The organism is Anoxybacillus flavithermus (genome assembly GCF_002742685.1).
Classification (GTDB): domain Bacteria; phylum Bacillota; class Bacilli; order Bacillales; family Anoxybacillaceae; genus Anoxybacillus; species Anoxybacillus flavithermus_E.
Genome location: NZ_PEDM01000004.1, coordinates 57,672 through 103,776 on the forward strand (window position 1 = coordinate 57,672; position 46,105 = coordinate 103,776).

The following is a 46,105-nucleotide window of genomic DNA, read 5'->3' on the forward strand; positions in this document are numbered from 1 at the left end:
AGGAGTAAATGGTATTCTCGTTCCAGGTGGATTTGGCGACCGTGGTATTGAAGGAAAAATTGAGGCGATTCGCTATGCGCGTGAGCAACGCATTCCGTTCCTTGGCATTTGTTTAGGTATGCAGTTAGCATCTGTGGAGTTTGCTCGTCATGTCGTCGGATTAAAAGATGCCCATTCAGCAGAAATTAATCCAAACACACCACATCCGATTATCGACTTATTGCCAGAGCAAAAAGATATCGAAGATTTAGGGGGAACGCTTCGTCTCGGCTTGTATCCGTGCAAGCTCGTTGAGGGAACGAAAGCGTACGAAGCATATCAAGATGAAGTCATTTATGAGCGCCATCGCCATCGTTATGAATTTAACAATGAATATCGTACGATGATGGAGGAAAATGGTTTTGTCTTTTCCGGAACAAGCCCAGATGGACGTCTTGTAGAAATTATCGAATTGAAAGATCATCCATGGTTTGTTGCCGCGCAGTTCCATCCAGAGTTTACATCTCGTCCGACGCGCCCGCAACCACTTTTCCGCGAATTTATTCGCGCATCGCTAGAAAAATAATAGAGGATGTCCGATATGGGCATCCTCTTATTCATATTCGGCAACGATTTCTTGCGTCATGAGCGCTAAGCTATGATAAGCAAATAAAGCGGCAATCGCAGCAGGAAAGCCAACGCGTGTACCATCTTCTGTTGGAACGAGCGGTTGTTTTAAACATAAATCAATATGTACATCGACATAATCAACGAGCGACGGTTTCGTGTCCTCTGCGATAGATGACATACCGATCGTCCATATGTTTTGTTCGTGAAGCTGTTTTGCGATGCGAATCGCTTCTTCATCTGTGCAAAAGCGTGAAACGATAAGCACGCGATCGGCGGTTGTCACTTCTTTCATGTTGAACTGTTTTACGTTTGGTAACTTTTCAGCTCCATGTAGCGCTTCCGCGACAACTGCTTCCATTTCATTAATGCCGTAAATAAAAATCGTTCCGTTACTAATGACTGCTTGTGCAAGTAAACGCGCAGCATCTTCAAACTGCTGTTCTTCTTGGGCGCTTATTCGTTGAAATACCCCTGTAAGTTGCGTCGATAATATTTTTAACATGGTAAATCCCCTTTTCATGCGACGTTTTGTTTAGTGTTCATTATATTAAAAAATAAAAAAATGATCAAAATTCGAACATGAAGCAGGATAAATGGTAAAAATTTCGAAATAATGATACGATAATAAAAAATAAGAGCTTTACATATGAAAAAGAGAAAATAGAGGTGTTTATCATGGCGGGGAAGATTTTGATTGTGGACGACCAATTCGGCATTCGCATTTTATTAAACGAAGTATTTCAAAAAGAAGGATACGAAACGTATCAAGCTGCAAACGGTGTTCAAGCGCTCGATTTGTTTGCGAAGCACTCCCCAGATTTAGTATTGTTAGATATGAAAATTCCGGGCATGGACGGAGTCGAAATTTTAAAGAAAATGAAAGAGATGAATGAACATGTAAAAGTTATCGTCATGACAGCTTACGGAGAACTCGATATGATTCATGAGACGAAAAAACTCGGTGCGCTGACACATTTTGCGAAACCTTTTGATATAGACGATATGCGCGACGCAGTGAAAAAATATATTGGTTAACCATTGACAGCTTTTTGAACTTTTTTCACAAAGTTTTGTTCGTTTCGGTGAATAAGGTTGATGTGTGGAAACAAAGTTTGTTATTCTTATAATGTACATACTATTCGAGGTCGTCTTGTATAAAATTGTCGTATTTTGGTCATTGTACATGTGAAAGGCGCTTTCGGATAGTGAACAATGGCTAATTTAAGGAGGATTTAACGATGCCTTTAGTTTCAATGACGGAAATGCTTAAACAAGCATTGGCAGGCAAGTATGCGGTCGGTCAGTTTAATATCAACAATTTAGAATGGACGCAAGCTATTTTAGCAGCAGCGGAAGAAGAAAAATCTCCTGTGATCCTTGGCGTGTCTGAAGGAGCAGCTCGCTACATGGGCGGCTTCAAAACGATTGTGAACATGGTGAAAGGATTAATGGAAGACATGAACATTACTGTTCCTGTCGCGATTCACCTTGACCACGGTTCGAGCTTTGAAAAATGTAAAGCAGCGATTGACGCTGGATTTACATCAGTCATGATCGACGCATCACATCATCCGTTTGAAGAAAACGTTGAAATTACAACAAAAGTTGTTGAGTATGCTCATGCGCGTGGCGTATCCGTTGAAGCGGAGCTAGGAACAGTCGGCGGACAAGAAGATGATGTTGTTGCAGAAGGAATTATTTATGCAAATCCAGATGAGTGCGAAGAGCTTGTGAAGCGTACAGGCATCGACTGTTTAGCGCCGGCGCTCGGTTCTGTGCACGGTCCATACAAAGGCGAACCAAAATTAGGTTTTAAAGAGATGGAAGAAATCCGCGATCGTACAGGTGTACCGCTCGTTTTACACGGCGGAACAGGTATCCCGACAGAACAAATTCAACGTGCCATTTCGCTCGGTACATCTAAAATTAACGTCAATACAGAAAACCAAATGGCATTTACAAAAGTTGTGCGCGAAGTGCTAGCGAAAGATGAAAAAGTGTACGATCCACGCAAATTCCTCGGCCCTGGTCGCGATGCGATTAAAGAAACAGTCATTGGGAAAATGCGCGAATTCGGTTCTTCTGGTAAAGCGTTGTAATACAAGCCGCACCGTTTCAGCCTTGCTGAAGCGGGCGGTTTTGTTTCATTTCATTTTTGAAAGCGTTTAGGAGGTTGAAAATTATGAAATTTTTTATTGACACGGCAAATATTGATGAAATTCGCCACGCCCATGAACTAGGCATTTTAGCGGGGGTAACAACAAACCCAAGCCTCGTCGCAAAAGAAAACGTATCGTTCCACGATCGTCTTCGTGAAATTACTTCTCTCGTTTCCGGTTCCGTTAGTGCCGAAGTAATCGCAACGGATGCAGAAGGAATGATTGCAGAAGGGGAAGAATTAGCGAAAATCGCACCGAACATTACGATTAAAGTGCCGATGACGCCAGAAGGGTTAAAGGCAGTAAAAGTATTTAGCGAAAAAGGAATTAAAACGAATGTCACGCTCATTTTTAGTGCGAATCAAGCGTTGCTAGCGGCGCGTGCTGGTGCGACATACGTATCGCCGTTTTTAGGCCGCTTAGACGATATCGGCCATAACGGCTTAGAGTTAATTGAAACGATCGCAAACATTTTCGCCATTCACGACATTGATACAGAAATTATCGCGGCATCGATCCGTCATCCACAACATGTGACAGAGGCAGCATTAAAAGGGGCACACATTGCGACAGTTCCTTACAACGTGCTTATGCAACTATTTAAACATCCGCTTACAGATCAAGGTATCGAAAAGTTTTTAGCAGACTGGAATAAAGCAAACCAAAAATAATGATTGAGCAGTTTTCCGTCGCGTTCTAGGACGCTTTGCGAGAAGGGAGACACATATGGAAAAGTTAAAAATTGTCGGCGGTGACCTCCTTCAAGGCTCCGTGCGCATTAGTGGAGCGAAAAATAGCGCCGTCGCGCTCATTCCAGCCGCTATTTTAGCAAACTCACCTGTAGTCATTGAAGGGTTGCCGAACATTTCAGACGTTCATGTGTTAGGACAGTTAATTGAAGAAATTGGCGGTACATTTCACTTTGACGAAAACGAAGTCGTCATTGACCCGTCGCATATCGTTTCCATGCCTTTACCGAACGGAAAAGTAAAAAAATTGCGCGCGTCATATTACTTGATGGGCGCGATGCTTGGACGTTTTAAAAAAGCGGTCATCGGACTTCCGGGCGGTTGCCATCTAGGACCGCGCCCCATTGATCAGCACATTAAAGGATTTGAGGCGCTTGGGGCGAAAGTGACTAACGAGCAAGGAGCGATTTATTTACGGGCGGAAGAGCTTCGTGGAGCGCGCATTTATTTGGACGTTGTCAGCGTTGGAGCGACGATTAACATTATGTTAGCTGCCGTCTTAGCAAAAGGACGAACGATTATTGAAAACGCGGCAAAAGAGCCAGAAATTATTGATGTTGCAACGCTATTGACGAACATGGGTGCGCGCATTAAAGGGGCAGGAACAGACGTCATTCGCATTGACGGTGTAGAACAGTTGCACGGTTGCCGCCATTCCATTATTCCAGATCGCATTGAAGCGGGAACGTATATGATTATCGGTGCGGCTATGGGGAAAGAAATGATCATTGACAACGTCATTCCGCAACATTTAGAAGCGGTCATTGCAAAAATGCGAGAAATGGGCGTTGTTGTGGAAACGAGCGATGACCAAATTTTTATTGCGACGAAAGATCATCTTCGTGCTGTCGACATTAAAACGCTCGTGTACCCTGGCTTTCCGACTGATTTACAACAGCCATTCACTTCACTATTAACGAAAGCGTCTGGGACGAGCATTGTGACGGATACAATTTATAGTGCCCGATTTAAACATATTGATGAATTGCGGCGCATGAATGCGAACGTGAAAGTCGAGGGGCGTTCAGCGATCATTACAGGTCCATCCCGACTACAAGGGGCAAAAGTGCGTGCCACTGATTTGCGCGCAGGAGCTGCACTTGTTGTCGCTGGATTAATGGCTGAAGGGGTTACAGAAATTACAGGGTTAGAACATATTGATCGTGGCTACAGCAACTTAGTTGACAAACTTGTCAACCTTGGCGCGACGATTTGGCGTGAAAAAATGACAGAGCAAGAAATCGAGCAGCTGAAGAGCACATAATGCAACAAAGGGGAGAGGGAGAAACGATGGAAAGAAGTTTATCGATGGAGCTTGTCCGTGTAACAGAAGCAGCTGCCTTAGCTGCGGCCCGCTGGATGGGGCGTGGCAAAAAAGATGAAGCAGATGAAGCAGCCACATCTGCGATGCGCGATGTATTTGATACAGTCCCAATGAAAGGAACGGTTGTCATCGGTGAAGGGGAAATGGACGAAGCACCGATGTTATACATTGGGGAAAAGCTTGGCAACGGTTACGGTCCACGCGTTGATGTGGCAGTTGATCCGCTTGAAGGAACGAACATCGTCGCTTCTGGTGGATGGAACGCGTTAGCGGTCGTCGCTGTGGCGGATCACGGCAATTTGCTTCATGCGCCAGATATGTACATGGACAAAATTGCGGTTGGGCCAGAAGCGGTCGGCATGATCGACATTAACGCGCCAATTATCGATAATTTAAAAGCTGTTGCTAAAGCGAAAAATAAAGATATTGAAGACGTTGTGGCGATTATTTTAAATCGTCCACGCCACGAGCGTATTATTGCGGAATTGCGCGAAGCAGGTGCACGCATTAAGCTCATTAATGACGGTGACGTCGCCGCTGCGATTAATACAGCGTTTGATCATACAGGTGTAGACATTTTATTTGGTTCGGGAGGCGCACCAGAAGGGGTATTAGCGGCTGTTGCGCTTAAGTGCCTCGGTGGAGAAATCCAAGGAAAACTACTGCCACAAAACGATGCTGAATTGGAAAGATGTAAAAAAATGGGTATTGACGTGAACCGTGTATTGCGCATGGAAGATCTCGTCAAAGGGGACGACGCCATTTTTGCGGCAACAGGCGTAACGGACGGAGAATTGCTAAGGGGTGTACAATTTAAAGGTGCATATGGTGAAACCCACTCCGTTGTTATGCGTGCAAAATCAGGTACCGTTCGTTTTATCGAAGGACGCCACAGCTTAAGGAAAAAGCCGAACCTTGTGATCAAATAATCGCGGGATGCGCGAACTTTTCGCGCTCTCGCTCTTTTTCTATTGATTGACAATATAAAAAAAGGGTAAAATAGTCGTGTTACGTTTCTTCTTGTAATCATCTTTTCATCTTCGCTGTTTCCAACCCAAAGAGCAATTCATGAAAATAAATAAAAGAGTGGTGTAAGTATGGAGTTAGGAGATTTAACGATTGCAACGCTAGAAAATATGACGATTAAAGAGCTATATGAATTAGCTCGTCAATACAAAATATCATATTACAGTAAACTGACAAAAAAAGAATTAATTTTTGCCATTTTAAAAGCGCGCGCGGAACAAGACGGTCTTTTTTTCATGGAAGGCGTGCTTGAAATTATTCAATCAGAAGGGTTTGGTTTTTTACGTCCAATTAACTATTCCCCTAGTTCAGAAGATATTTATATTTCCGCATCGCAAATTCGCCGCTTTGATCTGCGTAACGGTGATAAAGTATCAGGGAAAGTGCGCCCGCCAAAAGAAAACGAACGGTATTTCGGTTTGTTGCACGTCGAAGCAGTAAACGGTGAAGACCCAGAAATCGCAAAAGAGCGCGTTCACTTCCCAGCGCTTACGCCGCTTTATCCAAACCGACAAATGAAGCTAGAAACGACACCGGACAAACTATCTACTCGTCTTATCGATTTGATTGCTCCGATCGGATTCGGTCAGCGCGGTTTAATTGTCGCGCCTCCAAAAGCGGGAAAAACGATGTTGTTGAAAGAAATTGCCAACAGCATTACAACAAATCACCCAGATGTTGAGCTCATCGTCTTACTCATTGATGAGCGTCCAGAAGAGGTGACGGATATTGAACGTTCTGTATCGGCGGATGTCGTGAGCTCGACGTTTGATGAAGTACCAGAAAATCATATTAAAGTGGCGGAGCTTGTGCTTGAACGTGCGATGCGTCTTGTTGAGCATAAACGTGACGTTGTCATTTTAATGGATAGTATTACGCGTTTAGCGCGCGCCTACAACTTAGTCATTCCGCCAAGCGGACGAACGCTTTCAGGGGGAATTGATCCGGCTGCATTCCACCGTCCGAAACGGTTTTTCGGAGCGGCGCGAAACATTGAAGAAGGCGGCAGCTTAACGATTTTAGCGACTGCCCTTGTCGATACCGGCTCGCGCATGGACGATGTCATTTACGAAGAATTTAAAGGGACAGGAAATATGGAGCTGCACCTCGACCGTTCATTAGCCGAAAAACGTATTTTCCCTGCTATCGACATTCGTCGTTCGGGTACACGGAAAGAAGAATTGTTAATCCCGAGAGAACATTTAGAAAAATTGTGGGCGATTCGTAAGACGATGTCAGATACGCCAGACTTTATTGAGCGGTTTATTCACCGATTAAAGCAAACAAAGACGAACGAAGAGTTTTTTGCGATGTTAGATGAAGAGTGGAAAACAGCCGGAAATTTAAAACGGTTATAAATGGATAGTTGCAAAACAACGGGACGATTGTTATAATTTTATCATGTGTGTTTTTCATTGCATATAAACTCTGTTTCGAAAAGATTCAGGGCGGAAGGAGATGAAATGAGATGAAAGCAGGAATCCATCCAAACTATAAAAAAGTGATGGTTAAATGCGCGTGTGGAAACGAGTTTGAGAGCGGTTCTGTAAAAGATGAAGTGCGCGTAGAAATTTGCTCGGCGTGCCATCCATTCTACACAGGACGTCAAAAATTCGCTTCTGCTGCAGGACGTGTTGATAAATTTAACAAAAAATACGGCCTTAAGTAATCCGTATGTCATGAAAACAGGCAAGCGAACATTTTTCACTTGCCTGTTTTTTTCGTGAAAGCTTGAAAGAAAGGAGACGCCCTGATGTATGTCATGAAGCAATCCGGCTGGCTCGAAGTCATTTGCGGAAGCATGTTTTCTGGGAAATCGGAAGAACTTATTCGCCGCGTGCGCCGTGCCCAATTTGCAAAGCAAGAAGTGAAAGTGTTTAAGCCAGCGATCGATAATCGATATAGCGAAGAAGCTGTTGTTTCTCATAATGGAACGTCTGTGATTGCTATTCCGGTGTCGTGTGCGTCGGACATTCGAAAACACATCTCCGCAAGTACGGACGTTGTGGCAATTGATGAAGTGCAATTTTTTGATGAACATATCGTTGATGTTGTTCAACAGCTCGCCGATGAAGGATATCGCGTCATTGTCGCTGGTTTAGATCAAGATTTTCGCGGTGAACCTTTTGGACCTGTTCCAACGTTAATGTCTATCGCTGAATCGGTGACAAAACTACAAGCTGTTTGTACCGTCTGTGGCTCTCCCGCATCGCGCACGCAGCGACTCATTAACGGCCGTCCAGCGTCATATAACGATCCCGTCATTTTAATTGGCGCAAGCGAATCGTACGAACCACGTTGCCGCCATCATCACGAAGTGCCTGATCATCCTGCTAAAAATAAAACAATTACAGAAACAGCGACTCGTCCATAAGGGCGAGTTTTTTCGTATGGTCGTTTATGATATAATGAAAAGTCGAGGTGAGAAAAATGTTCGATCGTTTACAGGCAGTAGAAGCCCGTTATGAAAAACTAAATGAACTATTAATGGATCCAGAAGTATTAAATGACCCGAAAAAATTACGTGATTATTCAAAAGAACAGTCCGATTTAGCGGAAACGGTACAAACGTATCGCGAATATAAATCGGTGCGCGAACAGTTGGCGGATGCGAAAGCGATGCTTGAAGAAAAGCTTGACCCAGATATGCGCGACATGGTGAAAGAAGAAATTAGCGAACTAGAAGAGCGTGAGGAACAGCTTGTTGAAAAGTTAAAAGTATTGTTGCTTCCGAAAGATCCGAATGACGATAAAAACGTCATTATGGAAATTCGGGGAGCAGCAGGTGGAGAGGAAGCTGCGCTTTTTGCAGGCGATTTATATCGCATGTATACGCGTTATGCGGAATCGCAAGGATGGAAAACAGAAGTGATTGAAGCACATCCGACAGGACTTGGCGGCTATAAAGAAATCATCTTTATGATTCAAGGAAAAGGGGCATATTCAAAATTAAAATTTGAAAACGGTGCCCATCGCGTTCAACGCGTACCAGAGACAGAATCAGGCGGACGCATTCATACGTCAACCGCGACAGTTGCGTGCTTGCCAGAGATGGAAGAAATCGAAATTGAAATTAACGAAAAAGATATTCGCGTTGACACGTTTGCTTCAAGTGGCCCGGGCGGACAAAGCGTCAATACGACGATGTCGGCTGTTCGTTTGACCCACATTCCAACGGGTATCGTCGTATCGTGCCAAGACGAAAAATCGCAAATTAAAAATAAAGAAAAAGCGATGAAAGTATTGCGTGCGCGCATTTACGATAAATACCAACAAGAAGCGCGTGCCGAATACGACCAAACGCGCAAACAAGCGGTCGGAACAGGCGATCGTTCTGAACGCATTCGCACGTACAACTTTCCTCAAAATCGCGTCACCGATCATCGTATTGGTTTAACGATTCAAAAACTTGATCAAGTGTTAGAAGGAAAGTTAGACGAAATTATTGATGCGCTCATTTTAGACGATCAATCGAAAAAATTGGAGCAAGCGAACAATGAGCAGTAAAATATATGAAGTCCTTCGGTGGGCTTCTTCTTTTTTCCGAGAGCACGGGAAGGAAGAAACGGCCGCGGAATGGCTGCTGCGCCACCACTTACAAATGACGCGTGCGCAACTATTTGCTAATTTGCGCGCGCCAATCGATGAAACGTGTAAACAAACATTTATGGCGGATGTAAAAAAACATGCGCTTGAACATATCCCGATTCAATATTTAATCGGATATGAACAATTTTATGGGCGGACGTTTATCGTCAATGAACACGTATTAATTCCGCGCCCAGAAACAGAAGAGCTTGTTTCTCATGTGCTTGCCCGAACAATCGAAAAGACGCTTTCCGTCGTTGATGTCGGAACGGGAAGCGGAGCGATTGCCGTGACGTTGTCGTTAGAGCGACCAACGTGGCATGTGTACGGCGTGGACATTTCTGCTTCATCGCTTGAAGTGGCGAAGCGAAATGCCGATCAGCTTGGCGCTCGCGTTCATTGGTTAGAGGGGGATTTACTGCAACCGATCATCGACCGTGGCATACAAGTGGATGTTGTCGTTTCTAATCCGCCATATATTCCATCGTCTGACATCCCGACATTATCGCCCGTCGTACAAAAAGAACCGCTTCGTGCGCTTGTTGGTGGCGAAGATGGCTTGTTATTTTATCGTCGCTTGATGGAACAATTGCCACACGTAGTTACCTCGCAAGCACTAATTGCATTTGAAATCGGTCACGGACAAGGGCAGGCGGTACAAACGATGTTACAGCAAACGTTTCCTTCCGCGCATGTTGACGTTCTTTTTGACATAAACAGCAAGGAGCGCATCGTCATCGCGGATCTCGCTTCCGAGTAGCATCGGAAGCTTTTTTATATTTTTTCATTTTCATAGTTTATCAACCTCTCTTTCTGGTTACAATGCATAACAAGAAAGGGGAGGGAAACAATGAACAAATACGTTATCATTTTATATATGACGATCGTGATGATTGGTGGCATTGTCACAATATATGGGCAACAAACAGAGGCGCAAAGCGACGTTGTGATTCCAAACGAAGCGGTACGGTTGCGCATTTTAGCAAATAGCGATTCGCCAGGGGATCAAGCGTTAAAACGCGCGGTTCGTGACGCAGTAAATGAACAAATTACGACATGGGTAAGCGACTTAACGTCATTTGAAGAAGCAAAGCAAGTCATTGCCCAACATGTGCCAGACATTGAACAAACGGTCGCTCGCGTTCTTCATGAGAAGAAGAGCGATCAGTCTTACAACGTGACGTTTGGGCGTGTATCATTTCCAACGAAAATATACGGTTCATACGTATATCCAGCTGGGGAGTACGATGCCGTATTAATTACGCTCGGCAAAGGTGAGGGGGCAAACTGGTGGTGCGTTTTATTCCCACCGCTCTGTTTTCTCGATTTTTCCACAGGTGAAGCCGTTCGTCCTGTGGAAAAGCAAATAGAGCAACAAGAACGAATTGACGAACAACCGCTTGTCGTGGAAGACGAACAGCAAATAAAAGTGAAATTTTTCGTCGTGGAAGTATGGAAAACGCTCATGCAATAACATATCCACAAAATTATCAACAAAAAAGAACAACATATCCACAATTTGTGGACAGTTGTTGAGTATTTTGTATGAATCTTTTATACTCATGAAAGAAGTGGCTTTGGAATGCTTGTAAAATATCAATAAATAAACAAGCAACTTGAATATGTATGAGGTGAAAATGTTGAAAACACATGTGTTTTTTGTGGATAAAAATGTGGATGACTTAAACAGTTGTCCACAAATTACACAAGCAGCGTCGTATTTACAACGAGGTGACCTTGTCGCTTTTCCGACAGAAACAGTGTACGGACTTGGTGCGAACGCCATGTCCACAGCGGCTGTGGAAAACATTTTTGTAGCGAAAGGGAGACCGAGCGATAATCCACTCATTGTCCACATTGCAACGACAGAACAATTGCACGATATTGCTTGCGACATTCCTCCTGTTGCATACACATTGATAGAGCATTTTTGGCCTGGTCCGTTGACACTAGTCCTTCCAAAAAAAGATGCAGTCTCTCCCCGCGTAACAGCAGGGTTAAATACGGTAGCCGTGCGCATGCCGAATCATCCGATTGCCCTTGCGCTTATCGAAGCAAGCAGGCTTCCAATCGCTGCACCGAGCGCCAATCGTTCAGGCAGACCGAGTCCGACGACGGCAAAGCATGTGCTTGATGACTTAGATGGTCGTATTGCAGCCATTGTTGATGGAGGACCGACGGGTGTTGGGGTTGAATCGACGGTTATTGACTGCACGACAGCAATCCCGACCATTTTACGACCGGGTGGTGTGACGAAAGAGGACATTGAACGAGTCATCGGAGTTGTGGATATCGACCGCGCGCTTGTGGAAAAAGAAGCGGTGCCGAAATCTCCGGGGATGAAATATACACATTACGCCCCGAAAGCTCCGCTAGTTGTTGTCCACGGTTCTTCGACATTTTTGCAACAACTTGTCAACGAAAAACGTGCCAATGGTTTTAAAGTAGGAGTATTGACAACGGAAGAAAAACGTCATGCGTATGAAGCGGATATCGTCATTCCGTGTGGGCAACGCAACGATTTACGAACGGTTGCTCGACAGCTATATGATGTACTGCGAGCGTTTGATGAAACGAATGTGGATATCATTTATAGTGAGTCTTTCCCGCATGAAGGAATGGGTGTAGCCATTATGAACCGATTATTAAAGGCAGCAGGATATGAACAAATGATGGAAAAATAACGTCTAAACTCCTTAGAGCGTGCATATGTTAGCGTGAGGGCACGTCCTAAGGAGGCATTTGTATGATTGGTGAAATGATCACATTAGCGATGATGGCATTTGCGTTGGGGATGGATGCATTTTCAGTCAGCCTTGGTATGGGATTGCTTCAGCTCCGTTTGAAGCAAATTGCCTACATTGGATTAACGGTAGGCTTTTTTCATATTGTCATGCCTTTAGCTGGGATGGCGATCGGTCGATTGTTGTCTATTCAGCTAGGGCATACAGCGACATATATCGGAGGAGCATTGTTGTTTATTCTCGGTTTGCAGATGGTCATCGCTTCCTTTCATCATGAACAAGAACGTTGGTTGAGGCCTGTTGGCATCGGTTTGTTTTTATTTGCGTTTAGCGTGAGCCTCGACAGTTTTTCTGTTGGATTAAGTTTAGGTATTTACGGGGTAGAAGTCGTATTTGCGGTGATTGCATTCGGATTGACGAGCATGGTGTTGACGTGGATGGGGTTGCTTCTTGGGCGCCGTTTTCAACGTTGGTTAGGTACATATAGCGAAGCGTTAGGCGGCGCTATTTTACTTTTATTTGCATGTAAACTATTATTCCCTTTATGAGCTGGGCGTTTCCAGTTCTTTTTTTCTTTTGTTTAGTCTATATTTTGTCCTACGGTTTGTTTTATAATAATAGTAAACATGTGGGAAATGATGAGAGGTGTGAATGGTGAGTGAAACGAACGTTTTGTTTGTATGCACAGGAAATACGTGTCGAAGTCCGATGGCGGAGGCGCTACTCAAACATAAACAACTGCCGCACGTACAAGTGAAGTCAGCTGGCGTTTTTGCGTTTGATGGGAGCGACGCGTCACAACATGCGAAAGCGGTGCTCGCTGAAAAAGGGATCCATATTGATCATCGCGCTGCGTTGTTAACGAAAGAACATATTGACTGGGCGACATACGTATTAACGATGACCGAAAGTCACAAGCAACATGTGTTAGCGCGTTTTCCAGAAGCAGAAGGAAAGACGTTTACGTTAAACGAATTTCTTGGTGACAATAAAGACGTTATCGATCCATTTGGTGGCGCAATTGATGTGTATCGCCAAACGCGCGATGAGCTCGAACAAGCAATCGAAAAGCTACATGAAAAGCTATAAAGCAGGGGGGATATATGATGGGGGGAAAATATACATTTAGCTTACAAAAAAAGCTAGCCATTTTTACAACCGTATTAGCAATTATTACGTATTCGACGAGCGCCTTTTATATTTATGTGCTTTATGACTATGTTAAAACATGGCTTCCGTTTAGTAAAAATATGTTTACTATTTTGACGCTATTACTCGGTATTTTTTGGTCTGGTGTATTGGCATATTATGCGGCGCGTTTTATTACGAAACCGCTTTCTCAACTTGAACAGGCCGCATTAAAAGCAGCAGAAGGTGAAATTGGACAAGATGTACCTGTGCCAAAGTCAGATGATGAAATTCGTTCGCTTGCGATTGCGTTTAATACGATGTTAAGTAATTTACGTGATATGGTGTACAACATTCAACAAAATTTTGCGCATACGAATGAAAAAGTAGCAGAGATGACAAACGTGTCTCGCGTCGCTGCGGAACAAGCGGAAAACATTGCGCGCACGATTGATGAAATTTCAAAAGGAGCGGACAATTCAGCGGTTGCGATGCAGACAACGGCAGAAGCGGTGGAAGATGTGTTGGCGATCGCAGGAAATGTACAACAAAAAGCGATGCAGTCTGAAAAGTTATCGACGGATATGGTCGAAACGCTTGAACAAAGCCGTCGCGTCATCGGTTCACTCATTGCAGGCATTCAACAATTAGCGAAAAACAACGAAGCGTCATTACATGTTGTGCGGCGTTTAGAAGATCATGCGAAAGAAGTCGGGCAAATTATTTCGCTCGTTGGAGATATTGCAGGGCAGACGAATTTATTAGCGTTAAATGCTTCAATTGAGGCAGCGCGTGCTGGTGAACACGGGAAAGGTTTTGCTGTCGTTGCAGAAGAAGTAAGAAAGCTAGCAGATGAAAGTGCTAAAGCAGTACAAGGCATTTCAGAGCTCGTTCAAAACATTCAACATGAAGTAGCCAACGTCGTTAACCAAATTACGGAACAAGTGAACAAAGCAAATGACGAAGCGAAAAAAGGAAATGAAACAAACGAAGCAATTTCGCATATGAGCGCATCGATTCATGAAGTGGCAGATGCGGTGAAACAAATCGCCCAACTTGTCGATGAACAAATGAAATACATTCAACAAACATCTGTTCAATCGCAAGAAGTTGCGGCGATTGCCGAACAAACGTCGGCCGGTGCTGAAGAAGTGACAGCGGCGACACAAGAGCAAACAGCGGTCATTGAAAGCATGCGCGAGCTAGCGACAGAACTTGGTGAGCAAGCAGAAAAATTAAAACAAACGATTGCCCGTTTTCGTTTGTAAGCATAATAAATGATGAAAAGACCGTCTCGACCCGTTAAAATGAAAAGAGACGGCTTTTTCTTTATAACGATAAGGAGGGGTTTAAACGTGAAAGTAGCCATTGCATCAGACCATGGTGGCATTCGAATTCGTGAGGAAATGAAAAAACTCATGGATGAAATGGGGATTGAATATACAGACTTTGGGTGTGAGTGTGAAACATCGGTCGATTATCCAGATTATGCTCTGCCAGTTGCACAAAAAGTGGCGAGCGGTGAATTTGACCGCGGGATTTTAATTTGCGGAACAGGAATCGGCATGAGCATCGCAGCAAACAAAGTGAAAGGCATTCGTTGTGCCCTCGTTCATGACGTATTTAGTGCAAAAGCGACGCGCGAGCATAACGACAGCAATATATTAGCGATGGGAGAGCGCGTCATCGGACCAGGATTGGCGCGAGAAATTGCAAAAGTATGGTTGACGACTCCATTTGAAGGAGGCCGTCACGAAAAACGCATTCAAAAAATTTCTGCTTATGAAAACGAGCAATAAAGGTGGGAGTATCGTGACGGACATGGAACGATGGCGCAATGAATGGCAAACGGCGCTAGCTGAGTTTCGTGCACAAGTGCCGCTAACGGATAAAGATGTTGTCGTCATTGGATGTAGCACAAGTGAAGTCATTGGGGAAAAAATCGGAACAGCAGGTACGATGGACGTTGCCGCGATGTTGTTTCAAGAATTAAAACGATGGCGTGATGAAACACGGGTGCAGCTTGCGTTTCAATGTTGTGAACATTTAAACCGCGCATTAGTTGTAGAACGTCAAACTGCCGTAACAAAGCAGCTTGAAATGGTGACCGTCATCCCTGTTCGCAACGCAGGTGGCGCAATGGCGGCATATGCATATACACAGCTAGATGACCCTGTCGTCGTTGAACATATTCGTGCAGATGCTGGTATTGATATCGGCGCTACATTAATTGGCATGCATTTAAAGCATGTTGCGGTTCCTGTGCGAACATCGATCAAACAAATTGGACATGCGACGCTCACATTTGCGAAAACACGACCGAAACTGATCGGGGGTGAGCGCGCCGTTTATTCACAAGAAAAGGCGAACAAATCATGTTCAATCGGTTAAATTTGTTCACTTTTTCATTTGAAAATGTGTTAAGATAAAAAAGAATATTCACACTTTAGGGGAGGATTGTCAATGAGTCGCTTGTCACAGCAAGATCCGCAAGTATTTCAAGCTATTCAAGATGAATTAAAACGACAACAAACGAAAATTGAATTAATTGCATCAGAAAACTTCGTTAGCGAAGCGGTCATGGAAGCGCAAGGGTCGGTATTAACGAACAAATATGCAGAAGGATACCCGGGACGTCGCTATTACGGTGGTTGTGAACATGTTGACGTCGTTGAAGAGCTTGCGCGTGAGCGTGCAAAACAATTGTTCGGAGCGGAGCATGCAAATGTTCAGCCGCACTCTGGGGCACAAGCGAACATGGCGGTATATTTCACCATTTTACAGCATGGGGATACTGTACTTGGCATGAATTTATCACACGGAGGGCATTTGACGCACGGAAGCCCGGTTAACTTTAGCGGTATACAATACAATTTTATTGAGTATGGCGTCGATCCAGAAACGCATCGCATTAACTACGATGACGTTCGTGAAAAAGCATTAAAACATAAACCGAAATTGATCGTTGCTGGGGCAAGCGCATATCCTCGCACGATTGACTTTGCGAAGTTTCGTGAAATTGCCGATGAAGTAGGCGCTTATTTCATGGTCGATATGGCACATATCGCTGGGCTTGTTGCGGCAGGGTTGCATCCAAATCCTGTTCCATATGCTCATTTTGTGACGACAACAACGCATAAAACGTTGCGCGGTCCACGCGGAGGCATGATTTTATGCCAAGAGCAATTTGCCAAACAAATTGATAAAGCGATTTTCCCAGGCATTCAAGGCGGTCCGCTCATGCATGTCATCGCTGCCAAAGCTGTTGCGCTCGGAGAGGCGTTGCAAGATGATTTCAAAACATATGCGCAAAACATTGTGAACAACGCGAAACGTTTAGCGGAAGCGCTAGTTTCAGAAGGGTTTAAACTTGTTTCTGGTGGAACAGACAACCATTTATTGTTAATTGACCTTCGCTCCATCGGATTAACAGGAAAAGTGGCTGAAAAAGTGCTTGATGAGATCGGTATTACGGTCAATAAAAATACGATTCCGTATGATCCGGAAAGCCCGTTTGTCACAAGCGGCATTCGCATTGGGACAGCGGCCGTAACAAGCCGCGGCTTTGGGCTTGAGGAAATGGACGAAATTGCGCGCATCATTTCCATTGCGCTTAAACATAAAGACGATGAACAAAAATTAGACGAAGCGCGCCGTCGCGTTGCAGCATTAACAGAAAAATTCCCATTGTACGTATAACGACAGGTGTCCCGACTGGGGCACCTTTTCTTCGGTTGAATCATCGTCTGTTTTTATGTAAAATTTACAAGAATGCATATGAAAAAGGAGCGATTGACATGAGTAAAGTGTACGTATTTGATCATCCGTTAATTCAACATAAGCTTACATACATTCGCGACAAACATACAGGAACAAAAGAGTTCCGTGAGCTTGTCGAAGAAGTAGCGACGCTCATGGCATTTGAAATTACACGTGATTTGCCGCTTCAAGAAGTTGAAATCGAAACGCCTGTCAGCAAAGCGAAAGCGAAAGTGATCGCAGGTAAAAAACTAGGCATTATCCCGATTTTACGGGCAGGAATCGGAATGGTCGATGGCATTTTAAAGCTTATTCCAGCGGCGAAAGTTGGACATATCGGTTTATATCGCGACCCAGAGACGTTAAAACCTGTTGAATATTATGTAAAGCTTCCGACAGATGTCGAAGAGCGCGACTTCATTGTCGTCGATCCGATGCTTGCGACAGGTGGATCCGCTGTGGAAGCCATTCATGCGTTGAAAAAACGTGGCGCAAAAAATATTAAGTTTATGTGTTTAATCGCTGCACCAGAAGGAGTAGAAGCAGTGCAACAAGCGCATCCAGATGTCGACATTTACATTGCCGCATTAGATGAAAAATTGAACGATCACGGCTATATCGTCCCAGGTCTTGGCGATGCTGGCGACCGTCTATTCGGAACGAAGTAAGGTGGGCGTGATGAACAAACGAAAAGTCATGACCATTTTCGGGACGAGACCGGAAGCGATCAAAATGGCTCCGCTCGTTTTAGAGTTGCAAAAGTACGAAGACATTGAATCGATTGTGACTGTGACAGCACAACATCGCCAAATGCTTGATCAAGTGCTTGATATTTTTGGCATTCAGCCGCACTATGATTTAAATATTATGAAAGAGCGTCAAACGCTTGTCGATATTACGACAAGGGCGCTCGCTGGCTTAGACGATGTCATGAAAAAAGTAAAACCAGACATCGTGCTCGTTCATGGCGACACAACAACGACGTTTGTCGCTAGTCTGGCGGCATTTTACAACCAAATTGCCGTCGGGCACGTGGAAGCAGGACTTCGAACGTGGAATAAGTACTCGCCATTTCCGGAAGAAATGAACCGACAATTGACGGGGGTATTAGCTGACTTGCATTTTGCCCCGACCGCAAAAGCAGCCGAAAATTTACGTGCAGAAAACAAGCCAGAGCACGCCATTTTCATTACAGGCAACACAGCGATCGATGCGTTAAAAACAACGGTGCGCGAGACGTATACGCATCCGATTTTAGAAAAGGTAGCAGGAAGCCGCATGATTTTATTGACCGCGCATCGTCGTGAAAACCTTGGCGAGCCGATGCGAAATATGTTCCGTGCGGTCAAAAGGCTTGTAGAAGATTATGATGATGTGCAAGTCGTGTATCCTGTTCATTTAAACCCTGTCGTGCGCGAGTTGGCGAACGACATATTAGGAAATGATGCGCGCATTCATTTAATTGAGCCGTTAGATGTGATTGACTTCCATAACTTTGCAGCAAGAGCGCACATCATTTTAACGGATTCAGGCGGTGTGCAAGAAGAAGCCCCTTCACTCGGTGTGCCTGTCCTCGTGTTGCGTGATACGACTGAGCGTCCGGAAGGGATTGAAGCAGGAACGCTCAAGTTAGCTGGAACGGATGAACAAACGATTTACACGCTAGCAAGTGAACTATTAACAGACGAAAAAGCGTACGAGCAAATGGCAAAAGCATCAAATCCGTACGGTGATGGGTGGGCATCGAAGCGGATTGTCGAAGCGATTCGCTACTATTTCAAGCAAAGCGATGTTCCGCCAACGCCATTTCAGCACGAGAAAGGGATGTGATGACGCATCCCTTTTTCTTACCAAAAATTTTCCCTCTTTTTGTGACCGAACGCATTGACATCGCGTTTTCACTATTGTATGCTTACAAAGGGATAAGGATAACCTTTTTAAAAATACAGTAAATTCTGAAAATGAAAAGTGAGGCTTTCGTATGCGACAGCATGAGCGCCATCCGTTTCGGGCGATCGGTTTGATGACGGCCATCTCTTCCCAGCTTGTCGGGTCTGTCTTAGTTGGGATTTTTGGGGGGCGTTTTGTCGACGAACGATTTGGCACCGAGCCCCTTTTTTTAATCGTTGGTTTACTTCTTGGCTTGGCGGCTGGTGTTTATGCAATGATTCGCCTCATTCGGTCATTTTTTTCAGGAGAGGAAAAATGAACGAGCTACAGCAACATTGGCGGCGTCACAAATCATACATACTATATTTGCTGGCGGTTTACGTGCTTGGTTGGGCATTTACACCTTATTCGCAAGCGTTTTCAAGTTTGTTTCTCGGAACGGTCATCAGCCTATATAACGGTTGGACGATGGTGCGAAAAGTGGAGCGATTTGGACAAGCGGTTGCGTCTGGACAAAAAGCGCGCTCGCTTGGTATGATGTCGCGCATGGCTGCGGCTGCGTTAGCTGTTTTCATTGCTTTTCGCTGGCCAGAGCAGTTTTCTGTTGGATGGATCGTATTGGGATTAATGACATCTTATATTGTCATTATAATAGATTTCTTTTTCCAAAAAACAAAAGGGGAAGAGAGGTGAGTACAGATGCATCACGAAGCTCCTTTATACACGTTGTTTGGCTTAACATTTAACTTAGCCAACGTATTAATGATTACGGTTACATCCGTCATTGTGTTTGTCATTGCCGTATTAGCAACGCGCAACTTAGCGATGAAGCCAACGGGAATGCAAAACTTCCTTGAATGGGTTATGGATTTTGTCAAAGGCATTATTAAAAGCAACATGGATTGGAAAACGGGTGGACGCTTTCATATGCTTGGCATGACGCTCATTATGTACATTTTTGTAGCGAACATGCTCGGTCTACCATTTTCAGTCGTCATTGACAACAAGTTGTGGTGGAAATCCCCAACAGCTGACCCGGTTGTGACGTTGACGTTGGCAACGATGGTTGTGGCGTTATCGCATTACTACGGCATTAAGCTTAACGGATTTAAAGAATATGCGAAAGGGTTCGTTAGCCCGATGCCAATTTTATTCCCGCTAAAAATTATTGAAGAGTTTGCGAACACATTAACGCTCGGTCTCCGTCTATACGGAAACATTTTTGCAGGTGAAATTTTGTTAGCGCTCTTGGCGGGAAGTTTAGCGACAGGAGTCGGCGGAACGATTGCGGCGATCATTCCGACGATCGCATGGCAAGGATTTAGTATTTTCGTCGGCGCGATCCAAGCGTTCATTTTCACGATGTTAACAATGGTTTATATGGCGCACAAAGTGAGTCATGACCATTAATTTTCATACACATTCATTTCAACATAAAAAATTGAAGGAGGACTTTTCAAATGGGTGTATTAGCAGCTGCAATTGCAATTGGTTTAGCGGCACTTGGTGCTGGTATTGGTAACGGTTTGATCGTATCTCGTACAGTAGAGGGAATTGCACGTCAACCAGAGGCGCGCGGTATGTTACAAACAACAATGTTTATCGGGGTAGCGTTAGTCGAAGCGATTCCGATCATCGCGGTCGTTATCGCGTTCATGGTTCAAGGTCGCTAGAACTGAGCGCTCGTTCGAAACGAGCTATAACTGCATACGGAAACGAAACTCGTTCAACAATGGCGAAGATCATTCCATGAGAACCTTCGCCATTCCTTTATGTTCGTACGCACACGTTCCGACTAGTATTCGGGCGATTTTTGAAGGGAGTGAAACGCGCGGTGGTAAACATGTTTGTATTAGGCGCTGGTGGACATGGGTTCAACGGCGGCGATATCGCATTCCAATTAGTCATGTTCTTATTGCTTATGTTTTTGCTTCGCAAATATGCGTTCGGTCCATTAATGGGCGTCATGAAACAGCGCGAAGAGCATATTGCGAACGAAATTGAGCAAGCAGAAAAACATCATCAAGAAGCGAAAAAGCTTGCGGAAGAGCAACGTGAATTAATGAAAAAATCACGCCAAGAGGCGCAAGCGCTGATCGAAGAAGCTCGCAAGCTTGGCGAAGAGCAAAAAGAACAAATCATTCAAGCCGCTCGTCAAGAAGCAGAGCGCTTAAAAGAGGCAGCGAAAAAGGAAATCGCACAAGAAAAAGAACAAGCGATGGTAGCGTTGCGTCAACAAGTGGCTTCTTTATCTGTACTTATTGCATCAAAAGTCATTGAAAAAGAGTTGAGCGAACAAGATCAAGCGAAGCTGATTAGCGAGTACATTCAAGAGGTAGGAGAAAGCCGATGAACAAACAAGTCGTAGCGAAACGATATGCGTCGGCACTTTTTGAAATTGCGAAAGAACAGCAGCTTCTTGATCAGCTCGAACAAGAACTTCGCGTCGTCAAACAAATGTTTGCACAAAATGAAGCGCTTCTTTCTGTGCTAAACCATCCAAAAATTGCGCTAACGAAAAAGAAAGCGCTCGTTCAAGAAGCATTTGCAAACATTTCGACGGTATTGCAACATACGCTCATGTTGCTTTTAGATCGTCATCGCATCGATATCGTCAGCGATTTAGCCGATGCGTTTATTGCGCTAGCAAATGAGGCGCGCGGTGTAGCTGAGGCGATCGTTTATTCCGCTCGTCCGTTAACGGAAGATGAAACGAATGCGCTTGCAGATGTGTTTGCGAAAAAAGTCGGCGTCGATACGCTTCGCATCACAAACATCGTCGATAAAGATGTGATCGGCGGCGTCAAAGTGCGCATCGGAAACCGCATTTTCGACGGAAGCGTCAGCGGAAAATTAGCAAGATTACAGCGACAGTTAACTCGCTAACTTTATAGATAGGGGTGAAATGCATGAGCATCAAAGCGGAAGAAATTAGCGCGCTGATAAAAAAGCAAATTGAAAACTATCAGTCTGAAATCGAAGTGAGCGATGTCGGTACAGTCATTCAAGTCGGTGACGGAATCGCTCGTGCTCATGGCCTCGACAACGTTATGTCAGGAGAGCTTGTTGAGTTTGCCAATGGCGTCATGGGATTGGCGCTAAACTTAGAAGAAAACAATGTCGGTATCGTTATTTTAGGACCGTATACAGGCATTAAAGAAGGCGATGAAGTACGTCGTACAGGCCGCATTATGGAAGTGCCAGTCGGTGAAGCGTTAATCGGTCGTGTCGTCAATCCATTAGGTCAACCAGTTGACGGACTTGGTCCAATTGAGACGACAGAAACTCGTCCAATTGAAAGCCCAGCGCCTGGCGTTATGGACCGTAAATCTGTCCATGAGCCACTTCAAACGGGAATTAAGGCGATTGACGCGCTTGTGCCAATCGGTCGCGGTCAACGTGAGTTAATTATTGGAGACCGTCAAACAGGAAAAACGTCCGTTGCAGTAGATACAATTATTAACCAAAAAGGTAAAAACATGATTTGTATTTATGTGGCGATCGGACAAAAAGAATCAACCGTTCGTAACGTCGTTGAAACGTTGCGCAAATACGGTGCATTAGATTACACAATCGTCGTTACAGCGTCTGCGTCACAGCCAGCTCCGCTTTTATTCTTAGCACCATATGCGGGCGTAACGATGGGCGAATACTTCATGTACAAAGGACAACACGTTCTCGTTGTGTATGATGATTTATCGAAACAAGCGGCAGCTTATCGTGAGCTTTCGTTATTATTACGCCGTCCGCCAGGTCGTGAAGCGTATCCAGGTGACGTATTCTACTTGCATTCTCGTTTGCTTGAGCGCGCAGCGAAATTAAGCGATGCAAAAGGTGCAGGGTCATTAACAGCGTTGCCGTTCGTTGAAACGCAAGCGGGCGACATTTCAGCATACATTCCAACAAACGTTATTTCCATCACAGACGGACAAATTTTCTTGCAGTCTGATTTGTTCTTCTCGGGCGTGCGTCCAGCCATTAACGCCGGTCTTTCTGTATCGCGCGTCGGTGGAGCTGCACAAATTAAAGCGATGAAAAAAGTATCAGGTACGTTGCGTCTTGACTTAGCGGCATATCGTGAGTTAGAGGCGTTTGCGCAATTCGGTTCAGACCTTGATAAAGCGACACAAGCAAAACTTGCTCGCGGTGCGCGCACAGTTGAAGTGTTGAAACAAGGTTTACACGAGCCACTACCAGTTGAAAAACAAGTAGCGATTATTTACGCATTAACACGCGGCTTTTTAGATGACATTCCAGTAGAAGACATTCGCCGCTTTGAAAAAGAGTTCCATGCATGGTTAGACAAAGACGAAAACGGTCAAAAACTGATGGAACATATTCGCACAACAGGCGATCTTCCAAACGAAGAAGACTTCAACAAAGCGATTGAAGCGTTCAAAAAGACGTTTGTTGTATCAGAGTAAGAAAAGTGAGCGGAACAGCTAAGCTGTTCCGTCCCCTTTCAACAATTGAGCGAAAAAGGTGGTGAAACCTTTGGGAGCATCGTTACGCGATATAAAAGCGCGCATTAACACGACAAAAAAGACGAGCCAAATTACAAAAGCGATGGAAATGGTCTCAGCATCAAAATTAAACCGTGCGGAACATAATGCAAGATCGTTTACGCCATATATGGAAAAAATTCAAGAGGTCGTAGCGAGCGTTGCGCTTGGTAGCAACGACGCTTCTCATCCGATGCTTGTGAAGCGTCCAGTAAAAAAGACGGGATATTTAGTTATTACATCAGACCGCGGATTAGCTGGCGCCTACAATAGCAACGTGCTTCGTACCGTTTTTCAAACGATTCAAGAGCGTCACCGTTCGACAGAAGAATATGCAATTATTGCAATCGGTCGCGTCGGCTTAAACTTCTTCAAACGCCGCAATATTCCGGTAGCTCTACATATTACCGGGTTGCCAGATCAACCGACGTTTGCGGACATTAAAGAAATTGCGAACAAAACAGTAAACATGTTCGCAGATGGTACGTTCGATGAGTTATATATGTTTTACAATCATTTCGTCAGCGCCATCCAACAAGATGTGACGGAGAAAAAGTTATTACCGTTAACTGATTTAGCGTCGGATAAAAAGTTAACTGCTTACGAATTTGAACCGTCACAAGAAGAAATTTTAGAAGTGTTGTTGCCACAATACGCGGAAAGCTTAATTTATGGTGCATTGCTCGATGCGAAAGCGAGCGAGCATGCAGCGCGGATGACAGCGATGAAAAACGCAACAGACAACGCAAAAGAATTGATTCGGACGCTTACGCTTTCTTACAACCGTGCTCGTCAAGCAGCGATTACGCAAGAAATTACAGAGATTGTGGCCGGAGCGAACGCCTTGCAATAGCTTAAGCAGTTAGTTAGGAGGGAAAACGATGGCAAAAGGACGCGTTATTCAAGTTATGGGTCCTGTCGTAGACGTCAAGTTCGAAGACGGACACTTACCTGCGATTTACAACGCCCTAAAAATTAAACATAAAGCGCGTAACGAAAAAGAAGTCGATATCGACTTAACGTTAGAAGTAGCCCTTCACCTTGGGGACGACACAGTGCGCACAATTGCGATGTCAACGACTGACGGATTAGTGCGTGGGATGGAAGTTATCGATACGGGAGCACCGATTTCTGTTCCTGTCGGTGAAGTCACGCTTGGACGCGTATTTAACGTATTAGGTGAGCCAATCGACTTAGGAGAAGAAATCCCAGCAGACGCTCGTCGTGATGCAATTCACCGTCCAGCACCAAAATTTGAGCAACTTTCAACACAAGTTGAAATTCTTGAAACAGGAATTAAAGTTGTAGACCTTCTTGCCCCTTATATTAAAGGTGGAAAAATCGGTTTGTTCGGTGGTGCCGGCGTAGGGAAAACAGTTTTAATCCAAGAGTTAATTAACAACATCGCGCAAGAGCACGGTGGTATTTCCGTATTCGCCGGCGTTGGTGAGCGTACGCGCGAAGGAAACGACTTGTACCATGAAATGAAAGACTCTGGCGTTATTAACAAAACAGCGATGGTATTCGGTCAGATGAACGAGCCACCTGGAGCACGTATGCGCGTTGCGCTAACAGGATTAACAATGGCGGAATATTTCCGTGATGAGCAAGGACAAGACGTATTGTTCTTCATCGACAACATTTTCCGTTTCACGCAAGCAGGTTCAGAAGTTTCTGCCCTATTAGGACGTATGCCTTCAGCGGTAGGTTACCAACCGACACTTGCGACAGAAATGGGTCAATTACAAGAGCGTATTACATCAACAGCTGTCGGTTCGGTTACGTCGATCCAAGCGATTTACGTTCCAGCGGACGACTACACTGACCCAGCGCCAGCGACAACGTTCGCACACTTAGATGCGACAACAAACTTAGAGCGTAAATTATCAGAGATGGGTATTTACCCAGCGGTAGACCCGCTTGCATCGACATCTCGTGCGCTTTCACCAGAAATTGTTGGAGAAGAGCATTACCAAGTGGCGCGCAAAGTGCAACAAACGTTGCAACGCTATAAAGAATTACAAGACATTATCGCCATTCTTGGTATGGATGAGCTTTCAGAAGAAGATAAACTTGTCGTTCATCGCGCTCGTCGCATTCAGTTCTTCTTATCACAAAACTTCCACGTCGCTGAACAGTTTACAGGGCAACCAGGTTCATACGTGCCTGTAAAAGAAACAGTTCGTGGCTTTAAAGAAATTTTGGAAGGAAAATATGATCATCTTCCAGAAGATGCGTTCCGCTTAGTTGGCCGCATTGAAGAAGTAATTGAAAAAGCGAGAAAAATGGGCGTAGAAGTTTAATAAGGGACCGAGGAGGATTTTTTCATGAAGACGATTAAAGTCAGTGTCGTAACTCCGGACGGCCCAGTGTATGAAGCGGATGTGGAAATGGTAAGCGCTAAAGCGCAAAGTGGCGAACTCGGCGTGTTGCCAGGGCACATTCCGATGGTCGCACCGCTAGAAATTGGCGCGGTTCGTTTAAAAAAAGGAAACGCGACTGAGCTCGTGGCGGTGAGCGGTGGCTTTTTAGAAGTTCGCCCTGATCGTGTGACGATTTTAGCGCAAGCAGCAGAACGCGCAGAAGATATTGATGTAGCGCGGGCAAAAGCGGCGAAAGAGCGGGCTGAACGCCGCTTGCAAGCGAAACAAGATGATATTGATCATAAACGGGCGGAATTAGCTTTACGCCGTGCGATTAACCGTTTAAATGTGGCAAATCGCAATTTTTAACCCTAAGAGCATTGTCTCTTAGGGCTTTTTGTTTATTTTTGGAACAAGTTTTATCGACACATATGTGAAGAAGTGATATAATGTTATCGGTTACAGTCTTAATAGTGTGACGTTTTTGAAAAATGTGTATAAAGTCACAAAGGGGTGGGGCATCGTTGAACGTTTATGTAAACAGTTATGTAGTCGTCTTTGTGTTTCTTTGTTTAGGTATTTTACTTCCAATCGTTGCGCTCACAGCAGGGCGTTTTCTTCGTCCACATGCGCCAAATGCAGCGAAACAAACAACGTACGAAAGCGGATTGGATCCGTTCCACGATTCACGCGTGCAGTTTAATATACGGTATTACATTTTTGCGTTATTGTTCGTTATTTTTGACGTAGAGACTGTATTTTTATATCCGTGGGCGGTGGCGTTTGAAAAGCTCGGTGCATTTGCCATTATTGAAATGCTTATTTTCGTCGTCATGTTGTTGATTGGACTTGTGTATGCTTGGAAGAAGAAGGTGTTAAAATGGATGTAAAATTATTGAACGTATCAGATCAAGAAATGGAAGAAATGCGTCGCAACGTTTTTTTAACGACGTTAGAACAGCTCAAAGCATGGGCGCGCAGCAATTCGTTATGGCCACTTACGTTCGGGTTGGCCTGTTGTGCGATTGAAATGATGGGAGTCGGCTCTTCGCATTACGATTTAGACCGTTTTGGATCTTTTTTCCGCACGTCGCCTCGCCAATCTGACGTCATGATCGTCTCAGGAACGGTGACGAAAAAAATGGCGCCAATTGTTCGTCGCTTATATGATCAAATGCCTGAGCCGAAGTGGGTAATTGCGATGGGTTCATGTGCGACAGCAGGCGGGCCATATGTGAAGTCGTATTGCGTCGTCAAAGGTGTCGATCAAATTGTACCAGTTGACGTATATATTCCAGGCTGTCCGCCAAATCCAGCTGCATTAATTTATGGCATTAACAAACTGAAAGAAAAAATTCGCTACGAAGCGAAAACGGGAAAGAAGGTGCTGTAAGTTATGGATGAAAAAGATTTACAGCAACTAAAAAAAGAGGCGGCGGAACGGGCGAAACAATTAGCGAAAGAGCGACTTGCGGCGAAGCAAGCAGCGGAACAAACTGAGCCTCCGCTCGAAGGTGAAGAAGACCTTGCGCTAGCGAAGAAAAAAGCGGCGGCAGCAGCGAAAGCCGCAGCGCTAGCGAAGAAAAAAGCGGCGGAGTCAGGGGAATTAAGCGAAGAAGAATTAGCGAAGAAAAAGGCGGCGGCAGCAGCGAAGGCAAAAGCTGCAGCGCTAGCGAAACAAAAAGCGGCGGAGTCAGGGGAATTAAGCGAAGAAGAATTAGCGAAGAAAAAAGCGGCGGCAGCAGCGAAGGCAAAAGCCGCAGCGCTAGCGAAACAAAAAGCGGCAGAGTCAGGAGAATTAAGCGAAGAAGAATTAGCGAAGAAAAAGGCGGCGGCAGCAGCGAAAGCAAAAGCTGCAGCGCTAGCGAAACAAAAAGCGGCAGAGTCAGGGGAAATAAGCGAAGAAGAATTAGCGAAGAAAAAAGCGGCGGCAGCAGCGAAAGCGAAAGCCGCAGCGGCAGCAAAAGCAAAAAGTGCAGATGTCGCTGAAGAAAAAGAGGAAACATCGTCACCAAATCAGCCATATCTCGACAAATACGTCAAAGTGATTGAAGAACATCTCGGAAAAGACGTATTAGAAAACGCTTACATCAATCGGTTGTCGAAAGATGTACCAACGCTCGTTGTCAAAAAAGATACATATTTTAAAGTGGCTGAGTTTTTAAAATATAATGAGCAGCTAAGTTTTGATTATTTATCAGAATTGCACGGAACGGACTTTCAAACGCATATGGAAGTGTATGTGCACTTATATTCGTATAAAAATCGCCAATCAGTTGCGTTGAAAGTAAAAATTGATCGCGATCAACCGGTCATTGACTCGCTCGTTCCGCTTTGGCCAGGGGCAAATTGGCCGGAGTGTGAGGCGTATGATTTGCTTGGCATTCGTTTTGAAGGTCATCCGCAACTCATTCGCATTTTCTTAGGGGAAAACTGGGTCGGCTATCCGCTTCGGAAAGATTACGAGCCGTACGATATGGAGGGTTAAGGCGTGCTGAGAACAGAGGAGATGCTTTTAAACGTCGGACCGCAACATCCGAGCACACACGGCGTGTTTCGTCTCGTATTAAAAATCGATGGGGAAATCATTAAGGAAGCGACTCCTGTCATCGGTTATCTTCATCGCGGGACAGAAAAAATCGCAGAAAATTTGCAGTATACACAAATCATCCCATACACTGATCGCATGGACTATTTATCAGCGATGACGAACAACTACGTCATTTGTCACGCAGTAGAAACGATGATGGGCATTGAAGTGCCGGAGCGTGCCGAGTATTTACGCGTGCTTGCGATGGAGCTCGGTCGCATTGCGAGCCACCTCGTTTGGTGGGGGACGTATTTGCTTGATATTGGTGCAGTCAGTCCGTTTTTATATGCGTTTCGTGAGCGGGAAATGATTATTAATCTATTAAATGAACTATCAGGTGCGCGCTTAACGTTTAACTACATGCGTGTGGGTGGCGTGAAATGGGATGCGCCAGATGGATGGATTGATAAAGTAAAACAGTTCGTTCCATATATGCGCAAACAGCTCGAAGGCTACCATGAACTTGTCACGGGAAATGAAATTTTCCGCAATCGCGTCATCGGAGTTGGCAAGTACACGAAAGAAGAGGCGTTGGCATATTCGTTAAGCGGCGTCAATTTGCGTTGTACCGGTGTGAAATGGGATTTACGAAAAGACGAACCGTATTCCATTTATGATCGATTTGATTTCGATGTTCCTGTACGCACAGAAGGGGATTGTTTTGCGCGCTATGAATGCCGACTTGCTGAAATTGAGCAATCGCTTCGCATTATTGAGCAAGCGTGTGAACAGTTTCCGGATGGCGGCGAAATTATGGCGAAGGTTCCAAAAATTATTAAAGCGCCACCGGGCGAAGCGTATGTACGCATCGAGTCGCCGCGTGGGGAAATTGGTTGTTATATTGCGAGCGACGGGAAAAAAGAGCCGTATCGCTTAAAATTCCGTCGACCGTCATTTTACAATTTGCAAATCCTTCCGAAACTACTTAAAGGGGAAAATATCGCGAATTTAATTGCGATACTTGGCGCGATTGATATCGTGCTTGGGGAGGTCGATGGATGATGATGGAACAACTTTTGCAGTCGACGCCAAGCTGGACGAATGTCGCCATTTTCTTTGCGATTGGCGTTGGGCTGTTGCTCGTTGTATTAGGATTTGTCACGTATGGCATTTTAGCGGAACGAAAAGTGATGGGATTTATGCAAGGCCGCATCGGTCCGAACCAAGTTGGAGGACGCTGGGGGTTGCTGCAAACGGTGGCTGACGTGTTAAAGCTATTGTTAAAAGAAGATACGATTCCAAAAGCAGCCGATCGCCCGTTGTTTATTTTAGCACCGGTCATCGCGTTTGCCCCTGCGTTTATGGTGCTTGCCGCACTGCCGTTTACCGATGCGTTGCAATTTGCTGATATTGGCGTCGGGCTATTGTATTACATCGCCGTTTCCGGATTAACGACAATCGGAGTGGTGACAGGCGCATGGGCATCGAACAACAAATATGCCCTGCTTGGCGGCATGCGCGCAGCTGCACAAATGATTTCATACGAAGTGCCGCTTGTCATGTCTGTCATTGGCGTCATTTTGTTGTCGGGAAGCTTAAACTTAAACGACATTGTCGAAGCGCAAAAAGATGTATGGTTTATCGTTGTACAGCCGATCGGCTTTCTCGTTTTTCTTATTGCCGCTGTGGCGGAGTTAAACCGAACGCCGTTTGACTTACCGGAAGCTGAATCGGAACTTGTTGCAGGATTCCATGTTGAATATTCTGGATTCCGCTGGGCGTTTTTTATGCTCGCAGAGTACGTGTACTTTTTTGCGATGGCAGCATTAACGACGGTGCTCTTTTTAGGAGGATGGCATCCGCTTCCGTTTCTCGACTTTATTCCAGGGGCCGTTTGGTTTGCGTTAAAGTTTAGTCTTGTCGTCTTCTTATTTATTTGGTTTCGCATTACGTTTCCGCGTGTGCGTGCCGATCAATTGATGGAGTTTGGTTGGAAAGTGTTATTGCCTGTTGCACTCGTCAATATTTTTGTCACAGCTCTTGTGAAACAACTATTTTTTTAAATAAAAAGGTGGGTGGGCAGAAATGCTCGGTTTAATGAAAGGATTAGCGTATACGCTGAAAAACTTAACAAAAGAAAAAGTGACGTACGATTATCCGAATGAACCGCTTCCGCTTCCGGATCGCTTTCGCGGCATTCAAAAGTTTTATCCGGAAAAATGTATCGTTTGTAATCAGTGCGCAAACATTTGCCCGACCGACTGTATTCAACTGACGGGCAAAAAACATCCGGATCCGACGAAAAAAGGAAAAATTATTGATACGTATGACATTAACTTTGAAATTTGTATTTTATGCGATTTATGTACGGAAGTATGTCCGACAGAGGCGATTGTCATGACGAACAACTTTGAATTAGCGGAATATAGCCGCGATGAATTATTTAAAGATTTAACGTGGCTTGATGAAAACGATACGAACGTGCGGAAGGTGAATAAGCCATGAGTGGACAATATATTGCGTTTTTCGTTCTTGCGCTCATTGCGCTTGGCGGCGGCGTGTTTATGTTAAATTTAAACAAAGTCGTCCATATGGTCGTCGCGCTCGTCTTTACGTTCGTCAGCATCGCCGGCATTTACGTGCTTTTATCGGCTGAATTTGTCGCAGCCGTTCAAGTGCTTATTTATTCGGGTGCCATTACAATCATTATGTTATTTGGTATTATGCTTACGCGCCATCAAGATGATGGACAATCGACGGGCAGCCCGCTTCGAAAAGCGTTTGCTTTGCTTGGGACGGTTGCCTTCGGTGCCGTCATGTATATCGGCATTCGCACGCTTGACTTTGGCAGCGAAGCAGTTGCGCTCCATGAGAAAAATACAGAACAAATCGGTATTGCGATGTATTCGAAATATGTCATTCCGTTTGAACTTGCATCTGTTTTGTTGCTTGTCGCATTAATTGGGGCGGTCATTTTAGCGAAAAAAGATGATAAGGAGGCGGGAGAATGAGTGGCGTACCGTTATCCGCCTATCTCGTATTTGCGCTTTTATTGTTTTGCATCGGATTGTACGGAGCGTTAACGAAACGAAATACAGTCATTGTGCTGATTTGTATCGAACTTATGTTAAATGCCGTGAACGTCAACTTAGTTGCATTTAGCAAATACGGGGTAAATCCAGGCATTACAGGTCAAGTATTTTCGCTCTTTACCATTACTGTTGCCGCAGCGGAAGCAGCGGTTGGATTAGCCATTTTAATTGCGCTATACCGCAATCGTAAAACGATTCATATTGATGAAATCGATTCGATGAAACGATAAAGGATGGGAAACAAAGGGGTTATATTATAAATGCACCTGAAAAAGGGGATGATTGAACGATGATGGAAAACGCATGGCTCATACCGCTTTTTCCTTTCGTATCGTTTGTTGTGCTGCTTGTTGTTGGCAAGCAGTTAAAAGAACGAAGCGCGTATGTCGGAATGTTGTTGACGCTTCTTTCGCTCGCATTTGCCCTCGGAGCGTTGTATGAGCGATGGACGGCATCAACATATAAACAAGCATACACATGGTTGACAATTGGGGATGTGGATGTAACGGTCGGTTTGGAAGTGAACGCATTAAATGCATTAATGCTTGTTGTCGTATCGCTTGTTAGTTTTCTCGTACATACGTATGCGAAAGGATATATGCACGGTGATGAGCGCTTCTCGGTATTTTACGCGTATTTAGGATTGTTTACGTTCGCGATGCTCGGGCTCGTCGTATCACCCAACTTACTACAAACGTACATTTTTTGGGAACTCGTCGGTCTCGGCTCGTTCTTATTGATCGGATTTTATTTTTACAAAGAAGAAGCAAAAGCCGCAGCGAAAAAAGCGTTCATTATGACGCGCATCGGGGATGTCGGGTTGTTGATCGGTATGATTTTATTGTTCTTAGAAGTGAAAAGCTTCGAATATGAAGCGATTTTTGCTTCGTTACGAAGCGGCGACATATCGGCCACGACCGTCACATTAAGCGCCATTCTTATTTTTATTGGAGCAGTCGGAAAATCAGGTCAATTTCCGCTTCATACGTGGCTTCCAGATGCGATGGAAGGTCCAACGCCTGTCTCGGCGTTAATTCACGCCGCAACAATGGTCGCTGCCGGGGTATATTTAGTTGCAACGTTGTTCCCGCTTTATGAAGCGAGCGAGACAGCGATGATGACTGTCGCTTACGTCGGAGGATTTACTGCTATTTTTGCGGCATCGATCGGTCTTGTGCAAACGGATATTAAACGCGTGCTTGCATATTCTACCGTCAGCCAGCTTGGCTATATGATGTTAGCGCTCGGTTCTGCAGGTTATGTTGCAGGCGTCTTTCATTTAATGACGCACGCCTTTTTTAAAGCGTTGCTCTTTTTAGCTGCAGGTAGTGTTATTCATGCGGTGCATACGCAAAATATTGAACAAATGGGCGGATTGTGGAAAAAAATGAAATGGACCGCTCCACTCTTTTTAATCGGAACGTTAGCCATTAGCGGCTTTCCATTTTTCTCAGGCTTTTTCAGCAAAGATGAAATTTTAATTGCCGCGTGGACGCACGGACATGTCGGTCTATTTGTTGTTGCTGTTATCGCTGCCTTTTTCACAGCGTTTTATATGTTCCGTTTATTTTTCCTCGTGTTCGCGGGAGAAGCGAGAACGAACAATCACGATGTGCATGAATCGCCAACTGTCATGGTGCTACCGATGATCGTACTCGGTGTGCTCGCAGTCGTTTCTGGTTACGTTCAAACACCGTGGGGTGCCTTTTTAGGCGAATGGTTGACAGAAGGAACGAATTGGCATGCGCATACAGAAGGTCCAAGTTGGATTATGATTGTAGCGACCATTGTGTCGCTATGCGGAATTGTTCTTGCATGGCTCATATATGGCAAACGTGCGATTGCGCGCGACTGGCTATCGTCACGTTTCTCGCTTACGTACAACGTGCTTATGAACAAATATTACATCGACGAATTTTACGGACTTACTGTCATTCGCGCTACTTCGTTTATTAGCTTGTTATTTGAGTATATCGACCGTTTCCTCGTCGAAGGATTGGCACAATTATTCGCAGCAACAGCGCGCGGTATCGGTCGAATCGGCTCGCGTTTACAAAACGGGCAAGTGCAAATGTATGGCACGGTGACCATTGTTGCTTTAGCGATTCTCGTCGTCATTTTTGCGGTGACAGGGGGTTAGTAACTGTTAAAATATTTTTTTTAAAATCCATAAAACCCTATATACAATTTATAAAATTACAAAGCAAAAGAGCAAATAAAGCCAAGAAGATGATTAAGGAGCTAACTGAAAATGATTAAAACATATAAGGTTATGCTACTTCCTAATCATAAACAACAAACAAAATTATTTGAGTGTGCGGGTGTAGCAAGGTGGGCGTATAATTTTGCCTTAGCACAACAACAAGAAAATCATAAACAAGGCGGTAAATTTTTAAATGATGGTGAATTAAGAAAAAGATTAACGCAGCTCAAACAAACGAAAGAGTACAGTTGGCTCAACAATTATTCCAACAACATCACAAAACAAGCAATAAAAGATGCGTGTCAAGCCTACAAAAACTTTTTTGCAGGACGGGCGAAGTTTCCGAAATTGAAAACGAAGAAACGAACACGCCCAAGTTTTTATCAAGATACATCGAAAATTAAAATCACCGACACGCATGTAAAACTAGAGAAACTGACGCCTTCCAAAAAGAAAAATAGACAGAAGCTCAATTGGATTCGTTTGGCGGAGCGAGGACGTATTCCGCACGGAAAACATGTAACATACGTCAATCCACGCATCGTGTTTGACGGACTACATTGGTTTTTAACGGTCGGTGTAGAGGAAGCAGAAGTGAAACATGAAACGTACAGCGAAGGCATCGGCATTGATTTAGGGGTAAAGTCGTTAGCTACCGTCAGCAATGGCATGACGTTTCCAAACATCAACCAAACACCAAAAGTAAAAAAGCTGGAAAAGTCAATTAGGCGCATGCAAAGGCGAATATCACGAAAGTACGAAATGAATAAAACGAAAACAGAAGGAGGTGAATTCCGTTACAGAAAAACGGAAAACATTAAGAAAATTGAATTCCTTGTTTTGAAAAAACGCCGAAGGCTGAAAAATATGCAGCTTAACCATACTCACCACATCACAGCGACGTTGGTGAAAGCCAAGCCAGCGTATGTCGTGATGGAAGACTTGAACACAAGTGGCATGTTAAAAAATTGCAAGCTATCGAAAGCGATTCAACAACAAACATTCCACGTGTTCAAGCGGCAAATGACGTACAAATGTGCATGGCATGGGATCGAGTTGATCGTCGTAGATCGGTTTTATCCGTCAAGCAAAAAGTGCAGCCGTTGCGGTCATGTGAAAGATCACCTTTCTTTATCGGAACGGACGTACCGTTGTGAGGCGTGTGGGATAGAAATCGATCGCGATTTGAATGCAAGCATCAACTTGAAACAATATGCCGAATCCATGATGTGACATGACCATGTACCCATACGTTAGTGGGGAAGTGAAGCCTTCGGAGCGCCAAGAAAACGAGAGTAGCTTTTTTGCGAAATCGGGCGCGATGAACAAGGAAGGAAACAAAAACTTTGTAAAGAATTGTAGATGCTTTATAAAGTTTTATAAGTTTTCTGTAACGGGTATTTATAATGCAGCCATACTTTTTATCGCTCTTAATTTTCTCCCCGCTTTTAGGTATACTCGTTCTTTCGCTTCTTTCGAAAGAACAAGAAAAAGCGATTAAATGGCTTGGTGTGTTGGCGACGTTGCCATCGTTATGCTTATCATTGTTTGCATTTTGGCAATATCAAAACGGGTATGATATAAGCAAGTTAGCGGAAAAACGGTCATGGATTCAATTTGGTGAGTTCCCGTTTTTAAAGGAGACGGATTTTACTGTCGCATATGAACTTCATGTGGACGGTTTGGCGCTTGTCATGATCGTTTTAACGACTATTTTAGCGACGCTTGCGGCGATCGCTTCTACATCCATCCAAAAAGAGTGGAAAGGGTATTTTCAACTGTTTTTATTGCTTGAAATCGGTATGCTTGGCGTATTTGCTGCTAGCAACCTTGTACTCTTTTTCATCTTTTTTGAGTTGACGCTCATTCCGATGTTTTTCCTCATCGGAAAATGGGGATATTTCGAAAAAGAAAAAGCGGCATACAGCTATTTAATTTATAACGGGCTCGGTTCAGCCGTTTTATTGATCGTCATTGCGGTCTTGTTTGCGCGCACGGGTACATCGAATATCGATGAGCTGCGCCACATATTAACGGATCCGATGGCACAAACGATTTCGCCAATTTCCGACGCGCTTCGCTACGGATTGTTTCTTGCGTTGCTCATCGCATTTGGGGTTAAGCTACCGATCGTGCCGCTTCATCGCTGGATGTTGCACGTGCACGTACAAGCGCCACCATCTGTCGTTATGCTACATGCAGGGGTTTTGTTAAAAATTGGTGCTTTCGGTCTTGTCCGTTTTGCGTTTGGATTATTTCCCGGGCAATTCCAACAATTTTCGACATGGCTCATCGTTTTAGGCGTTGTTAACTTGTTGTACGGTGCGTTTTTAGCACTAAGACAAACCGATTTTAAAATGGTGCTTGCTTATTCGAGCGTATCGCACATGGGCATTGTATTAATCGGTCTCGGTTCGCTCACTGAGGCAGGAATACAAGGAGCGATTTTCCAAGCGGTGTCACACGGATTTATCGCTGCGTTTTTATTCTTCTTCGTCGGTGTCATGTACGAAAGAACGCGCACGACGACGCTTGCTCGTTTAGGGGGGCTGGCGAAGACAATGCCGTACGTATCAGGATTTATTCTTGCTGGGGCGATGGCTTCGCTCGGTTTGCCGGGAACGTCCGGATTTATTAGCGAGTTTATGGCGTTCGTTGGGGCATTTCAAGCGGAACCGCTGCTCGCTGCGATCGGTACAATCGGTATTATTATGACCGCTGTATATTTATTGCGCGCTGTTCTCGGCATGACGTTTGGGCAAACAACGGTGTCAAACGTTTACGATTTACGAGGCATCGAATGGGTGCCAGCAATTAGTTTACTGCTTCTTATTATCATCATCGGGGTATATCCGAACGTATTAGCGCTGCCGCTACAAACGACGATTGAAACGATGATGAACGGGTTAGGGGGTTGATGAGATGGATTTCGAAACATTACTTAGCTATGAATGGGGCGTCATGATGCCGGAATTTATCATTCTCGGCGTAGCGGTTGCGCTCTCGCTCATCGACCTGTTTATGCCGGAAAATCGGAGCCGACGTCTTCTTGGCTTATTCGCATTCGTCGGGGTTGCTGTTTCATTCGTATCGCTCCTTAGTTTATGGACGAGTGATGTTACGTCCATTTTAGGTGATACGTTCCGTCTCGATTCGTTCGCCAAATCGTTCAAAGCGTTATTGCTGATCGGTAGTGCGCTCGTTTTATTGCTTTCGATTCACTATGAACCGAAAGAGCGCATCGCATATCGTGGTGAATTTTATTACCTATTTTTAACCGCACTTCTTGGCGCGATGATGATGGCATCAAGCGGCGATCTTATTACATTGTTCGTCGGACTTGAACTATTATCGCTTTCTTCTTATGTTCTCGTCGCGATTCGTAAAAAACATACATTAGCGAATGAAGCGGTGTTGAAATACGTCATTACCGGAAGTATCGCAACAGCGATTACGCTATTTGGGATGAGCTATATTTTTGGTTTTACCGGATCGACGAATATAAAAGAAATTGCTGTGCAACTTGCCAGCACGTATGAAGAAAACCATCAATACATTTTATCGCTCGCCTTTTTGCTGACGTTCGTCGGGTTATCGTTTAAATTAGCATCCGCCCCGTTTCATATGTGGGCACCTGACGTATATCAAGGTGCGACGATGCCAGTCGTTTCGTTCTTAAGCGTTGTTTCTAAAACAGCCGGATTTGTCATTGTGTTGCGCGTTATCGTTTCTGTATTTGCCCAAATACCGACGGGAAGTTCGAATTCCATGCTCGTGACGCTTGCGCCGTACATCGCTTTTTTAGCGGGGGCGACGATGATGATCGGCAATACGATTGCCCTTCGTCAACGGAACGTGAAACGTATGTTAGCATATTCGAGCGTGGCGCATGCAGGGTATGTATTAGTGGCTTTTGCGAGCTTATCGATGTTTATGTTTGAAGCCATTTGGTTTTACTTATTGGCGTATTTATTTATGACGATCGGAACATTTGCCATTTTGCAAGTCGTCTCTCAACATCATGATGATGAAGACGTGAGCATATTCGCCGGCTTGTACCGTCGCTCGCCGCTTATGGCGATTGCGATGACGATCTTTCTACTATCGCTTGCGGGCATTCCGGGAACGGCTGGATTTATCGGGAAAATGAACATTTTCCTCGGTGCATTCGTCGTCGAGCCAGCTCATTATGTGCTTGCATCGATTATGGTAGTCACGACCGTTATATCGTACGTATATTACTTTGGTATTTTCATTCAAATGTTTTTCCGACCTGTTGAAGACGCGCGACGCTTAGAGTGGCCACCTGGGGTTATTGCCGTTATTGTTATTTGTGTTATCGGCACCGTTTTATTAGGGGTGTTTCCGAACATCGCCTACGATTTCATTGCACCGTTTGAACATTTTAGCGATTTTCTTCAATAAGACGTATAATGGAAGGGGTGTACCCTTCCATTTTTTATATTAAAGGAGGAGTGGGAATGGAAACATTTGGACAAGAAGCGTTAATTAGTTTATTATCGCATGTATTTTTTATTACGGTGACGTGGTGGACGCTGCAAGCGGTTCGGCTTGAAGTTATTTTTAAACGAAATCGCATCATTCAAGCACGTGTATTTTACATTTTATTAACCGTTGCAATCGGTTCATTAGTAAGCAATTTCTTTTTAGATTATTTACGCTGGTCGCGTCAGTTGCCGTTTTTACTTTAAACGCGAGCGTTGTCGATTTTTTTCACGTATGTTCCCTTCCGATCTGGCAACAATAAAAGCTAAGGAGAGGAAGGGAAAAGAGATGAGAAAAAGATGGTTGGCACTCGTTATGTTTTGTTTGTTATTAAGTGGTTATCGGATGTATGACGGTGAACGGATCGGCGGAGAAATAGCGAAAATAAACGATATGCTCGGCGCATTTGAAGACCATCATATTCACCTCAAACGATGGAACGTCTACGCCAAAGAGCAAGTGCTTACAAATGACCCTCACAACTGGATCCAACAATACGTGAGAACATGGTCCTCTTTTCGTTGGACGGTTGAACCGCACAAGATGATTGGCAAACGTGAAACCTCCACTTACGTTGAAACGATTCAACTCATCACGGTCGCACATCATCCAGCTGTCCTTGTTTTATATGAAGCAACCGGTTCAACGTGGAATAAACAACTCGAACACACGCTCGTCCGACAAACGACGAAATTATTCGTAAAACCTACATTTTTCACTTGTATTACAGGGGAATTCGATGGTAAGATGAAAGGTGTTTTGTTTGACAAGGCGGTTCGCTTGCTTGCTTCGTTTCAAGCGCGACCGATCGAGTCTTTGCGCGAAGAGACATTTGTCTCCGTCTCAGCATATACTGAGCAGTGGAAGACATCACTTTCTGTCGGACAACAACAAATGAATCTTCAACTAGCATTACGACAAGACGGATTGGGCGCGCGAACGACCGTTGTCATTGGCACCCCAATCATAACAGCTGAATATTAATATAGAGACTTTGGACGCGGAGGGGAATGCCTTGGAAAAAATCATCGTCCGCGGCGGGAAGCGGTTGAGCGGCACAGTGAAAGTGGAAGGTGCGAAAAACGCTGTGTTGCCTGTCATCGCCGCAACATTGTTAGCGAGTGAAGGAAAGAGCGTCATTTATGATGTACCTGAACTCTCCGATGTATATACGATTAGTGAAGTGTTGCGTCACTTACAAGCAAACGTAACGGTTGGCAACAACAACATTGTCGTTGATGCATCAGGAGAGCTAAGTATTGAAGCTCCATTTGAATATGTGCGAAAAATGCGAGCATCTGTATTAGTGATGGGACCGTTGCTCGCCCGTAAAGGTCGCGCGCGCGTAGCGCTACCGGGCGGTTGTGCGATCGGTTCACGCCCCATCGATCAACATTTAAAAGGATTTGAAGCGATGGGGGCGACGGTGAAAATCGGGAACGGTTTCATCGACGCTGAAGTGAACGGGAAGTTGCGCGGTGCAAAAATTTATTTAGATTTCCCAAGTGTCGGTGCGACAGAAAACATTATGATGGCCGCCGTATTAGCTGAAGGTACGACGGTCATTGAAAACTGTGCGAAAGAACCGGAAATCGTCGACTTAGCAAACTTTTTAAACGCTATGGGCGCAAAAGTGCGCGGTGCCGGCACAGGCACGATTCGCATTGACGGTGTTACTACATTATATGGTGCTGAGCACACAGTTATTCCTGATCGCATTGAAGCAGGAACGTTTATGATTGCTGCTGCCATTACAGGCGGAAACGTTCTTGTGCAAGGTGCGGTGCCAGAACATTTAACGTCGTTAATCGCAAAGCTTGAGGAAATGGGTGTCACGATTATTGAAGAAGACAGCGGTTTGCGCGTCATTGCTCCAGACAAACTAAAAGCGGTTGACGTAAAAACGATGCCACATCCCGGCTTTCCGACTGATATGCAGTCACAAATGATGGCGTTATTGATGAAAGCGGAAGGCACGAGCATGGTAACAGAAACGGTATTTGAAAATCGGTTTATGCATGTCGAAGAATTTCGTCGTATGAACGCCGATATGAAAATTGAAGGCCGTTCTGTCATTATTAACGGTCCGTGCCAATTGCAAGGGGCAGAAGTGGCCGCAACGGACTTACGTGCTGCCGCAGCGCTTATTTTAGCTGGACTTGTAGCAGAAGGATATACGCGCGTAACTGAGCTCAAACATTTAGATCGCGGTTACGTCCGTTTCCATGAAAAGTTAGCTGCGTTAGGTGCGGATATTGAACGTGTACGCGAGGATGTCAATACGATACAAACACAAATGACAGACGTTGGGTGAACATAAAAACGACCGTTTGCGGAGGCGAATGGTCGTTTTTTGCATATATGCTTGTCCCCCTGCATAAATTGTAACAATGACAAAGGGGGGATGATTTTGCGACAATGGATGATCGCAATCGTTGTATTATTTACTCTTATTTTACTCATTCCTGCATTAGTTGTTTTAGCGTTCGGGGAAAAGCAAGAGGCGCCCCTTCCTGCCCAACCGATGCAAATGCAAGCAAGTGATGAGCCAATGGTTGAAGTAGCTGTATATCGAAGTAAAGAAAAAAAGGTAGAGCGACTTCCGCTTGAGCAATATGTTGTTGGTGTTGTAGCGGCGGAAATGCCAGCAGAGTTTGAAATGGAAGCGTTAAAAGCCCAAGCGCTCACCGCACGAACGTACATCGTCAAACAACTCATATATAACAAACCTATCCAACTGCCAGAAGGAGCAAACGTCACTGATACGGTTATGCACCAAGTGTATTATAATGACGAGCAATTAAAAGAAATGTGGGGCATAAGTTACGAATGGAAAATAAAAAAAATTAAAGAAGCGGTCGAGGCGACGAAGGGGCAAATCTTAACGTACAACAATGAGCCGATTGAAGCGGCATTTTTCTCAACAAGCAACGGCTATACGGAAAATTCAGAAGCGTATTGGCAAAACGCGTTCCCTTATTTAACGAGCGTTGAGAGTCCATGGGATGCACAGTCGCCAAAGTTTTACGAACAAATGACGTTACCTGTTCGCGAATTTGAACAACGGCTCGGTGTGAAATTACCGAAAGACGGATCTATCGGCAAAGTGCTCGCTCGCACGCCAGGCAAGCGTGTTGCCCTTGTCGATATTAACGGCAAACAGCTTACCGGTCGGGAAGTGCGTGAAAAGTTGCAACTCAAATCGACCGATTTTACATGGACAAGGCAAGGCAACAACATTGTCATTACGACGAAAGGATACGGTCACGGCGTTGGGATGAGTCAATACGGGGCGAACTTTTTAGCGAAACAAGGAAAGACGTATAAAGAGATTGTTCAATATTATTATCAAGGTGTAAAAATTGACGATGTATCACTTGTCGCTTCAAAATTTTGAAGCGGCAAATTTTTTTATTTTTACGTGTATAAATGTTCTTCTTTCTGTTCACAATGGTTGCTGAGGTGATGAACATGAAAGAAGAAAACAAAAAAGTTTCAAAGTTGTTTCGTAAACGTTGGGTTGTTCCTTCGATTTATTTGTTAAGCGCAGCGCTCATTTTAACAGGTGTGCTTTGGTTCCAAAGCAAAACAAACGATATCGTTCAGCCACCTGTCGATGAGCCGACAAAACAAGGCACAGCAGTAAACGAACAAGAGTCTGTACCGGTTCAACAAGCGGTTGAACAAATTGCGATGCCTGTCCTTGATCCAAACGCTGTCGAAATTGCAAAACCGTTTTACGACTTTAATGCATCAGCCGAAGAACAAGAAGCTGCTCTCGTCTCTTATAATGATGAATATTATCCAAACAAAGGTGTCGACATCGCGATGAAAAACGGCGAAAGCTTTGATGTGACCGCATCGTTAAGTGGAACAGTCGTCAAAGCAGAAAAAGATCCGCTCTTTGGCTACGTCGTTCATATTCAACACGATCGCGGCGTTGTGACGGTATATCAATCATTAAAAGACGTACAAGTGAAAGCAGGCGATACAGTAAAACAAGGACAAGTGATTGCGAAGGCAGGAACAAACGAGTTTAATAAAGAAGCAGGCGTGCATGTCCATTTTGAAATTCGAAAAGACGGACAAGCGGTGAACCCGATCGCTTACTTCGATCAACCGCTAAGCGCATTAGAAGCGAAAGAACAACAAACGGAACAACAAGAAACAAATGAACAAGAAAGCGATCCGTCAAGCACCGTTCCAGATGCTTCGATCGGAATGGCAAGAACATGAACAGGTGGGCAAAATGCTCATCTGTTCGCTTTTTTATGGAATATATTTTCTTCTTCCCTAATACACTATTACAAACTTGAACAACGAGGGTGTTTGAGGTGAGATGAACGATTAATAGATGAGATTGACGACTTTGTTATGAACGAGTAAACGCCACTGCGATCAACGCCTTATACGTCTCATTTCACACTTCTCACATCCAACTTAGGGAGGGCGAGCAGTGTGCACGATTACATCAAAGAGCGTACAATCAAGATTGGCAAGTACATCGTGGAGACAAGAAAAACCGTTCGCGTCATCGCGAAAGAGTTCGGTGTGTCGAAAAGCACCGTGCATAAAGACTTAACGGAACGGCTCCCGGAAATTAACCCCGAATTAGCGAATGAAGTGAAAGAAATTTTAGATTACCATAAATCCATTCGCCATTTGCGTGGAGGAGAAGCGACAAAGAAAAAGTATAAAAAAGAAACAGAGCAAGCGACGTAAATTTGTTGTTCTCCTTGTCAAAAATGCTCTCTTTTTTCGTCATCATTGTGGTAAAATATTTTATTAGGAGAAATGGCAAGGAGGAACATATAATGTTTTTGGCAAGGGATATCGGCATCGATCTTGGCACGGCGAACGTGTTGATTTATGTCAAAGGAAAAGGCATTGTATTAAACGAACCTTCTGTTGTGGCGATTGATCAACATACAAAGCGAGTGTTGGCGGTCGGAGAAGAAGCGCGGCGCATGGTCGGACGTACGCCTGGGCATATTGTTGCCATCCGTCCGTTAAAAGATGGGGTGATTGCAGACTTTGAAATTACGGAAGCGATGCTCAAACACTTTTTAAGCAAACTCAACTTAAAAGGATGGTTTGCCAAGCCCCGCATTTTAATTTGCTGTCCAACAAACATTACGTCCGTCGAACGGAAAGCGATTAAAGAAGCGGCGGAAAAAAGCGGCGGAAAAAAAGTGTACTTAGAAGAAGAACCAAAAGTAGCAGCGATTGGCGCTGGAATGGATATTTTTCAACCATCTGGAAACATGGTCATCGACATCGGCGGAGGCACGACGGACGTTGCGGTATTATCGATGGGTGACATCGTCACATCGGCCTCCATTAAAGTGGCTGGCGATAAATTTGACCAAGAAATTTTACACTATATTAAACGAGAATATAAGCTATTAATTGGTGAGCGAACAGCGGAAGAAATTAAAATCAATATTGCGACTGTATTTCCGAACGCGCGCGATGAAGCGATGGACATTCGCGGCCGCGATTTAGTAACGGGCTTACCAAGAACGATTACGATTCGTTCCGGTGAAATTGAAAAAGCGTTGCGTGAAACGGTATATACGATCGTCCAAACGGCAAAAAGCGTCCTTGAGCGCACACCGCCAGAACTATCGGCAGACATTATTGACCGCGGCGTTTTCCTAACAGGAGGCGGGGCGTTACTTCATGGCATTGACCAACTGCTTGCGCAAGAATTAAAAGTGCCTGTCTTTATTGCGGAAAACCCGATGGATTGCGTAGCCATCGGCACAGGGTTAATGCTTGATAACATCGACAAAGCTCCATATCGTCAACTCGTGTAGGTGCCATTGGGAAATGGTACCTATTCGCTTTTTCCTCGGTTTTCTTTTATAATGAAAGTAGTGTAAAAACGGTTAGGGGGAAGAGTGATGTTTCGCGGACTATATACAGCTGCTTCAGGCATGCTTTCTCAACAACGCCGCATCGAAATGATGACGAACAATATCGCAAACGCCAATACGCCAGGCTACAAAGCCGATCAAGCATCGTTACGGGCTTTTCCAGAGATGTTGATGCACCGCATTCAACAAACGACGATTCCGACTGAAAAAAAACTAACGTGGCGTGATCGTACATATATCGGTCCATTGTCAACAGGTGTGTATGTACAAGAACTTGTGCCAAACTTTGCCCAAGGGGATATACGCGAAACAGGCAACAATACCGACATGGCGATCGTTGATGGGACAGGCGCATCGTTTTTTATCGTACAAAATGAAGCAGGCGACGTTCGCTATACACGAAACGGTCATTTTACGATCGATGCCGACGGCTTTTTAACGACGACAGATGGTCTTTACGTGCTCGATGAAACAGGCAACCGTATTCAAGTGGGCGATGAACAGTTTACTGTACTTGAAGACGGCACGATTACAAAAGGCGAAGAAACGATCGCGCGTCTTGGCATCGCTTATGCTGAAAACGTTCAATCGCTTGCGAAAGAAGGGAACGGTTTATTTCGAGCAGAAGGGGAGCTTCCACTTGCTGAAACGTATACGATTCGCCAACAATATATCGAACGTTCAAACGTCGATTTGTCTCGTGCGATGACGGACATACTGTCGGCTTACCGCGCGTTTGAAGCGAACCAAAAAATTTTACAAGCATACGATAAAAGTATGGACAAAGCGGCAAACGAAATTGGTCGCTTAAAGTAGGAGGATCACGATGCTTCGTTCAATGATTACTGCCGCCAATACAATGAACCAACTACAACAACAACTAGACGTCATTAGCCATAATATCGCAAACGTCAACACAACCGGGTTTAAAAAGCGCGATGCGGTATTTGGCGAATTGCTTGCCCAACAGTTTACCAACTTGCCGAAAACAGATGAAGCACCGCGCCTTACACCAGCAGGTATCCGTCTCGGTGTCGGCGCAAAAGTCGCGTCAACACATATGCAAATGAAACAAGGCTCGATTGTAAAAACAGACCGCCCGCTTGATCTCGCTTTGACGAAAGAAGGGCAATTTTTCCGCATTCTTGTTGATGGTGCGATCCAATATACGCGAGACGGTGCATTTTACCTTAGTCCGTCCGCGAACAATCCAGATGAACTGATGCTTGTGACGGCAAATGGTTATCCAGTCGTCGATGAGAACGATGAACCGATTACTGTTCGTGACGGCTTTAAAGATATTCAAGTGACACAAAACGGCACGATGCAATTCATTGCGCCAAACGGAAACATGATGCAGACGGTAAACATCGGGGTATCATACATCACCCGCCCGCAACTGATGCAGGCGTTCGGTGACAACCGTTTTGCTTTTCCAGATAATATGAATAACGAAGGCGCAGCTATCAATATAGCTGGCAATAATCGCAACGCCATTTCGTTGCAACAATACGCTTTAGAACAATCAAACGTGGAACTAGCGACAGAAATGAGCGAACTGATGATTACGCAACGGTCATATCAGCTCAACGCCCGTGCGATTACACTATCGGATCAAATGATGGGGCTGATTAACGGCATTCGTTCATAGAGAGGGAATTTGTATGGAGGAAAAACAACAAAAGCGCTCGCTTCGCCGTCCGCGCCGTCGCCTTATTCCCATTTGGCTTCGCCTTGTCATTGTGTTCGTTCTCGTTGGGTTAAGCGGAATGATCGGTGCGATGGTCGGCTACGGTGTAATCGGTGACGGTAAACCATTTGATGCACTAAAGCTAACGACATGGCAACATATTGTCGATTTAATCGAAAAACAGTAGTGGACAGACCACTTCAAAACATGATACATTGAAAACAAGCGGCGGAAGGGAGATCCTTCCGTTTTTTTATAAAGGAGGCTCTTCACCACAAGTTGTACTTGATCATTGAAGGTAAGTGTGCGTAGAAGAAATAGAGGGTACAAAAAATGCGAATTTTCCTGTATGGTAAAGGTAACC

Annotated in this window: 54 protein-coding genes (1 of these 54 running past the window's edge); 53 read left to right on the forward strand and 1 reads right to left on the reverse strand. The window is 44.6% G+C overall.

The features are described 5' to 3' along the window. Positions 1 to 565: the end of a CTP synthase gene (pyrG, locus tag CS060_RS03735; protein ID WP_035049351.1), read on the forward strand. 1,031 nt of this gene lie to the left of the window's left edge; 565 of the gene's 1,596 nt are visible here — the last part of the coding sequence; its start codon lies off the left edge, out of view; its stop codon occupies positions 563 to 565. A 27-nt stretch (positions 566 to 592) separates the two neighbouring features. On the opposite strand, the gene CS060_RS03740 is transcribed toward pyrG, so the two are convergent. Continuing rightward, a complete protein-coding gene (locus CS060_RS03740; protein ID WP_035049353.1) occupies positions 593 to 1,111 on the reverse strand; it encodes a DUF2529 domain-containing protein in 519 nt (172 codons plus the stop codon). Positions 1,112 to 1,284: 173 nt separating this feature from the next. Between CS060_RS03740 and CS060_RS03745 the strand changes: the two genes are divergently transcribed. The 52 genes from CS060_RS03745 to CS060_RS04005 all read left to right on the forward strand — a co-directional run bounded on the left by CS060_RS03745 (position 1,285) and on the right by CS060_RS04005 (position 45,928). Next, positions 1,285 to 1,644: a response regulator gene (locus CS060_RS03745; RefSeq protein ID WP_009360982.1), complete on the forward strand. Its 360-nt coding sequence runs from the start codon at positions 1,285 to 1,287 to the stop codon at positions 1,642 to 1,644. 203 nt (positions 1,645 to 1,847) lie between these two features. Then, on the forward strand, positions 1,848 to 2,708 hold the full coding sequence (locus CS060_RS03750) for a class II fructose-bisphosphate aldolase (RefSeq protein ID WP_021094333.1): 861 nt from the start codon (positions 1,848 to 1,850) through the stop codon (positions 2,706 to 2,708). Positions 2,709 to 2,791: 83 nt separating this feature from the next. Further along, a complete protein-coding gene (gene fsa, locus CS060_RS03755) occupies positions 2,792 to 3,439 on the forward strand; it encodes a fructose-6-phosphate aldolase (protein ID WP_009360980.1) in 648 nt (215 codons plus the stop codon). Between the two features lie 55 nt (positions 3,440 to 3,494). After that, positions 3,495 to 4,781 carry a UDP-N-acetylglucosamine 1-carboxyvinyltransferase gene (gene murA / locus CS060_RS03760; protein WP_035049357.1) on the forward strand — a complete coding sequence of 429 codons (1,287 nt, stop codon included), beginning with the start codon at positions 3,495 to 3,497 and terminating at the stop codon, positions 4,779 to 4,781. A gap of 26 nt (positions 4,782 to 4,807) precedes the next feature. Then, complete coding sequence (gene glpX, locus CS060_RS03765; RefSeq protein ID WP_035049359.1) at positions 4,808 to 5,770, forward strand: class II fructose-bisphosphatase; 963 nt, start codon at positions 4,808 to 4,810, stop codon at positions 5,768 to 5,770. A gap of 168 nt (positions 5,771 to 5,938) precedes the next feature. Next, the gene (rho, locus tag CS060_RS03770; RefSeq protein ID WP_035049362.1) at positions 5,939 to 7,225 is read left to right on the forward strand and encodes a transcription termination factor Rho; all 1,287 of its coding nucleotides are present in this window, start codon (positions 5,939 to 5,941) and stop codon (positions 7,223 to 7,225) included. Positions 7,226 to 7,335: 110 nt separating this feature from the next. Continuing rightward, positions 7,336 to 7,536: a 50S ribosomal protein L31 gene (rpmE, locus tag CS060_RS03775; RefSeq protein WP_003397039.1), complete on the forward strand. Its 201-nt coding sequence runs from the start codon at positions 7,336 to 7,338 to the stop codon at positions 7,534 to 7,536. An 84-nt stretch (positions 7,537 to 7,620) separates the two neighbouring features. After that, positions 7,621 to 8,241: a thymidine kinase gene (locus CS060_RS03780; RefSeq protein ID WP_035049364.1), complete on the forward strand. Its 621-nt coding sequence runs from the start codon at positions 7,621 to 7,623 to the stop codon at positions 8,239 to 8,241. Between the two features lie 56 nt (positions 8,242 to 8,297). Then, positions 8,298 to 9,374 (forward strand): peptide chain release factor 1, encoded by a 1,077-nt coding sequence (gene prfA / locus CS060_RS03785; RefSeq protein WP_006320978.1) that lies wholly within the window; start codon positions 8,298 to 8,300, stop codon positions 9,372 to 9,374. After that, a complete protein-coding gene (gene prmC, locus CS060_RS03790; protein ID WP_035049366.1) occupies positions 9,364 to 10,215 on the forward strand; it encodes a peptide chain release factor N(5)-glutamine methyltransferase in 852 nt (283 codons plus the stop codon). Before prfA ends, prmC begins: the two co-directional genes overlap by 11 nt. 90 nt (positions 10,216 to 10,305) lie before the next feature. After that, a complete protein-coding gene (spoIIR, locus tag CS060_RS03795) occupies positions 10,306 to 10,929 on the forward strand; it encodes a stage II sporulation protein R (RefSeq protein WP_035049368.1) in 624 nt (207 codons plus the stop codon). Between the two features lie 148 nt (positions 10,930 to 11,077). Next, entirely contained in the window at positions 11,078 to 12,139 is a 1,062-nt protein-coding gene (locus tag CS060_RS03800) for an L-threonylcarbamoyladenylate synthase (RefSeq protein WP_052025613.1), read from the forward strand. 62 nt (positions 12,140 to 12,201) lie between these two features. Further along, positions 12,202 to 12,747, forward strand: coding sequence for a manganese efflux pump MntP (locus tag CS060_RS03805; protein WP_035049373.1), 546 nt, complete (start codon positions 12,202 to 12,204; stop codon positions 12,745 to 12,747). 103 nt (positions 12,748 to 12,850) lie between these two features. Further along, complete coding sequence (locus CS060_RS03810) at positions 12,851 to 13,288, forward strand: low molecular weight protein arginine phosphatase (protein ID WP_035049374.1); 438 nt, start codon at positions 12,851 to 12,853, stop codon at positions 13,286 to 13,288. A gap of 17 nt (positions 13,289 to 13,305) precedes the next feature. Beyond that, entirely contained in the window at positions 13,306 to 14,595 is a 1,290-nt protein-coding gene (locus tag CS060_RS03815) for a methyl-accepting chemotaxis protein (RefSeq protein WP_369795737.1), read from the forward strand. Positions 14,596 to 14,682: 87 nt separating this feature from the next. After that, entirely contained in the window at positions 14,683 to 15,126 is a 444-nt protein-coding gene (gene rpiB / locus CS060_RS03820) for a ribose 5-phosphate isomerase B (RefSeq protein WP_035049378.1), read from the forward strand. A gap of 22 nt (positions 15,127 to 15,148) precedes the next feature. Then, positions 15,149 to 15,718, forward strand: a complete 570-nt coding sequence (locus tag CS060_RS03825) for a TIGR01440 family protein (RefSeq protein ID WP_231563670.1) — start codon at positions 15,149 to 15,151, stop codon at positions 15,716 to 15,718. A gap of 72 nt (positions 15,719 to 15,790) precedes the next feature. Beyond that, positions 15,791 to 17,026, forward strand: coding sequence for a serine hydroxymethyltransferase (gene glyA, locus CS060_RS03830; protein WP_035049380.1), 1,236 nt, complete (start codon positions 15,791 to 15,793; stop codon positions 17,024 to 17,026). A 98-nt stretch (positions 17,027 to 17,124) separates the two neighbouring features. Next, positions 17,125 to 17,754, forward strand: a complete 630-nt coding sequence (upp, locus tag CS060_RS03835) for a uracil phosphoribosyltransferase (protein ID WP_009360966.1) — start codon at positions 17,125 to 17,127, stop codon at positions 17,752 to 17,754. Positions 17,755 to 17,764: 10 nt separating this feature from the next. Beyond that, positions 17,765 to 18,916 carry a non-hydrolyzing UDP-N-acetylglucosamine 2-epimerase gene (gene wecB / locus CS060_RS03840; RefSeq protein ID WP_035049397.1) on the forward strand — a complete coding sequence of 384 codons (1,152 nt, stop codon included), beginning with the start codon at positions 17,765 to 17,767 and terminating at the stop codon, positions 18,914 to 18,916. 151 nt (positions 18,917 to 19,067) lie between these two features. Then, the gene (locus tag CS060_RS03845) at positions 19,068 to 19,295 is read left to right on the forward strand and encodes an AtpZ/AtpI family protein (protein WP_035049382.1); all 228 of its coding nucleotides are present in this window, start codon (positions 19,068 to 19,070) and stop codon (positions 19,293 to 19,295) included. Further along, complete coding sequence (locus tag CS060_RS03850; RefSeq protein WP_035049384.1) at positions 19,292 to 19,669, forward strand: ATP synthase subunit I; 378 nt, start codon at positions 19,292 to 19,294, stop codon at positions 19,667 to 19,669. Before CS060_RS03845 ends, CS060_RS03850 begins: the two co-directional genes overlap by 4 nt. A gap of 6 nt (positions 19,670 to 19,675) precedes the next feature. Further along, positions 19,676 to 20,386, forward strand: coding sequence for a F0F1 ATP synthase subunit A (gene atpB, locus CS060_RS03855; protein WP_006319877.1), 711 nt, complete (start codon positions 19,676 to 19,678; stop codon positions 20,384 to 20,386). Positions 20,387 to 20,436: 50 nt separating this feature from the next. Beyond that, complete coding sequence (gene atpE / locus CS060_RS03860) at positions 20,437 to 20,649, forward strand: F0F1 ATP synthase subunit C (RefSeq protein WP_003253662.1); 213 nt, start codon at positions 20,437 to 20,439, stop codon at positions 20,647 to 20,649. A gap of 170 nt (positions 20,650 to 20,819) precedes the next feature. Continuing rightward, complete coding sequence (gene atpF, locus CS060_RS03865; RefSeq protein WP_035049400.1) at positions 20,820 to 21,329, forward strand: F0F1 ATP synthase subunit B; 510 nt, start codon at positions 20,820 to 20,822, stop codon at positions 21,327 to 21,329. Next, the gene (locus CS060_RS03870; protein ID WP_035049386.1) at positions 21,326 to 21,862 is read left to right on the forward strand and encodes a F0F1 ATP synthase subunit delta; all 537 of its coding nucleotides are present in this window, start codon (positions 21,326 to 21,328) and stop codon (positions 21,860 to 21,862) included. Before atpF ends, CS060_RS03870 begins: the two co-directional genes overlap by 4 nt. A gap of 23 nt (positions 21,863 to 21,885) precedes the next feature. Further along, positions 21,886 to 23,400, forward strand: a complete 1,515-nt coding sequence (gene atpA / locus CS060_RS03875) for a F0F1 ATP synthase subunit alpha (RefSeq protein WP_009360961.1) — start codon at positions 21,886 to 21,888, stop codon at positions 23,398 to 23,400. A 70-nt stretch (positions 23,401 to 23,470) separates the two neighbouring features. Beyond that, on the forward strand, positions 23,471 to 24,331 hold the full coding sequence (locus tag CS060_RS03880; RefSeq protein ID WP_035049388.1) for a F0F1 ATP synthase subunit gamma: 861 nt from the start codon (positions 23,471 to 23,473) through the stop codon (positions 24,329 to 24,331). A 28-nt stretch (positions 24,332 to 24,359) separates the two neighbouring features. Then, positions 24,360 to 25,781 carry a F0F1 ATP synthase subunit beta gene (gene atpD, locus CS060_RS03885; RefSeq protein WP_004893005.1) on the forward strand — a complete coding sequence of 474 codons (1,422 nt, stop codon included), beginning with the start codon at positions 24,360 to 24,362 and terminating at the stop codon, positions 25,779 to 25,781. A 24-nt stretch (positions 25,782 to 25,805) separates the two neighbouring features. After that, positions 25,806 to 26,210 carry a F0F1 ATP synthase subunit epsilon gene (locus tag CS060_RS03890; RefSeq protein ID WP_035049390.1) on the forward strand — a complete coding sequence of 135 codons (405 nt, stop codon included), beginning with the start codon at positions 25,806 to 25,808 and terminating at the stop codon, positions 26,208 to 26,210. A gap of 122 nt (positions 26,211 to 26,332) precedes the next feature. Further along, entirely contained in the window at positions 26,333 to 26,731 is a 399-nt protein-coding gene (locus CS060_RS03895) for an NADH-quinone oxidoreductase subunit A (RefSeq protein ID WP_035049392.1), read from the forward strand. Continuing rightward, positions 26,722 to 27,234: a NuoB/complex I 20 kDa subunit family protein gene (locus tag CS060_RS03900; RefSeq protein WP_006319894.1), complete on the forward strand. Its 513-nt coding sequence runs from the start codon at positions 26,722 to 26,724 to the stop codon at positions 27,232 to 27,234. The genes CS060_RS03895 and CS060_RS03900 overlap by 10 nt, the downstream gene beginning before the upstream one ends. Before the next feature lie 3 nt (positions 27,235 to 27,237). After that, complete coding sequence (locus CS060_RS03905; RefSeq protein ID WP_099668700.1) at positions 27,238 to 28,329, forward strand: NADH-quinone oxidoreductase subunit C; 1,092 nt, start codon at positions 27,238 to 27,240, stop codon at positions 28,327 to 28,329. Positions 28,330 to 28,332: 3 nt separating this feature from the next. Then, the gene (locus tag CS060_RS03910; RefSeq protein WP_004892993.1) at positions 28,333 to 29,433 is read left to right on the forward strand and encodes an NADH-quinone oxidoreductase subunit D; all 1,101 of its coding nucleotides are present in this window, start codon (positions 28,333 to 28,335) and stop codon (positions 29,431 to 29,433) included. Beyond that, on the forward strand, positions 29,433 to 30,434 hold the full coding sequence (gene nuoH / locus CS060_RS03915; protein WP_026011867.1) for an NADH-quinone oxidoreductase subunit NuoH: 1,002 nt from the start codon (positions 29,433 to 29,435) through the stop codon (positions 30,432 to 30,434). Before CS060_RS03910 ends, nuoH begins: the two co-directional genes overlap by 1 nt. 22 nt (positions 30,435 to 30,456) lie before the next feature. Further along, complete coding sequence (nuoI, locus tag CS060_RS03920) at positions 30,457 to 30,876, forward strand: NADH-quinone oxidoreductase subunit NuoI (protein WP_003396988.1); 420 nt, start codon at positions 30,457 to 30,459, stop codon at positions 30,874 to 30,876. Next, the gene (locus tag CS060_RS03925; protein ID WP_035050198.1) at positions 30,873 to 31,382 is read left to right on the forward strand and encodes an NADH-quinone oxidoreductase subunit J; all 510 of its coding nucleotides are present in this window, start codon (positions 30,873 to 30,875) and stop codon (positions 31,380 to 31,382) included. The genes nuoI and CS060_RS03925 overlap by 4 nt, the downstream gene beginning before the upstream one ends. Beyond that, positions 31,379 to 31,693: an NADH-quinone oxidoreductase subunit NuoK gene (nuoK, locus tag CS060_RS03930; protein ID WP_035050201.1), complete on the forward strand. Its 315-nt coding sequence runs from the start codon at positions 31,379 to 31,381 to the stop codon at positions 31,691 to 31,693. Before CS060_RS03925 ends, nuoK begins: the two co-directional genes overlap by 4 nt. Positions 31,694 to 31,752: 59 nt before the next feature. Continuing rightward, entirely contained in the window at positions 31,753 to 33,603 is a 1,851-nt protein-coding gene (gene nuoL / locus CS060_RS03935; RefSeq protein WP_035050205.1) for an NADH-quinone oxidoreductase subunit L, read from the forward strand. A 111-nt stretch (positions 33,604 to 33,714) separates the two neighbouring features. Next, the gene (locus CS060_RS03940; RefSeq protein ID WP_099668701.1) at positions 33,715 to 34,899 is read left to right on the forward strand and encodes an RNA-guided endonuclease InsQ/TnpB family protein; all 1,185 of its coding nucleotides are present in this window, start codon (positions 33,715 to 33,717) and stop codon (positions 34,897 to 34,899) included. Between the two features lie 173 nt (positions 34,900 to 35,072). Continuing rightward, positions 35,073 to 36,584 carry an NADH-quinone oxidoreductase subunit M gene (locus tag CS060_RS03950; RefSeq protein WP_099668703.1) on the forward strand — a complete coding sequence of 504 codons (1,512 nt, stop codon included), beginning with the start codon at positions 35,073 to 35,075 and terminating at the stop codon, positions 36,582 to 36,584. Between the two features lie 4 nt (positions 36,585 to 36,588). Continuing rightward, complete coding sequence (gene nuoN, locus CS060_RS03955) at positions 36,589 to 38,091, forward strand: NADH-quinone oxidoreductase subunit NuoN (protein ID WP_035050217.1); 1,503 nt, start codon at positions 36,589 to 36,591, stop codon at positions 38,089 to 38,091. 56 nt (positions 38,092 to 38,147) lie between these two features. Beyond that, a complete protein-coding gene (locus CS060_RS03960) occupies positions 38,148 to 38,378 on the forward strand; it encodes a DUF1146 family protein (protein WP_035050219.1) in 231 nt (76 codons plus the stop codon). Positions 38,379 to 38,460: 82 nt separating this feature from the next. Next, positions 38,461 to 39,156, forward strand: a complete 696-nt coding sequence (locus tag CS060_RS03965) for a YwmB family TATA-box binding protein (protein WP_035049999.1) — start codon at positions 38,461 to 38,463, stop codon at positions 39,154 to 39,156. 31 nt (positions 39,157 to 39,187) lie between these two features. Then, entirely contained in the window at positions 39,188 to 40,486 is a 1,299-nt protein-coding gene (gene murA, locus CS060_RS03970) for a UDP-N-acetylglucosamine 1-carboxyvinyltransferase (RefSeq protein ID WP_035049998.1), read from the forward strand. Between the two features lie 96 nt (positions 40,487 to 40,582). Continuing rightward, the gene (spoIID, locus tag CS060_RS03975; protein ID WP_371411587.1) at positions 40,583 to 41,569 is read left to right on the forward strand and encodes a stage II sporulation protein D; all 987 of its coding nucleotides are present in this window, start codon (positions 40,583 to 40,585) and stop codon (positions 41,567 to 41,569) included. A gap of 74 nt (positions 41,570 to 41,643) precedes the next feature. Next, positions 41,644 to 42,408 (forward strand): stage II sporulation protein SpoIIQ, encoded by a 765-nt coding sequence (spoIIQ, locus tag CS060_RS03980; RefSeq protein WP_035049996.1) that lies wholly within the window; start codon positions 41,644 to 41,646, stop codon positions 42,406 to 42,408. A 222-nt stretch (positions 42,409 to 42,630) separates the two neighbouring features. Continuing rightward, positions 42,631 to 42,894 (forward strand): sporulation transcriptional regulator SpoIIID, encoded by a 264-nt coding sequence (gene spoIIID, locus CS060_RS03985; RefSeq protein ID WP_003396966.1) that lies wholly within the window; start codon positions 42,631 to 42,633, stop codon positions 42,892 to 42,894. 92 nt (positions 42,895 to 42,986) lie between these two features. Beyond that, positions 42,987 to 43,991 carry a rod shape-determining protein gene (locus CS060_RS03990; protein ID WP_035049994.1) on the forward strand — a complete coding sequence of 335 codons (1,005 nt, stop codon included), beginning with the start codon at positions 42,987 to 42,989 and terminating at the stop codon, positions 43,989 to 43,991. A gap of 87 nt (positions 43,992 to 44,078) precedes the next feature. Beyond that, positions 44,079 to 44,867, forward strand: a complete 789-nt coding sequence (gene flgF, locus CS060_RS03995) for a flagellar basal-body rod protein FlgF (protein ID WP_035049992.1) — start codon at positions 44,079 to 44,081, stop codon at positions 44,865 to 44,867. A 10-nt stretch (positions 44,868 to 44,877) separates the two neighbouring features. Beyond that, the gene (locus CS060_RS04000) at positions 44,878 to 45,702 is read left to right on the forward strand and encodes a flagellar hook-basal body protein (protein WP_035049990.1); all 825 of its coding nucleotides are present in this window, start codon (positions 44,878 to 44,880) and stop codon (positions 45,700 to 45,702) included. A 13-nt stretch (positions 45,703 to 45,715) separates the two neighbouring features. Next, positions 45,716 to 45,928, forward strand: a complete 213-nt coding sequence (locus CS060_RS04005) for a DNA-directed RNA polymerase subunit beta (RefSeq protein ID WP_035049989.1) — start codon at positions 45,716 to 45,718, stop codon at positions 45,926 to 45,928. The last annotated feature ends 177 nt before the right edge of the window (positions 45,929 to 46,105 follow it).

Coding starts and splice junctions, on each gene's coding strand:
- CS060_RS03740 (WP_035049353.1), bottom strand. CDS start 1,111: ATGTTAAAAATATTATCGACGCAACTTACAGGGGTATTTCAACGAATA.
- CS060_RS03745 (WP_009360982.1), top strand. CDS start 1,285: ATGGCGGGGAAGATTTTGATTGTGGACGACCAATTCGGCATTCGCATT.
- CS060_RS03750 (WP_021094333.1), top strand. CDS start 1,848: ATGCCTTTAGTTTCAATGACGGAAATGCTTAAACAAGCATTGGCAGGC.
- fsa (WP_009360980.1), top strand. CDS start 2,792: ATGAAATTTTTTATTGACACGGCAAATATTGATGAAATTCGCCACGCC.
- murA (WP_035049357.1), top strand. CDS start 3,495: ATGGAAAAGTTAAAAATTGTCGGCGGTGACCTCCTTCAAGGCTCCGTG.
- glpX (WP_035049359.1), top strand. CDS start 4,808: ATGGAAAGAAGTTTATCGATGGAGCTTGTCCGTGTAACAGAAGCAGCT.
- rho (WP_035049362.1), top strand. CDS start 5,939: ATGGAGTTAGGAGATTTAACGATTGCAACGCTAGAAAATATGACGATT.
- rpmE (WP_003397039.1), top strand. CDS start 7,336: ATGAAAGCAGGAATCCATCCAAACTATAAAAAAGTGATGGTTAAATGC.
- CS060_RS03780 (WP_035049364.1), top strand. CDS start 7,621: ATGTATGTCATGAAGCAATCCGGCTGGCTCGAAGTCATTTGCGGAAGC.
- prfA (WP_006320978.1), top strand. CDS start 8,298: ATGTTCGATCGTTTACAGGCAGTAGAAGCCCGTTATGAAAAACTAAAT.
- prmC (WP_035049366.1), top strand. CDS start 9,364: ATGAGCAGTAAAATATATGAAGTCCTTCGGTGGGCTTCTTCTTTTTTC.
- spoIIR (WP_035049368.1), top strand. CDS start 10,306: ATGAACAAATACGTTATCATTTTATATATGACGATCGTGATGATTGGT.
- CS060_RS03800 (WP_052025613.1), top strand. CDS start 11,078: ATGTATGAGGTGAAAATGTTGAAAACACATGTGTTTTTTGTGGATAAA.
- CS060_RS03805 (WP_035049373.1), top strand. CDS start 12,202: ATGATTGGTGAAATGATCACATTAGCGATGATGGCATTTGCGTTGGGG.
- CS060_RS03810 (WP_035049374.1), top strand. CDS start 12,851: ATGGTGAGTGAAACGAACGTTTTGTTTGTATGCACAGGAAATACGTGT.
- CS060_RS03815 (WP_369795737.1), top strand. CDS start 13,306: ATGGGGGGAAAATATACATTTAGCTTACAAAAAAAGCTAGCCATTTTT.
- CS060_RS03825 (WP_231563670.1), top strand. CDS start 15,149: ATGGAACGATGGCGCAATGAATGGCAAACGGCGCTAGCTGAGTTTCGT.
- glyA (WP_035049380.1), top strand. CDS start 15,791: ATGAGTCGCTTGTCACAGCAAGATCCGCAAGTATTTCAAGCTATTCAA.
- upp (WP_009360966.1), top strand. CDS start 17,125: ATGAGTAAAGTGTACGTATTTGATCATCCGTTAATTCAACATAAGCTT.
- wecB (WP_035049397.1), top strand. CDS start 17,765: ATGAACAAACGAAAAGTCATGACCATTTTCGGGACGAGACCGGAAGCG.
- CS060_RS03845 (WP_035049382.1), top strand. CDS start 19,068: ATGCGACAGCATGAGCGCCATCCGTTTCGGGCGATCGGTTTGATGACG.
- CS060_RS03850 (WP_035049384.1), top strand. CDS start 19,292: ATGAACGAGCTACAGCAACATTGGCGGCGTCACAAATCATACATACTA.
- atpB (WP_006319877.1), top strand. CDS start 19,676: ATGCATCACGAAGCTCCTTTATACACGTTGTTTGGCTTAACATTTAAC.
- atpE (WP_003253662.1), top strand. CDS start 20,437: ATGGGTGTATTAGCAGCTGCAATTGCAATTGGTTTAGCGGCACTTGGT.
- atpF (WP_035049400.1), top strand. CDS start 20,820: ATGTTTGTATTAGGCGCTGGTGGACATGGGTTCAACGGCGGCGATATC.
- CS060_RS03870 (WP_035049386.1), top strand. CDS start 21,326: ATGAACAAACAAGTCGTAGCGAAACGATATGCGTCGGCACTTTTTGAA.
- atpA (WP_009360961.1), top strand. CDS start 21,886: ATGAGCATCAAAGCGGAAGAAATTAGCGCGCTGATAAAAAAGCAAATT.
- atpD (WP_004893005.1), top strand. CDS start 24,360: ATGGCAAAAGGACGCGTTATTCAAGTTATGGGTCCTGTCGTAGACGTC.
- CS060_RS03890 (WP_035049390.1), top strand. CDS start 25,806: ATGAAGACGATTAAAGTCAGTGTCGTAACTCCGGACGGCCCAGTGTAT.
- CS060_RS03895 (WP_035049392.1), top strand. CDS start 26,333: ATGTGTATAAAGTCACAAAGGGGTGGGGCATCGTTGAACGTTTATGTA.
- CS060_RS03900 (WP_006319894.1), top strand. CDS start 26,722: ATGGATGTAAAATTATTGAACGTATCAGATCAAGAAATGGAAGAAATG.
- CS060_RS03905 (WP_099668700.1), top strand. CDS start 27,238: ATGGATGAAAAAGATTTACAGCAACTAAAAAAAGAGGCGGCGGAACGG.
- nuoH (WP_026011867.1), top strand. CDS start 29,433: ATGATGGAACAACTTTTGCAGTCGACGCCAAGCTGGACGAATGTCGCC.
- nuoI (WP_003396988.1), top strand. CDS start 30,457: ATGCTCGGTTTAATGAAAGGATTAGCGTATACGCTGAAAAACTTAACA.
- CS060_RS03925 (WP_035050198.1), top strand. CDS start 30,873: ATGAGTGGACAATATATTGCGTTTTTCGTTCTTGCGCTCATTGCGCTT.
- nuoK (WP_035050201.1), top strand. CDS start 31,379: ATGAGTGGCGTACCGTTATCCGCCTATCTCGTATTTGCGCTTTTATTG.
- nuoL (WP_035050205.1), top strand. CDS start 31,753: ATGATGGAAAACGCATGGCTCATACCGCTTTTTCCTTTCGTATCGTTT.
- CS060_RS03940 (WP_099668701.1), top strand. CDS start 33,715: ATGATTAAAACATATAAGGTTATGCTACTTCCTAATCATAAACAACAA.
- CS060_RS03950 (WP_099668703.1), top strand. CDS start 35,073: ATGCAGCCATACTTTTTATCGCTCTTAATTTTCTCCCCGCTTTTAGGT.
- nuoN (WP_035050217.1), top strand. CDS start 36,589: ATGGATTTCGAAACATTACTTAGCTATGAATGGGGCGTCATGATGCCG.
- CS060_RS03960 (WP_035050219.1), top strand. CDS start 38,148: ATGGAAACATTTGGACAAGAAGCGTTAATTAGTTTATTATCGCATGTA.
- CS060_RS03965 (WP_035049999.1), top strand. CDS start 38,461: ATGAGAAAAAGATGGTTGGCACTCGTTATGTTTTGTTTGTTATTAAGT.
- spoIIQ (WP_035049996.1), top strand. CDS start 41,644: ATGAAAGAAGAAAACAAAAAAGTTTCAAAGTTGTTTCGTAAACGTTGG.
- CS060_RS03990 (WP_035049994.1), top strand. CDS start 42,987: ATGTTTTTGGCAAGGGATATCGGCATCGATCTTGGCACGGCGAACGTG.
- flgF (WP_035049992.1), top strand. CDS start 44,079: ATGTTTCGCGGACTATATACAGCTGCTTCAGGCATGCTTTCTCAACAA.
- CS060_RS04000 (WP_035049990.1), top strand. CDS start 44,878: ATGCTTCGTTCAATGATTACTGCCGCCAATACAATGAACCAACTACAA.
- CS060_RS04005 (WP_035049989.1), top strand. CDS start 45,716: ATGGAGGAAAAACAACAAAAGCGCTCGCTTCGCCGTCCGCGCCGTCGC.